Annotated in this window: 39 protein-coding genes and 1 tRNA gene (1 of these 40 cut by a window edge); 18 read left to right on the top strand and 22 right to left on the bottom strand. The window is 48.7% G+C overall.

Going from position 1 to position 42,460, the window contains the following annotated elements:
• Positions 1-328 carry the end of a hypothetical protein gene (locus HMPREF2554_RS06650; RefSeq protein WP_013399074.1) on the top strand. 776 nt of this gene lie to the left of the window's left edge, so only the last 328 of its 1,104 coding nucleotides appear in the window; its start codon lies off the left edge, out of view; its stop codon occupies positions 326-328.
• Positions 329-466: 138 nt separating this feature from the next.
• On the top strand, positions 467-1,201 hold the full coding sequence (locus HMPREF2554_RS06655; RefSeq protein WP_041322097.1) for a polyprenol monophosphomannose synthase: 735 nt from the start codon (positions 467-469) through the stop codon (positions 1,199-1,201).
• A 64-nt stretch (positions 1,202-1,265) separates the two neighbouring features.
• Here HMPREF2554_RS06655 and HMPREF2554_RS06660 read toward each other — a convergent pair whose 3' ends face one another.
• Positions 1,266-1,964, bottom strand: a complete 699-nt coding sequence (locus HMPREF2554_RS06660; RefSeq protein WP_370447723.1) for a TetR/AcrR family transcriptional regulator — start codon at positions 1,962-1,964, stop codon at positions 1,266-1,268.
• A 200-nt stretch (positions 1,965-2,164) separates the two neighbouring features.
• On the opposite strand from HMPREF2554_RS06660, the gene HMPREF2554_RS06665 reads away from it, so the two are divergent.
• From HMPREF2554_RS06665 to HMPREF2554_RS06690, 6 genes are all read left to right on the top strand, one after another.
• Positions 2,165-3,607, top strand: coding sequence for a flavin monoamine oxidase family protein (locus HMPREF2554_RS06665; RefSeq protein WP_004004672.1), 1,443 nt, complete (start codon positions 2,165-2,167; stop codon positions 3,605-3,607).
• A gap of 95 nt (positions 3,608-3,702) precedes the next feature.
• Entirely contained in the window at positions 3,703-4,596 is an 894-nt protein-coding gene (locus tag HMPREF2554_RS06670) for a universal stress protein (protein WP_238382326.1), read from the top strand.
• 56 nt (positions 4,597-4,652) lie between these two features.
• Entirely contained in the window at positions 4,653-6,125 is a 1,473-nt protein-coding gene (locus tag HMPREF2554_RS06675; protein ID WP_013399070.1) for an NAD-dependent succinate-semialdehyde dehydrogenase, read from the top strand.
• 132 nt (positions 6,126-6,257) lie between these two features.
• Positions 6,258-7,685, top strand: coding sequence for a gamma-aminobutyraldehyde dehydrogenase (locus tag HMPREF2554_RS06680; RefSeq protein ID WP_013399069.1), 1,428 nt, complete (start codon positions 6,258-6,260; stop codon positions 7,683-7,685).
• Between the two features lie 149 nt (positions 7,686-7,834).
• Complete coding sequence (gabT, locus tag HMPREF2554_RS06685) at positions 7,835-9,205, top strand: 4-aminobutyrate--2-oxoglutarate transaminase (protein WP_013399068.1); 1,371 nt, start codon at positions 7,835-7,837, stop codon at positions 9,203-9,205.
• Positions 9,206-9,448: 243 nt separating this feature from the next.
• Positions 9,449-11,035: an APC family permease gene (locus HMPREF2554_RS06690; RefSeq protein WP_013399067.1), complete on the top strand. Its 1,587-nt coding sequence runs from the start codon at positions 9,449-9,451 to the stop codon at positions 11,033-11,035.
• 76 nt (positions 11,036-11,111) lie between these two features.
• On the opposite strand, the gene HMPREF2554_RS06695 is transcribed toward HMPREF2554_RS06690, so the two are convergent.
• From HMPREF2554_RS06695 to trpD, 4 genes are all read right to left on the bottom strand, one after another.
• Positions 11,112-11,450: an RNA polymerase-binding protein RbpA gene (locus tag HMPREF2554_RS06695; RefSeq protein ID WP_004004666.1), complete on the bottom strand. Its 339-nt coding sequence runs from the start codon at positions 11,448-11,450 to the stop codon at positions 11,112-11,114.
• Between the two features lie 166 nt (positions 11,451-11,616).
• Positions 11,617-12,609, bottom strand: coding sequence for an SPFH domain-containing protein (locus HMPREF2554_RS06700; protein WP_013399065.1), 993 nt, complete (start codon positions 12,607-12,609; stop codon positions 11,617-11,619).
• A 64-nt stretch (positions 12,610-12,673) separates the two neighbouring features.
• Positions 12,674-13,159: an NfeD family protein gene (locus HMPREF2554_RS06705; protein WP_004004664.1), complete on the bottom strand. Its 486-nt coding sequence runs from the start codon at positions 13,157-13,159 to the stop codon at positions 12,674-12,676.
• A gap of 318 nt (positions 13,160-13,477) precedes the next feature.
• Complete coding sequence (gene trpD / locus HMPREF2554_RS06710) at positions 13,478-14,569, bottom strand: anthranilate phosphoribosyltransferase (RefSeq protein WP_172461379.1); 1,092 nt, start codon at positions 14,567-14,569, stop codon at positions 13,478-13,480.
• Between the two features lie 232 nt (positions 14,570-14,801).
• On the opposite strand from trpD, the gene HMPREF2554_RS06715 reads away from it, so the two are divergent.
• The 4 genes from HMPREF2554_RS06715 (at position 14,802) to HMPREF2554_RS06730 (ending at position 19,115) form a co-directional block, all read left to right on the top strand.
• Complete coding sequence (locus HMPREF2554_RS06715) at positions 14,802-15,440, top strand: aa3-type cytochrome oxidase subunit III (RefSeq protein ID WP_004004662.1); 639 nt, start codon at positions 14,802-14,804, stop codon at positions 15,438-15,440.
• A 62-nt stretch (positions 15,441-15,502) separates the two neighbouring features.
• Complete coding sequence (locus HMPREF2554_RS06720; protein ID WP_070450227.1) at positions 15,503-16,297, top strand: cytochrome bc1 complex diheme cytochrome c subunit; 795 nt, start codon at positions 15,503-15,505, stop codon at positions 16,295-16,297.
• 43 nt (positions 16,298-16,340) lie between these two features.
• The gene (locus tag HMPREF2554_RS06725; protein WP_004004660.1) at positions 16,341-17,447 is read left to right on the top strand and encodes a cytochrome bc1 complex Rieske iron-sulfur subunit; all 1,107 of its coding nucleotides are present in this window, start codon (positions 16,341-16,343) and stop codon (positions 17,445-17,447) included.
• Between the two features lie 3 nt (positions 17,448-17,450).
• Entirely contained in the window at positions 17,451-19,115 is a 1,665-nt protein-coding gene (locus HMPREF2554_RS06730; protein ID WP_013399061.1) for a cytochrome bc1 complex cytochrome b subunit, read from the top strand.
• A gap of 737 nt (positions 19,116-19,852) precedes the next feature.
• Here HMPREF2554_RS06730 and HMPREF2554_RS06735 read toward each other — a convergent pair.
• The 5 genes from HMPREF2554_RS06735 to HMPREF2554_RS06755 all read right to left on the bottom strand — a co-directional run bounded on the left by HMPREF2554_RS06735 (position 19,853) and on the right by HMPREF2554_RS06755 (position 25,029).
• A complete protein-coding gene (locus HMPREF2554_RS06735; protein WP_004004658.1) occupies positions 19,853-20,254 on the bottom strand; it encodes a cytochrome c oxidase subunit 4 in 402 nt (133 codons plus the stop codon).
• A gap of 3 nt (positions 20,255-20,257) precedes the next feature.
• Positions 20,258-21,961 (bottom strand): aa3-type cytochrome oxidase subunit I, encoded by a 1,704-nt coding sequence (ctaD, locus tag HMPREF2554_RS06740; protein WP_070554441.1) that lies wholly within the window; start codon positions 21,959-21,961, stop codon positions 20,258-20,260.
• Positions 21,962-21,976: 15 nt separating this feature from the next.
• Positions 21,977-22,864 (bottom strand): aa3-type cytochrome oxidase subunit II, encoded by an 888-nt coding sequence (coxB, locus tag HMPREF2554_RS06745; RefSeq protein WP_013399060.1) that lies wholly within the window; start codon positions 22,862-22,864, stop codon positions 21,977-21,979.
• Positions 22,865-23,082: 218 nt separating this feature from the next.
• A complete protein-coding gene (locus tag HMPREF2554_RS06750; RefSeq protein ID WP_013399059.1) occupies positions 23,083-23,436 on the bottom strand; it encodes a HesB/IscA family protein in 354 nt (117 codons plus the stop codon).
• Positions 23,437-23,622: 186 nt separating this feature from the next.
• On the bottom strand, positions 23,623-25,029 hold the full coding sequence (locus HMPREF2554_RS06755) for a dipeptidase (RefSeq protein ID WP_013399058.1): 1,407 nt from the start codon (positions 25,027-25,029) through the stop codon (positions 23,623-23,625).
• Positions 25,030-25,125: 96 nt separating this feature from the next.
• Here HMPREF2554_RS06755 and HMPREF2554_RS06760 point away from each other — a divergent pair, with 96 nt between their 5' ends.
• The gene (locus tag HMPREF2554_RS06760; protein ID WP_004004653.1) at positions 25,126-25,749 is read left to right on the top strand and encodes a DUF3043 domain-containing protein; all 624 of its coding nucleotides are present in this window, start codon (positions 25,126-25,128) and stop codon (positions 25,747-25,749) included.
• A 67-nt stretch (positions 25,750-25,816) separates the two neighbouring features.
• On the opposite strand, the gene HMPREF2554_RS06765 is transcribed toward HMPREF2554_RS06760, so the two are convergent.
• From HMPREF2554_RS06765 to HMPREF2554_RS06785, 5 genes are all read right to left on the bottom strand, one after another.
• Positions 25,817-26,908: a quinone-dependent dihydroorotate dehydrogenase gene (locus HMPREF2554_RS06765; protein ID WP_013399057.1), complete on the bottom strand. Its 1,092-nt coding sequence runs from the start codon at positions 26,906-26,908 to the stop codon at positions 25,817-25,819.
• A gap of 23 nt (positions 26,909-26,931) precedes the next feature.
• Positions 26,932-27,714 (bottom strand): isoprenyl transferase, encoded by a 783-nt coding sequence (locus tag HMPREF2554_RS06770; RefSeq protein ID WP_049775447.1) that lies wholly within the window; start codon positions 27,712-27,714, stop codon positions 26,932-26,934.
• A 60-nt stretch (positions 27,715-27,774) separates the two neighbouring features.
• Positions 27,775-28,542, bottom strand: coding sequence for a DNA repair protein RecO (gene recO, locus HMPREF2554_RS06775; RefSeq protein WP_013399055.1), 768 nt, complete (start codon positions 28,540-28,542; stop codon positions 27,775-27,777).
• 84 nt (positions 28,543-28,626) lie between these two features.
• Positions 28,627-28,902, bottom strand: a complete 276-nt coding sequence (locus HMPREF2554_RS06780) for a hypothetical protein (RefSeq protein ID WP_013399054.1) — start codon at positions 28,900-28,902, stop codon at positions 28,627-28,629.
• Positions 28,903-29,023: 121 nt separating this feature from the next.
• A complete protein-coding gene (locus HMPREF2554_RS06785; protein WP_013399053.1) occupies positions 29,024-29,983 on the bottom strand; it encodes an L-lactate dehydrogenase in 960 nt (319 codons plus the stop codon).
• A gap of 585 nt (positions 29,984-30,568) precedes the next feature.
• Between HMPREF2554_RS06785 and HMPREF2554_RS06790 the strand changes: the two genes are divergently transcribed.
• The gene (locus HMPREF2554_RS06790; RefSeq protein ID WP_013399052.1) at positions 30,569-31,651 is read left to right on the top strand and encodes a 2,3-butanediol dehydrogenase; all 1,083 of its coding nucleotides are present in this window, start codon (positions 30,569-30,571) and stop codon (positions 31,649-31,651) included.
• 135 nt (positions 31,652-31,786) lie between these two features.
• On the opposite strand, the gene HMPREF2554_RS06795 is transcribed toward HMPREF2554_RS06790, so the two are convergent.
• Positions 31,787-31,872 (bottom strand) — tRNA-Leu (locus HMPREF2554_RS06795).
• 203 nt (positions 31,873-32,075) lie between these two features.
• On the opposite strand from HMPREF2554_RS06795, the gene pepN reads away from it, so the two are divergent.
• Positions 32,076-34,748: an aminopeptidase N gene (gene pepN, locus HMPREF2554_RS06800; RefSeq protein ID WP_013399051.1), complete on the top strand. Its 2,673-nt coding sequence runs from the start codon at positions 32,076-32,078 to the stop codon at positions 34,746-34,748.
• Between the two features lie 217 nt (positions 34,749-34,965).
• Positions 34,966-36,195, top strand: coding sequence for an HIRAN domain-containing protein (locus HMPREF2554_RS06805; RefSeq protein ID WP_013399050.1), 1,230 nt, complete (start codon positions 34,966-34,968; stop codon positions 36,193-36,195).
• A gap of 102 nt (positions 36,196-36,297) precedes the next feature.
• Here the strand turns inward: HMPREF2554_RS06805 and HMPREF2554_RS06810 are convergent, their stop codons facing one another.
• The 6 genes from HMPREF2554_RS06810 to HMPREF2554_RS06835 form a co-directional block, all read right to left on the bottom strand.
• Positions 36,298-37,431 carry an LCP family protein gene (locus tag HMPREF2554_RS06810; protein WP_004004644.1) on the bottom strand — a complete coding sequence of 378 codons (1,134 nt, stop codon included), beginning with the start codon at positions 37,429-37,431 and terminating at the stop codon, positions 36,298-36,300.
• Positions 37,432-37,592: 161 nt separating this feature from the next.
• The gene (locus HMPREF2554_RS06815) at positions 37,593-37,850 is read right to left on the bottom strand and encodes a type B 50S ribosomal protein L31 (protein WP_004004643.1); all 258 of its coding nucleotides are present in this window, start codon (positions 37,848-37,850) and stop codon (positions 37,593-37,595) included.
• Between the two features lie 166 nt (positions 37,851-38,016).
• Positions 38,017-38,889 (bottom strand): TrmH family RNA methyltransferase, encoded by an 873-nt coding sequence (locus HMPREF2554_RS06820; RefSeq protein WP_013399049.1) that lies wholly within the window; start codon positions 38,887-38,889, stop codon positions 38,017-38,019.
• Between the two features lie 66 nt (positions 38,890-38,955).
• Positions 38,956-39,741 carry an ABC transporter ATP-binding protein gene (locus tag HMPREF2554_RS06825; RefSeq protein WP_004004641.1) on the bottom strand — a complete coding sequence of 262 codons (786 nt, stop codon included), beginning with the start codon at positions 39,739-39,741 and terminating at the stop codon, positions 38,956-38,958.
• An 86-nt stretch (positions 39,742-39,827) separates the two neighbouring features.
• The gene (locus HMPREF2554_RS06830; RefSeq protein WP_070554443.1) at positions 39,828-40,571 is read right to left on the bottom strand and encodes an SDR family oxidoreductase; all 744 of its coding nucleotides are present in this window, start codon (positions 40,569-40,571) and stop codon (positions 39,828-39,830) included.
• Between the two features lie 66 nt (positions 40,572-40,637).
• Positions 40,638-41,354 (bottom strand): beta-ketoacyl-ACP reductase, encoded by a 717-nt coding sequence (locus tag HMPREF2554_RS06835; RefSeq protein WP_041321784.1) that lies wholly within the window; start codon positions 41,352-41,354, stop codon positions 40,638-40,640.
• A gap of 208 nt (positions 41,355-41,562) precedes the next feature.
• On the opposite strand from HMPREF2554_RS06835, the gene HMPREF2554_RS06840 reads away from it, so the two are divergent.
• Positions 41,563-42,054: a DUF3099 domain-containing protein gene (locus HMPREF2554_RS06840; protein ID WP_013399047.1), complete on the top strand. Its 492-nt coding sequence runs from the start codon at positions 41,563-41,565 to the stop codon at positions 42,052-42,054.
• Between the two features lie 50 nt (positions 42,055-42,104).
• On the top strand, positions 42,105-42,338 hold the full coding sequence (locus tag HMPREF2554_RS11780) for an acetone carboxylase (protein ID WP_080513836.1): 234 nt from the start codon (positions 42,105-42,107) through the stop codon (positions 42,336-42,338).
• The last annotated feature ends 122 nt before the right edge of the window (positions 42,339-42,460 follow it).

Consider the following 42,460-nt stretch of genomic DNA (forward strand, 5'->3'; position numbering starts at 1 on the left):
TCTTGTTGAAGCGCCTCTTGGATGGGAGCTCATCTCAGCCCTTATAAAATCGGCAGATGGTATTTCAGCACGCAGTGGTTTCGCCGCACTTACGCGAGGAGTCTACCGGCTAGCCCACGACGAGAACCCCTTTGCGGGTCAAATACTCCCTGATACACCAGCGAATATAGCACTCTGGAACGTCACTGAGCTTATGGTGCAAACCCCGGATTCTCGCGTAGTCTCGTGGAGTACTGATCCCCGTGCTCGTATTCCACTTTTACCGGTTCTTGCTTCAGATGTGCCGTTGCCCGTATTAGATCGCATGTACACTAGGGGAGGGGAATAGTACGTTTCCTAGCTCGTAAAAGTTACCTGAAAATATGCCGTGCATCTGCAGAATACGCCCTTACGCCGTATTTCGCCGGTTATACTAGTAAACTTAGACCCTACCTTCACTCTAACAAAGGAAAACAAGGGAATTATTATGCGTGTACTGACCGTTATTCCGACGTATAACGAGAAGGAAAACTTACCCGTTGTTGTTGAACGTCTTCGTAAGGCAGCACCCGACGTCGATATTCTAGTAGTTGACGACAATAGCCCTGACGGTACAGGTCAGATTGCGGATGCTATGGCTGAGCAAGATTCACAGATTCACGTTCTTCACCGCACTGTGAAAGACGGTCTTGGTGGAGCTTATCTTGCGGGGTTTGATTGGGGTCTCAATGAGGGATATGAAGTCCTTATCGAGATGGACGCTGATTGTTCTCACCAGCCCGAGCAGTTGCCATCGCTAGTACATGCTGTTGAGGCTGGGGCAGATTTAGCTATTGGCTCCCGTTATGTACCCGGCGGAAAAACAGAAAACTGGCCCATTCAACGCCAAATTCTTTCTCGCGGAGCAAATATTTATACGCGGGTTGTTCTAGGGACTGCAATCAAAGACATCACAGCAGGTTTCCGCGCATATAGGCGTGAAGCACTACAACGTTTGAATCTTGAAGGCATTGAATCTAAGGGCTATGTCTTTCAGGTAGACCTCGCTTGGCGTTCTGAGCAAGCAGGGCTCAAAATTGTTGAGGTTCCTATTACCTTTGTTGAGCGTGAGGTCGGAGCATCAAAGATGACCGGAAATATAATTTTTGATTCTATGCGTAAAGTGACGACTTGGGGCGTTTCTAACCGCGTCAATAAGCTCAAAAAGAAGCTAGGCAAATAACTAAACTTCACATAAAATAAGTGCCCGAACTACCCTTTGATAGTTCGGGCACTTTTGTATAGTGTCACTCTGTATTCGTGTTGTATTCCTGTATCGCTGTACGCGCCAGACCATGAAGAATCGCTTCGAGTCCTAAGCTAAATGCGTTCTCTGCTGGAGTCTGCGAGCTACGCTGCAGCGCTGTATATGCGTCTTGTAAATATGGATACTCATCTGCTGAAGCCGCAGGGTTAAAGATAGATTCGGGGGCGTGGGCATCTACTGCGGATCCCAGCAGGAATGCCTCTAAAGATTCAATAACATTTAAAGTTTTATATTCTGGACACCCAAAAGCTCTTAACGTCTGAACGAGGACGTCATACATATGTAACGTTTGAGGGGCCCGATCGATCGGGGTCAATGCGAGCGCTGTTACCAGATCGGTGCTCTCACTGAACGCGTCTCGATAAGACTTCCCCCACAGACTCAAAGATTCAGTCCAGAGTTCTAGCTTTTCGGCGTGGGATAGGTGCTGCTCGTTAAGAATTTTAGTCGCTCGTATCAGGGGCTCCAGCGTAATGTCATTGATGACCGCATCGCTTATAGCTCCCAGTACTTCGGCACGAGACTGAAAGTGATTGTATAAGGAAGAGGGGGCGACGCCTAGTTTCTGAGCAAGTACGCTCATAGTGAAATTTCCTTGATCGGCCAAAAGTCTACGTGCTGACCGCACAATTTTGGACGCGCTTAACACTGTCGAAGAGGGGCGTCCAGCGCGTCGCATGGGGGAAGAGATCACGATAAATCCTTTACTATTTCTTCGCTTTCGGCGTTTACTGCCGTCCCGTCTGTGAGCAGTTATAAAACATACCACCAGAAATTTTACGCTTCATAAATACCCCTAGATTTGTAATTTCTGTGTTCTGGGATACACTAAAACGAACACAATTCGTTTTGTGATTCTTTGAGCGAAAGGGTTTAACCATGACGGCCAAGAACGAAACTACGAATGAATTGACCCGCGATGTCGTAATTATCGGCGCAGGTCCTTCCGGACTCACTGCAGCATACCGACTGCAGCAAGCAGGACATACCGTTGCAGTCCTTGAAGCACGTGAACGTGTTGGCGGGCGCACATGGAACAACCATATTGACGGCGCATTCCTTGAAATCGGCGGACAATGGATTTCCCCCGATCAGACTGTTCTCACCGAACTCGTTGAAGAGCTCGGACTTAAGACCTTCTCTCGTTACCGCGAAGGTGAGAATCTCTATCGCGATCCTGACGGTACCATGCACCGGTACAACGGAGACATGTTTCCTGCCAACGAGCACACTCAACGAGAAATGGAACGACTCATCGGAATTTTAGATGAGCTTGCGGCAGAGATCGGGGCCGAGAAACCTTGGGCGCACCCCAAGGCACGCGAACTCGATACAATTAGCTTTCACCATTGGCTCCGCGAACAATCCAACGATGAAGAAGCATGCAACAATATTGGGCTCTTCATTGCTGGTGGCATGCTCACTAAGCCGGCTCACGCATTCTCAGCTTTACAGGCAGTACTTATGGCTGCATCTGCAGGATCGTTCTCTAACCTTGTCGATGAAGATTTTATTCTCGACAAACGTGTTCTGGGTGGCATGCAGTCCGTCTCCTTAGCCCTCGCAGAAAAAGTGGGACAAGAGAATATAATTCTCGAACACCCGGTCCGCGTTCTACGTTGGCAAGAAGACGGAGAATACCCCGTACTTGCTGAAGCTGAAGCCTTCTCCGAAGATGGAGAGGCCTCACCTGAAAAAAACATCATTGTTCGAGCAAAGTACGCTGTTGTTGCGGTTCCTCCGAACCTATATTCACGTATCCATTTTGTGCCGCCGCTAGACCGCCGACAGCATCAAATGCATCAGCACCAGTCCCTTGGCTTGGTTATCAAAGTACATGCTGTTTACCCCACACCGTTCTGGCGGGACAAAGGTCTCTCAGGAACCTGTTTTGCCGCTAACAACCTGGTACAAGAGATTTACGACAACACTAACTACGACCCAGCAACTGGAGAAGAAGAAGCTCGCGGCACTCTAGTAGGGTTCGTCTCCGACGAAGCAGCGGATGAAATGTTCACCATCAGCGCCGAGGAACGCAAAGAACGCATCCTAGACTCCATGGCGCAAATGCTCGGAGAAGAAACAAAAAATCCCGTGGTGTACTACGAATCAGATTGGGGTGCCGAAGAATGGACTCGTGGCGCATACGCAGCCAGCTATGATCTTGGCGGACTGCATCGCTACGGCGCAGACCAAGAAACCCCAGTAGGACCAATCTACTGGTCATGCTCAGACATTGCTGCCGAAGGCTACCAGCATGTCGATGGTGCTATACGCATGGGAGAAAAAACAGCAAAACTGCTAGCCGCAAAACTCAAATAAGATCATTCGCATCGTAACGCACACACGGGCAGCTTTACTGGGTGAACCAAAGAATGACACACCCAGTAAAGCTCCCCAAAATACGGATGGGAAACATGAAATACGTCGTAGGATATTCGCCTGATGCACGGGGCCGTTCAGCTCTCCAACTAGGAGTCGTACTAGCTCGCTCCCTGGGTGCAGAACTTGATGTAGTATATGTCATTAAACCGCAAAGTCCTCGCCTTGCAGCGCCACGATCCAACTTCGAAGACTTACTCCAAAAGCAAGCCGTTCAATGGCTTGAAGAAGCACAACATTACGTGCCCGCCCAAGTAATCGCCCGCTTCCACCTACGCCGCGCCGATTCCGCAGTCAGCGGCCTACTAGAACTAGCTGACGCCATAGACGCCGGACTCATTATAGTGGGCGGCGGTAACACCGGAAATTGGCTTTGGCACTCACTAGGCGCGGTTGGGAACGCTCTTCTACACCGTTCACGTATTCCCGTCGCTCTAGCACCACGTAAATACAGCGCTTCACACACGATCAAACAGTTCGACTGCGCCGTATCCCCAGACATCGACTCCATAAACCTTGTCGAAGAAGCCATAGCAACCCAAAACCGAACAGGCATACCAGTACGCCTAGTCTCACTCTACGAAGAAGGAAAAGACCTAGACGATACAACCTATCGCAGCATCATCCAAGACCTCGTAGACCAATCCGCAGTCAAACCGATAAACCCACAACAGCTAAGCATCGCAGTAGGCGCAGGAACTACCATCGTAGAAGCGGTCGATTCTGTGCACTGGAACGAAGACTCCGTGCTAATGGCCGGATCCTCCAAACTAGCCCAACGCGGAGAACTCTTCCTAAGCTCAACAACCGCAAAAATCATGACCAAACTTCCTATTCCCCTCGTCGTAGTACCACGCGATTACCACCCTGGACGCAAGGGCTCCCAGCAACAGCCGTGGACAGGCTCAATCCCCATCATCAAGCAATAGCCCGGCTCCTCACGTGATATACACCGCCGTACTATCATCCCAAGGAAAGGAAAACAATGGAACAACATCTTCAAGAACTCATTAACAAAATACCCACTGGGCTACTCATCGGCGACACTTGGCGTGAAGGATCCGCAGGGGAGACGTTCGATGTCCTCAACCCAGCGACCGAAGAAAAGCTCACGGCCTTAGCCTCAGCAACACCTGAAGACGCAATAGCAGCCCTAGACGCAGCATGCCAGGTTCAAGACCAATGGGCACACACGCCGCCGCGTGAACGTGCAGAAATACTACGACGGGCATACGACCTCATCACCGATCGCTCCGAAGAATTCGCCACCCTCATGACCCTCGAAATGGGAAAACCCCTCGCAGAATCACGAGGAGAAGTAGTCTACGGAGCCGAATTCTTACGATGGTTCTCCGAAGAAACCGTACGCGACTACGGACGCTACCAGCCCACGCCCGAAGGTAAAAACCAAATACTGGTAAAGCATAAACCTGTAGGACCATGCCTACTCATCACCCCATGGAACTTCCCACTAGCCATGGCAACACGCAAAGCCGGAGCTGCAATAGCAGCAGGATGTACAATGATCCTCAAACCTGCACGGCTCACACCCCTAACCGCGCAATACTTCGCACAAACCATGCTCGACGCAGGGCTACCAGCAGGAGTACTCAACGTAGTTGCATCAGCAACTGCATCAGCCGTCTCAGATTCTCTCCTTGCAGACTCACGCCTGCGCAAACTCTCATTCACCGGCTCTACCCCCGTTGGCAAAGCCCTTCTAAAATCAGCCGCGCAAAATGTCCTACGCACCTCCATGGAGCTCGGCGGAAACGCCCCCTTCATCGTCTTCGAAGACGCAAATATCGACGAAGCCGTTGAAGGCGCCATGGGAGCAAAAATGCGCAACATGGGCGAAGCCTGCACCGCCGCAAACCGATTCCTAGTCCACGAATCCCGTGCCGAAGAATTTTCCACCAAACTAGCGACAAAAATCGCAAATCTCAAAACCGGCAACGGTCTAAACCCAGACACCACCTGTGGCCCCCTCATAGAACAAAAAGCAGTAGATTCCATCCACGAACTTGTACAAGATGCTCTCGACCGAGGTGCCCAAGCTCTGGTCGGCGGTTATCCCCAAAACGGTCCCGGATACTTCTACCAACCCACAGTCCTCATCAACGTTCCTCACGATGCACGCGTCATCCAAGAAGAAATCTTTGGCCCTGTAGCACCCATCATCACCTTTTCTACCGAAGAAGAAGCAATCCAACTTGCCAACAACACAGAATACGGGCTAGCATCCTACGTCTACACAACAGATACATCCCGCGCCCTGCGAACACTAGACCGCCTAGAAGTCGGCATGACAGGCCTCAACATCGGCATCATGTCAAACGCCGCAGCCCCATTCGGAGGCGTTAAACACTCCGGACTAGGACGGGAAGGAGCCGCCGAAGGCATCGCCGAATACACCTACACACAATACATCGGCATCAAAGACCCCTACGCCAGCTAAACCACCCAAAAACCATCCAAGATACGCACAATACAACAATTTCTCGAAGGGTTCGTTTTACCTTTCCACAAGGAAAAACGAGCACACACAAACTTACAAACCTACGTAAGTCCAACCCCAAAGGAGAACGTTATGAAGCGCTTGAAGAATTTCATCAACGGCAAGTTCGTCGATTCCACCTCTGATGAGGTACTCGACATCGTATACCCCGTAACCGGCGAAGTCATAGCACAAGCACCAATATCCACTGACGACGACGTCAACACCGCCATGCATGCGGCTCAAGACGCATTCAAAACGTGGAAGCATACGACCCCTTCAGATCGCCAGCTACTTCTCCTCAAACTCGCAGACGCGCTCGAAGAAAACGTCGACGTACTCGTTGAAGCCCAACACCGCAACACCGGACAGCCCCGAGAACTCATCCGTGACGAAGAAGTCCTCGTCGGCGCCAACCAGCTACGTTTCTTCGCAGGGGCAGCACGCACCCTAGAAGGAAAAGCAGCAACCGAATACATGGAAGGACATACCTCATACGTACGGCGCGAGCCCATCGGCGTCGTCGCCCAAGTAACCCCCTGGAACTATCCCCTCATGATGGCATTATGGAAGTTGGGTCCCGCGCTCGCTGCCGGGAATACTGTAGTTCTCAAGCCATCTGACACCACACCAGAATCCACCCTCGAGTTGGCAAGGCTTATAGGGGAAATATACCCTGCCGGTGTTGTCAACGTTGTGCTGGGGACCGGTGAAACTGGTGAAGCTATGGTAGGGCACCCGGCCCCTGCCATGGTTTCTATTACCGGATCAGTACGCGCAGGTCAGGCAGTTGCTACCGGCGCTGCAGCTGGTCTGAAACGTTCTCATTTGGAGCTTGGCGGTAAAGCGCCAGCAGTTGTTTTTGCAGACGCGGATTTGCCTCGTACTGCGCGCATGCTCGCAGACTTCGGTTATTTCAATGCTGGCCAGGACTGTACAGCAGTCACTCGCGTACTCGTTCAAGACAGCATTTACGACAAGTTCCGAGATCTGCTGGTAGCTGCCGCAAAAGATACAGCTACTGGGCACGAAGACGATTCAAAGAACTTCTACGGTCCGTTGAACAACATCAATCACTTTAAGACCGTCATGAATAAGCTCAACAGCCTCCCTGAACATGTCACAGTTGAAACCGGTGGCAAACAGTGCGGCACCCGTGGCTTTTTTGTGGAACCTACGGTGCTGAGCGGAGTCAATCAAGACGATGCCGTTGTCCAGGAAGAGACCTTCGGACCAGTTCTTACGCTCCAAAAATTTACTACAGAGGCGGAAGCAGTTGAGCTTGCTAACGATGTAAATTATGCGTTGGCGTCATCAGTTTGGACGTCAAATCATGGTACTGCTATGCGAGTTTCTCGCGATCTTGATTTCGGAGCAGTTTGGATTAATACACACGTACTTCTGACTGCTGAAATGCCTCATGGCGGATTCAAATACTCGGGTTACGGTAAGGATCTTTCCCTGTATTCCGTTGAAGAATACACACGTGTTAAACACGTCATGAGTGATTTGAGCGCATAAAGAACAGCTTCTCCAGGCTCATTCGGCAATTCGGCAAAAAAAAGAGTCCTGCATCATCACACATTAGAGAAGAGCTTGTGGAGCGGTACAGCTCTGTTGTCTAGGTGCTGTACCGTCTCTTCACAATTCACATATTATCCATGTAGCTTATGCTACGTTTTCCTTTGAAAGGTAGTCTCATGGTAGAGATGTATCGTCTTCCTCAAGAGATAAAACTTACTGGAGAGTTTCCCGGCCCCTCATCACGTGCTCTTGCACATCGTCGCTCACAAGCTGTTCCTGCATCTGTCGCTTCGGGGCTCCCAGTTTACGCGGCTGATGCAGACGGTGGCGTCATTATTGATGTTGATGGTAACTCGTTGGCTGATTTGGGAGCGGGTATCGCAGTCACAACTGTTGGTGCATCAGCTCCCAAGGTGGTACAAGCAGTTCAAGAATCGGTCACACACTTCACCCACACCTGTTTTATGGTTACTCCTTATGAGGGGTATATCGCAGTTTCTGAAAAACTAAACGAGCTAATACCCGGACGCTTTGAGAAACGCTCAGTACTTTTCAACTCTGGTGCGGAGGCAGTTGAAAATGCTGTAAAAATTGCTCGTGCAGCTACCGGTCGCAATGCCGTAGTTGTTTTTGATCATGCCTACCATGGGCGAACCAATTTAACAATGGCGTTGACTGCAAAAGTAGCACCATATAAGAAAGGCTTCGGTCCTTTTGCTCCTGAAATCTATCGTGCTCCTATGAGCTACCCTTACCGGGACGATCAGAGCATGGATGGTAAAGAGGCAGCTCAACGCACCATCAACATGATCGAGAAGCAAATTGGTTCAGAATATGTAGCCGCAATTCTCATCGAGCCTATCCAGGGTGAAGGAGGGTTCATTGTTCCCGCCGATGGTTTCTTACCAACGCTGGTTGCATGGGCACGCGAAAAAGGTATCGTCTTTATTGCTGATGAAGTACAAACTGGTTTCTGCCGCACTGGCAAATGGTTTGCGAGTGAGTACGAGGGCATTGAACCCGATTTGGTCACCACTGCTAAGGGCATTGCTGGTGGTATGCCGCTTTCAGCCGTCACTGGTCGGGCAGAGCTTTTTGATAAAGTTCAACCAGGAGGATTAGGCGGAACATACGGTGGTAATCCTGTATCTTGTGCGGCTGCTCTTGCGGCTATTGAAACTATGCAGGATCTTGATTTGAACGCACGAGCCCTGCATATTGAGAAACTGGTGACAGCAGCGTTAGCCCCGCTTGTTGATGAGCTAGACATCGTAGGGGATTTCCGCGGACGCGGTGCTATGCTCGCACTGGAGTTCGTAGCAGACTCTATCTCTAAAGCCCCGCATCCCACGGCGGCCAAGGATATCGCTGCTTACTGTCAGCAACGAGGAGTACTTATTCTTACTTGTGGTACTTACGGCAACATTATTCGTCTGCTTCCTCCGCTTACTATCAGTGACGAGCTCCTAAAACAGTCAATGAATATTCTTATCGAAGGTATTCGAAGCGTTTCATAATTTTTTTTGGAGGCTTACAGGGCCCCGGTCATACCTCATATAACGATCGGGGCTCTTGTCACAGCTAATCCTATTCCACACATGCGCCAGTTATTTACCTATAGCTATTATGCGCACACCTTGTAGACAAAAATTCAGGTGATTTTACTACTGTTCTGGATCAATTAGACTAAATCGCATATTGAGCAGGTCGCTATAAGCACACACCGTCTGGCGACGACACTCCGATAGAGGGAGAGCACCTTGTCTCAGAATAATCAATCCCACAAGTTACATAAAGGTCAGAGTCTAGCCAAAGATTCTGCATCAAATAACCCCCACGGTGCTATTGATACAAGCGCCGCTAACAAAAAGGGATTATCTTCCGGATCTGTATCTCTTTTTGGCTCCATTATTATTGGTATCTCTGTGGTAGCACCAGCATACTCATTATCGGGAGCCCTGGGTCCTGTAGGAGCTGTAGCAGGGGAGCACATGCCCGCGATCTTTCTCGTTGGGTTTATCCCTATGCTATTGGTGGCTATTGGCTACCGAGAGCTTAACGCTGCTATGCCGGATGCGGGAACAACATTCACTTGGACAACCAAAGCATTTGGTCCGTGGGTTGGTTGGCTCGGAGGCTGGGCATTATTAGCAGCTACCATCTTGGTTCTCTCAAACCTTGCAGGTATAGCTGTAGATTTCTTTTACCTGGCTTTGTCTCAGGTTTTTTCTAACCCGGATCTAGCGACTCTTTCAAGTAATACCTTTATCAATATCGGCACATTCTTAGCCTTGATGGGTTTCGGGTGTTACATCACATACCGCGGGCTGGATGCGACTCAGAAAATCCAAACTGTTTTCATTATTTTCCAGCTTGTCGTACTCGCTATTTTTGCGGGTGTCGCCCTCTATAAAGCGGTCACAAATACTGGGTTTGCTAACCTTGCTCCGACTCTTGAATGGTTTAACCCCTTCGGAATCGAGTCATTCTCAGCTTTCTCTTCCGGCATATCTCTTGTCTTCTTCATATATTGGGGTTGGGACGCTGTCCTCACCATGAATGAAGAAACAGAAGGCGAGCATACAACTAGCGGTCATGCAGCTGTTGGCACTATCCTCACAGTAGTTCTACTGTACCTGTTAATCTCTGTGGGCACTTTGGCATTTGCGGGTACGTCCTCAGAAGGTCTGGGTCTAGGAAACTCTGATAACCAGGAGAATATTTTTGCTGTTCTTTCGGGGCCTGTACTAGGTTCTCTCGGAATTATTATGTCTTTCGCAGTTCTTATTTCGGCCTTAGCCTCTTTACAATCCACGGCAGTTTCACCAGCTCGAACATTGCTAGCCATGGGATATTACAAGGCACTCGGGCCTAAGTTTGCGAGTATTAGCCCAAAGTACCAATCACCTAGTTATGCGACCATCGCTTCCTGTCTGATTGCTACCTTGTTCTACGTTCTTATGCGTTTTATTTCAACCTCTGTGCTTTGGGATACTATCTCCGCTTTGAGCTTGATGGTCTGTTTATACTACGGCGTGACGGCATTTGCCTGTGTATGGTATTTTCGGAAGGTGGCCTTCTCATCAGGCTTTAAATCATTTGTGAACAAGTTTTTGTTTCCCCTTTTGGGAGGCATTATGCTTCTTGTTTTCTTCATCCAGACGACCTATGATTCCATGGATCCCCATCATGGCTCGGGGTCTGAAATTGGGGGAGTCGGGCTAGTTTTCTGCTTAAGTGTCGCGATTCTTCTCTTAGGAATTTGCGTTATGGTGTATCAACGTTGCCTCCGTCCTGCCTTCTTCAAAGGCGAGGTCCCGATGGAGGTAGAGCATATGATTGACTAGTTATTTCTCATGTGCACAAGAAGGGGAGAGGAGCCTCTAAAAGGGGTTCCTCTCCCTTATGCATTATGAATGTATCCTACAGTGCATAATGAGAACGGTAGTATTCCAACCGATCTTCTAGAGTCTTCTCTAACTCTTCAACGCTACGTCGTTCCATTAGCATGTCCCAGTGTGTACGAGCTGGCTTATCATCGTCATTCTGGGCGTCACTCTCGCCGTTGACAAGATATGCTTCTTTGCCAGTTTTAGCAACCCAGACCTGTGGAATTTCAGCTTCAGCAGCAAAGGTCACAAATACGCGGTCACCATCAGTGGTTCGGTACTCTACACGTTGACGGGGTGCAGGCTGTACATTGGACTCGGTTTCCATAGATTGAGTTCCAAGACGCATACCACGCAGGCTACGATCGCTCACAATTCCTCCAGACTCCAGAAAGGGTTTCCGCAGATACTCAGCGGCTGCATAACGTTGGGCGGGGGAGAGCTATTCCCTCGAACGTCTAAAACATCCATTATATCGAGAATATTCTCCGCCGCCCAACTATTAGAGACAGCTATTCGCGAAGTCAAGCTAAACTATCTTAACTATTGAAGCCATATCCTTGAGATGGGTTCTCAAAAGTATCAGGCTTTGTATACGCTGCTTTTGTCGATCCATCGTTTATGTCCGATACCGGCAAATTGCCGAATGCGTTACCAAGACCTCGTAGAGCATCGCCAAGTTCTGTGGGGATAAACCAGAGTTTATTAGCTTGGCCGTCAGCAAGTTTGGGCAAGGTTTGCAGATACTGATAGGTGAGTAGCTGTTGGCTCGGGTTAGATTGATGGATGGCTTCGAATACCTTATGAACAGCTTCAGCTTCACCGTCAGCTCGAAGGATTGCAGATTGAGCGTCACCTTCAGCTCGAAGAATCTGAGCCTGTTTTTCAGCTTCCGCGCGAAGGATAGCAGCCCTAGATTCACCTTCAGCCGTCAGAATATCTGACTGCTTCTGACCTTCGGCCGTCAGAATGGCAGCACGACGATCACGCTCTGCACGCATCTGCTTCTCCATTGAGTCCTGGATAGAGTGTGGAGGCTGAATTTCTTTAATATCAACACGAGATACTCGTAGTCCCCAACGACCGGTTGTAGCATCAAGAACTCCACGCAATTCCGCGTTGATCTGATCGCGGGAGGTCAAGGTCTGTTCAAGATTTAGACCACCAACTACGTTACGGAGGGTCGCGCTAGTAAGCTCGTCAACAGCACGAATATAGTTCGTAATTTCATAGGTTGCGTCCTTGGGGCTTGTTACCTGAAAGTAAACAACGGTATCGATCCCAACCACAAGGTTATCTTCGGTAATCACAGACTGCGAGGGGAACGAGACAACCTGCTCACGGACATCAATTAGAGGCAACACGCGGTCAATAATCGGTACCACCATATGCAAACCGGGTTCTAGCACGGTTCGGAACTTACCAAGACGCTCAACGATTCCTGCTCGACCTTGAGGAATCACCCGGATGGTTTTAGCCAACAAGATAAGAACAAAAATGAAGAGAATCACAAGAAGAATAACTGGGACCATATCTTCATTACCTACTTTCTTTTCGGTGATTAATAACAAAATTTAGGGGCGTAGATGGAACATTTTATTCAGCTTCAGGGGTAACAGCTGATCCTTCTGGCAAAGTTGATACATGCGGGTACACAAACGCTGTAGCACCGTTAATAGTTTCAACCTGGGCGTAGGAGCCGGAAGGGATAGGAGCTCCTGAAGTACGTGCTGTCCAAATTTCGCCTTCAAGACGCACTAAACCAGACTCAGCAGTGACATCCTCTGTCACAAGAACAGTTTTACCCCGAAGAGCTTTGGCATTTGTAACAGTATTTCCGGCAGAGCGGTTGAGGCGTTTCAGAAGAGGCGGACGTAGAATAAGCACAAACAGGATGCACAAAACCGCGAAAACTATTCCTCGAGCGAAGAAATGTTCGATAAATGGTGAAATAGCCGATGTGATGAGGGCAGATAGGGAAAGCATCAAGAAAAAGAGATCGAGAGACAGCATCTCAATTATCGCAAAGAGCAAAGCTAGTATCAGCCAAAATGTCCATGGGCTGTCAAAGAGCCAATCCATATTTTTTCCTCCTCATCGTAGGCACAATAATCCACCGTATAGAGCGCCCAAGCCATACAAACATTATTCCATGAGGTGCATCACCAATCAAAGAGTTTACTCACACAAACTCACAACACCACAAATGGCCGATAATATACATTATGTAAAGTAGAGTCAGAAAACCACACCCCAGCCACTCAACCTTCCGTGTAATTGAACCGGATTAGCTGCCAGTGCGCCCTCGTAAAGACGGTTTCACCCCAGCAGCTTCTTTCTCCTCAATGTCCAGTAAAGCTACAGATACACCAAACTCTTCTATTTACATGAATAGGCGCTTTACGGACTCGGCGTTTCTACCACCAGGTGGCTAAACTCCACCCAGGCGTTCAAAACTTGAGCTGCTGCCCCAGTATCAATAGATTGGCGTGCATCCGCCAAGGCTTCTGTGTACCGTTCCTCAAAACTCCTGCCGTCGTTTTTTCGGTAAGCTATCAGACCGGCCGCCGCATTAATAAGAACTGCATTGCGAATTGCATGCAACGAGTCTTTTGCCGACTCGCCCTCCCCAGCTAATACTGCGCGAAACACACTGGCGTTATACTCAGCGTCTCCTCCTCGCAGGTTATCTAATGAAGAACGCTCAATCCCATAGCCTTCGGGATTAAAGACATATTTCTGAAGAATACCCCCACTTGCTTCCCAGATCTGGGAAGTTGTAGCAATTGTCAATTCATCAAGCCCATCATCCCCCCGGAATATAAGGGCATGGTCACCTCGATTCGCGAAAACCCAAGCCATCTTTTCTACCATCTGCGGATTAGCTACCCCAATTGCAGATGATGACACTCGCGCAGGGTTTGTCATGGGTCCTAGGTAGTTAAAAGCCGTTGGTATACCTAACATTTTTCGAGTCGGCCCTACGAACCGCATGGAGGGATGAAAAGTCATTGCAAATAGAAAGGTGATCCCTACCTGCCGAGCGCACGCGGCAACAGACTTAATCGGCATATCTAGCTGAATACCTAGCGCCTCCAAGACATCTGCCGACCCTGATTTAGAGGTTGACGCTCGGTTACCATGTTTAACAACTGTCGCACCTGTACCAGCAATAACCAAGGCTGCCATGGTGGATATATTGACGGTATTCTGCTGATCTCCGCCAGTGCCTACAATATCAACCGCGTGTACGTCAAGATCAATAGTTTCAGCTTTTGCAAGCATTCCTCGCGCAAGGGCGCCTAACTCTTCAGAGGTCTCCCCCTTCATGTGGAGCGATGTCAGGAAGGAAGCAAGTATAGGTTCAGGCGTTGAACCAGTCATAATTTCATCCATAGCCCAGTCCACATGACGAGAACCGAGATCCTGCCCAGAGATGAGCTGATTCAAAATGTATTTCCAGGTTAATGACTCATGTGCAGTTATATCCATACTCCCGATTTTAACCTTCCTGCAGGATTCATCTGCTGCCAGCGCATAGGGTGCCACAGCTTTGAGGCTTCTCTCCCCCACGAACTTACCAAAACATTACACATAGAGCGTGTCGCACAAATCTCGTGAAAACCGCTAGTTTACAGGGAACTCTAAGGATTTTCCCAACACACCGCAAGATTTAAGAGGTTATGTATTCGCTCTTCGCAAGTTTTAGCGACATAATGTCTATGTGACAACTGTAACCAATAACCCCAGCAGGCCGGCACATCCGGCTCTTAACCGACCCAACACGGTCGCCATTGGTACCGTCGTGTGGTTGGCATCAGAGCTGATGTTCTTTGCCGGGCTTTTTGCTATGTACTTCACCCTTAAGGCATCACGTCCTGACATTTGGGCTGATAATGTACATATCCTTAACGTTCCCTTCGCTTTTATCAACACAATCGTTCTTGTGCTGAGTTCTGTGACATGCCAGATGGGCGTATTTGCCGCAGAACAGCTCAAACCACGCCGCTCCGGTTCTTTGCTGAATATTAAGGCATGGGGCATGGCTGAATGGTTTGTGTTGACTTTCATCATGGGCGCAATCTTCGTCTGCGGTCAGGCTTATGAGTACGCAACCTTGGTTTCAGAAGGCGTAACCATTGCATCTAGCGCTTACGGATCCGCTTTCTACATCACAACAGGGTTCCATGCGTTACACGTGACAGCTGGTCTAGTAGCTTTCCTCCTGATCATTGGTCGCGCATTTGTCGCTAAGCGATTTGGTCATTACGAAGCAACTAGTGCAATCGTTGTCTCGTACTACTGGCACTTTGTAGATGTCGTGTGGCTCGCTCTATTTGCCGTAGTGTACTTCGTCAAATAACAGTCCAACACTCTCGCCCCGTCCGTATCCATTTTTACTAGCACACACAAGGAACAAAAGACGTGAAGGCACTTTCACAGAAGCGGCGTCACCCGCTTGCAGCTATTGTGTTGCTTGCGTTGGCTCTCATCCTTACTGGTGGTCTCTACACAGTTGCCACTGCCACCAATCAGGCCAAGGCCGAGTCAAGCCATGCATACACTCAAGATGATGTAAACGCTGGTCAAAAACTCTTCCAAGCCAACTGTGCAACCTGCCATGGAATGAACGCTGAAGGCACCGCTGATGGTCCTTCGCTCATCGGTGTTGGTGCAGCCGCAGTTGATTTTCAGGTTGGTACCGGCCGCATGCCTATGCAGATGCAAGGTACACAGGCTCAAGTCAAACCTGGTCAGTTCAACGAGGAACAGACGAAGCAGCTCTCTGCATATGTTGCTTCGTTGGGCGCCGGTCCTGCAATACCTGAAGCAGAGAATCTAGATACCACCAAAGGCGATGCCGCAAATGGTGCCCGTGTCTTCCTAGCCAACTGCGCAATGTGTCATAACGCGGCTGGTGCAGGTGGTGCTCTTACCCGAGGGAAGTTTGCTCCTTCTCTCATGGGTGTTAGCGAACAACATATCTATGAAGCCATGGAAACTGGACCTCAAAATATGCCTGTTTTCAACGACGCAAACCTTACCCCGCAAGAGAAGCGTGATGTTATCACCTATTTGAAAGCACAGGAAAAAAATGTTTCCCCTGGTGGTCTTAAGCTAGGCTCTCTAGGTCCTGTCGCTGAAGGTCTGTTGATTTGGAGCGTCGGTCTAGGGATCGTGCTTATCTTTGTTATTTGGCTGACCTCTCGCTCAGCATAAATACGCACATACTATTCGTATCGGAAAAGATTTGAGGCAACACATGGGAAACCATCGTGACGGTCAAGACGCTCAGAGCGTTACCGTAGTTACCTCTTCAGAGGATTCAAAGGAGCAGTTTCAGAATCCTGGGCTGCCCCCACATCGTCCACGTCTGACAGATGTGGATTCGAAGCGTGCTAAAGGTGCTGAGCGCCAAGTTATTCTACTCTTTGTACTATCAATGCTCGGCTCTTTGTTATTCTGGGTCGCGTATTTCGGTATATCAGTTGAAGGTAACTTCTTTGATGTAAACAATACGGAGCCTACCAGTAAACTGCAGCTGCAGAACCTCTTGCTTGGTTTAGGTATAGCATTCGCTATGTTCGGCATTGGTATTGGAGTTGTTCATTGGGCACGTACGCTTATGCCTGACCATGAACTCGTTGAGGAGCGGCACGATTTGCGTCCTGAAGAGGATCGCGCCGAGGCAGAAGAAATCATCGAAACTATTATTGATGAGTCAGGTATTAAACGCCGTCCTCTCCTGCGCAATACTCTCATTGGCTCAGTTATTCTGGCTCCGTTAACTTTTATTACGTTCCTGCGCGATCTGGGGCCGAATGATCCTGCCGTTCTTAAACACACGATGTGGGATCAGGGTGTCCGTCTTGTACGCGACCCTTCTGGGACTCCGATTAAAGCTTCTGACGTTACGATCGGATCCGCTTATCACGTTCTGCCGGAGACCATCACGTCCCTCAGCCATGAAAATGGCTATCTAGAGGAAAAAGCTAAAGCAGTTGTCTTGTTGATGCGTCTTGACCCCAATGAGATGAAGATTTCGGAAGAACGTAAAAACTGGCACGTTGACGGTATAGTCGCTTATTCGAAGGTCTGTACACACGTTGGATGTCCCATCGCGCTGTACGAGCAGCGAACGCACCATCTGCTGTGCCCGTGCCATCAGTCTACTTTTGATGCGGCAGATGAATGCAAGGTTGTATTCGGTCCTGCAGGTCACGCACTCCCACAGTTGCCGATTACAGTCGATGATAATGGTTATCTTGTGGCTCAGAGTGACTTCCATGAGCCAGTTGGTCCCGCGTATTGGGAACGCGGTCAGCACGTCGAAGAAATGCGTGCAGAGCGTGAGAAGGAGGCGAAATAAGTAATGTCTACAACAACTGGCTACGAGTACAAACCTAAAAGCAACGCTGGGCGTATCGCGAATTTTGTTGATACGCGTGTTGGCATGTCTGGGGTTGTTAAAGAATTTGGCCGAAAAATCTTTCCAGATCACTGGTCCTTTATGTTCGGTGAGGTGGCTCTATACAGCTTTGTAGTGCTCCTTATTTCAGGAACTTTTTTAACATTCTGGTTTAACCCATCAACCGCTGCAGTTACCTATGACGGTTCATATGTACCCATGAAGGGTACAGAAATGTCTGTTGCGTTTGCGTCTACTTTAGATATCTCTTTTGATATTCGCGGAGGCCTGTTGATCCGTCAGATTCACCACTGGGCGGCTCTCATGTTTATGTTGGCCATCTGTATCCACATGCTTCGTGTCTTCTTTACAGGGGCTTTCCGTCGTCCACGTGAGCTGAATTGGGTTGTAGGTTGCGTCCTCTTTGTCACGGGTATTATGGCGGGCTTTACTGGGTATTCCCTCCCCGATGATGTGCTCTCTGGTAACGGTTTGCGAATTGTCGATGGCATTATGGTCGCAGTTCCGCTCGTAGGTACATACCTCTCGCTTTTCTTCTTCGGAGGCGAGTTCCCAGGTGAACACATTATTAGCCGCCTATACAGCCTGCATATTATGATCATTCCGGCAGTTCTGTTGTTGTGCGTTGGACTGCATATGTTCATGGTTGTCCTGCATAAACACACCCAATATCCAGGGCCAGGTCGTACCAACAATAACGTTGTTGGTTTTCCTGTAGGTCCGGTTTATGCTGCAAAAGCAGGCGGTTTCTTCTTCATAGTTTTCGGTATCATCGCTTTCTTAGCTTCCACCTTCACTATTAACGCAATATGGAACTATGGTCCCTACGATCCATCTCCAGTTCAAGCAGGTACTCAGCCTGACTGGTACGTAGGCTTTGGTGACGGTGCATTACGTCTATGGCCTGGTGTTTGGCCATGGTCATGGGAATGGCAATTCGGTGGAACATGGGTTCTAAATGTCCTACTGCCTTTTGCACTCGCAGGCGTCTTGATGGGATTCTTATTCACGTGGCCTTGGATCGAACGTTGGGTCACCAAAGATAATCGGGTTCATAATATTCTTGATCGCCCGCGTAACGCTCCATTCCGTACAGGCGCCGGTGTTGCCGGTATCATCTACTACTCAGTTTTGATGATCGCGGCATCTTCTGATTTGATCGCAACACATTTCCACGTCTCGCTAAATGATGTAGCTTATGTATTGCGTGCGCTCTTCTTCCTTGGACCCATCCTTGGTTTCGAGATTACCCGAAGGATTTGCCTCTCCTTGCAGCGTAAAGATCGTGAGCTAGTGCTTCATGGCATCGAAACTGGTCAAGTGGTGCAACTCCCCCATGGTGAGTTTATTGAGGTGCACAAGCCTCTTGACGAGTATCGTCGGTACAAGCTAGTTAGTTTCGATTCACCAGATGTAATACCTGCACGCCCCAATGCTAAGGGGAAGGTTACAATGCTTGAGAAAGCACGAGGCACCTTATCGAAGTTGTTCTTTACTGATCGTGTTCTTCCTGTAACTCCTACTGAGCTAGAAGAAGCTCATCATGAACATAATGAAGCTCAAAGGATTGAGGGCGCTTCCTCTAATAGCCCCGAGATTAAGGGCTAAAGTTACAACTTCATAAGTTTACTTGAGGGTTGGTTCCACAAAACTGTGGGACCAACCCTCAACGTTTGTATCGTATGTATCTCTTCCAGCAATGTTGCTGCTGACCCAATATCATATCCATCTTCTAAGGCCAGGAGTCCAGACTTTCTCATGAAAAATTCTCATAAGCAGCATGGCCCTATTCCTGAAACTAAGAATTATAAATCTTTGCTTACTTATCAGCGATCGCTATATACCTGATGCCATAATGGAATAACTTCATGCGTACTAAGCACACACCCCGTCACAAACTATCATGCCGCTGGCTCTTAGAGGCAGGAAGGAGCCTCGCGGATTAACAGATAAAAGTAGCAACAACCTAGGTTTGAGGTTGAGACTCCAGAATTCTTGCAGAGAGAGCACTTCTGCGAGCATATTAATGCCGTCTTTTCTTTCGAGCCGAGCGTACTGATAAGCGAAGCTGCCTCTGCAAAAACTATTATCGTGCGATGGGCACGATTATATGGGCGGTTACTCTCCCAAGATTCATCCGATCAATATTGGTGCGTCTCTGCTGCTTTGATGATCCCCAGATAAGCTGCCAATACAGACAATTAATCCAACTAGCTTTTTCTTACCTCCCCTTTTTAGTACATATCTGGGGCAGATAGAACTTTATTCGAGAATCTCTGGAATATAGAAAAGGTGGGGTTACATCATCCATATGGATGATGTAACCCCACCTTTACTGTATATGATTAGTGCGCGTGATCACCGCGGTTGTATTCATATACCCACCCGATAACGGCGACTGCTACGATAGGCAACGCAAGAATTAGTACCCACCAGGCAATCGCTGCCCCAAGAACAACAATCATGCACGTTAAACCGATCATAAACGGCCACCAAGACCATGGTGAGTAGAACCCATACTCACCAGCACTCTCAGCGATTTCACCCGTGTAGTTATCCATGGGCTGGCTTCCTAGCTTCTTATCAGTAAACATGAGGAAGAAAGCCAAGAAGAAGCACATAAGCGCCGTCACGAGGAGCGCGGGAAACCCGGCCCACTCATCAAAATTGGTCATAAACCCATAAATAATTCCAACAGGAATAAAGAATATACCAAGGTACAGGAAGACCTTCCCGAGAACTTTCACGGTTTACTCTCCCTTCTGTGCTGCAAGAGCTGCAGCGGCAACATCATGATTCGTTGAAAGCTCGGGATGATGTAGGTCTAGAGCCGGGCGTTCGGAACGGATACGAGGCAATGCAGTAAAGTTGTGGCGGGGCGGAGGACAAGAAGTTGCCCACTCGAGAGATCCACCGAATCCCCAGGGATCGTCTACCTCGACTTTCGGAGCATACCGAGCAGTAATGTAAACATTCCAGAACCAGGGAATCATTGAAACGGCAAGAATCATGGATCCAACAGTTGAGAACTGGTTCATCCAGGTGAAACCGTCCTCGGGCAGATAGTCAGCGTATCGACGAGGCATCCCATCAACGCCAACCCAGTGCTGAATCAAGAAGGTCGCGTGGAACCCGAAGAATACCAGCCAGAAGTGAATCTTACCGATCCGTTCGTTGAGCATCTTGCCAGTGAATTTTGGCCACCAGAAGTAGAATGCACCAAACATACCAAACACAATGGTTCCAAAAATCACGTAGTGGAAGTGTGCAACCACGAAGTAAGTATCCGAGATATGGAAGTCTAGAGGCGGAGTAGCCAAGATAATACCCGTCAGACCTCCAAAGAGGAAGGTCACTAAGAATCCATAGATCCACAGTAACGGAGTTTCAAACGTAATGGACCCCTGCCACATAGTCCCAATCCAGTTGAAAAACTTCACGCCGGTTGGAACACCAATCATCATGGTCATGAACGAAAAGAACGGAAGCATAATCACTCCAGTTACGTACATATGGTGCGCCCACACAGTTACAGACAGGCCCGCAATAGCAATAGTCGCTGTAACAAGACCTTTGTAACCAAAAATGGGTTTACGTGAGAATACAGGGATAATCTCCGAAGTCACGCCGAAGAAAGGTAGCGCAAGCACATACACCTCAGGGTGCCCGAAGAACCAGAACAAGTGCTGCCAGAGTACCGCTCCCCCATTTTCCGGATCAAAAATATGTCCTCCGAATCGGCGATCCATACCTAGAGCAAACAAAGCGGATGCCAGAGGCGGGAAGATCATAATAATCAAGATTGAAGTAATCAGAGTTGCCCACGTAAACACAGACATACGCCACATAGTCATGCCAGGGGCGCGCATTGCCACAATTGTAGTAATGAAGTTAACCGCACCCATAATTGTGCCGAATCCCTGCAAAGCAAGACCAAAGACCCATAAATCACCACCGACAGACGGACTATAAGTAGTGCTATTTAGTGGGACGTATGCAAACCAGCCGAAAGAGGCTGCACCTTGCGGGGTAATAAAACCTGCAATCGCTACTAGCGACCCAAAAAGGAAGAACCAAAAAGCCAATGCGTTTAAGCGCGGGAATGCCACATCGGGAGCACCAATTTGGAGCGGGATAAGCACGTTCGCCAAACCGGTGAACAAAGGGGTGCCGAACATGAGGAGCATAAGGGTACCGTGCATCGTAAAAAGCTGGTTAAATTGCTCCTTCGTCTGCAGGATCTGCATACCGGGCTCAAAAAGCTCGATACGCATCAGCAGAGCCATAGTTCCGCCCATACAGAAGAAGATGAAGGCAGAGATCAGGTACATGTACCCAATGGTTTTGTGGTCCGTGGAAGTAATCCAATTGACAAAGATGCGTCCCTTGGACTTAGGAACCACGCGCGGCGCAACAGCCGTTGCACTCTCAGTTGAATATTCGAGGGTAGTCACGTCTATTTCACCCCTTTATTGGTTAGCGGGACGCGGAGTCGCGTTCTGGTTGGGATTACGGTTGTATTCGTCCCCAGCGATACCCTGATTCTCGGGATTTTGCTTAAGGGAATTGATGTAGTTGTCGTAGTCTTCCTGTGAGACCACCTTGACATTAAACAACATCTCAGAGTGGTACTCACCGCAAAGTTCAGCGCATTTACCCTTATAATCACCAATTTCTTTGGTAGTGATATGAATATGGTTCGTCATACCAGGGATCGTATCCCGTTTCTCCAGGAAAGCCGGAACCCAGAACGAATGGATCACATCACGCGATTTGAGGACTACATCAACATTTGAGTTAACGGGCAAATAAAGCGTTGGAAGTTCTGCTTCTTTACCTGGTGAGCCATCAAGGTGAGCTTGTACACCAGTTACATGCACATTTTCATCTGTGTAGTTGAAATCCCAGGCCCATTGTTTGCCATATACTTCAACAGTGACCTGTCGATCGGCACCAGTTTTAGGACCAGTTACTTGACGCTCGACTCGGTCTGAAAACGTAAACATACTGACGATCAAGACAACTGGAACGAAAGTATAAAAAATTTCCAGAGGCAGGTGATAGCTGAGCTGACGAGGATAGCCACTTTCGTTCTTACGCCTACGGTAAGCAATGATGCACCATAGCATCAAACCCCAAGTAATAAGACCGACAACAAGAGCTGCACTCCAAGTACCTACCCAGAGATGCATGAGGTTCTCGGCATTATCAGTAGCCGGATGCCCAGCTTTTGTGGGTAACCAGCCTACAGCTGCCCTATCCATTGAACAACCAGTCATCAGCAGCGTCGCTGTAGTCCCGAGGCCAACAAGACTTGCACGCTTACGACGACTGCCGGTTCGATATTGCGAACTCACAGACGGCCCTTCCTGTTCTTGCAGTGTGTGCTAGTGCTCAGGTCTACAGGTAAACCTGAGGCAATTATAAAAAACTTATCCCTTAGAGCTTACCGCGAATTCTGCTCTTACGGTGACACTCTGTCACTGAAATTGTGAGTTTCCTGGAAAATTACTGAATTTTAACGTAACAGAACCCCTAAAGTTGGTTTTTTAGGGGTTCTGTTATATCGATGCTCCTAGTGGAAGGAGTCGCCACAGGCACATGACCCTGCCGCGTTCGGATTATCAATTGAGAATCCTTGTTTCTCAATCGTGTCTTCAAAATCAATAGTTGAGCCGTCTAGATAAGGGACACTCATTTTATCTACGATAACCTGCACACCGTCATAATCACGTACTGCGTCACCATCAAGTACTCGCTCATCGAAGTAGAGCTGATAGATTAGCCCGGAACAGCCACCGGGCTGTACAGCAATCCGGAGGCGCAAATCGGTACGTCCTTCTTGTTCGAGCAAAGTACGTACCTTATTCTGAGCAACTTCAGTAAGGTTAACCCCGTGTGTTGGTAGCTCAGTTACAGTCTCAGTCATGTTTGTCCTTTCCTGACAATATTCCCCTTCGTGAAGTCAGATTACGCTGTCCTACTTCTTCACGACAACAGCGGACTCACAAGTTCACTAGGGGCATCAAGGTCTCTTACGTCCAGAATACCAACTTTGTAGAATTCTGTACTTAGTGTGTGAGGTATATTCCTTGAGTTGCTTTCCTTTCCTAATCTACTTACTCCTGCTGAGAGCACTCAATATCAGTGCCTCCGCTAAAATTCCTCGTTTAAAATCAGGTACATACAGCGATTCGTTGGCGCTATGTGCCCGGGTATCTGGGTCTTCAACACCAGTTACTAGAATCTGGGCATCGGGGAAGTTCTCCTTCAAATCCGCTATAAAAGGTATTGAGCCTCCCATGCCTGTCTGCACAGGAGATATGCCCCAAGCTTGAGCCATTGCTGACAAGGTGATTTGAGCTCCATCCTGCTCAACATCTGTGGCAAAGGGTAACCCTGAGTCGACAGGAGTATAGCTAACTTGCGCGTTATAAGGTGCATGCTTCTTTATATGGTCTGCCAGAACTTTGTGCGCATTCTCGGGAGAATCACCAGGAGCCAAACGGACACTAATACGTGCCCGCGAAGTAACAGCAAGGGTATTTGAAGAATGGGCAATTGACGGAATATCCATACCTATAACGGAAAGTGCAGGTTGCTGCCAGAGCCGAGATGTAATTGATCCATATCCTGCTAGAGACATCTGGTCTAAGATTCCAGAATCTGCGCGGAATTCATGTTCAGGGTATTCGACTTTAGGGTCTTCACCACGGTACAGACCTTCTACAACAACTGCACCTTCGTCATCATGAAGAGTACCCAGCAAACGGGCTAATACCGTATGTGCGTCCAGAAAAGGACCTCCAAAGATACCAGAGTGCACTGCGTGATTACCAGTTCGAACTTCAATATCCCCGCTAGCTACGCCACGTAATGAGGTAGTTAATGCCGGAACTCCAGCTCGCCAGTTGGCAGAATCTGCTACCACAATATAATCAGCGGCTAGGTCCTTCTGGTAGGCAGCTAGGAATTCGCGGAAAGAGGGTGACCCTGCTTCTTCTTCCCCTTCGATAAAGATCTTTACGCCAACATTGAAATCATTGCCTAATACTTCCGATACTAAACGGAAAGCCGCCATATGGATGATAACCCCTGCTTTATCGTCTGCAGCACCGCGGCCATAGAGGCGAGCGCCTTTCTGAACTGCGGTAAACGGGTCAGTTTCCCACTGCGTGTTATCGCCAGGAGGCTGTACATCATGGTGAGCGTATAACAGGATTGTGGGATACCCTGAAGCAGCTGGTTTAGTGGCAATTACCGCTGGCATACCTTGATGTGTCTCCCCCGTTTCATCGTGGTACGACGCAGAAAGGATTTTTATCTCTTGAAAGCCTGACCGTTTCGCAAGCTCGTACACAGCTTCAGCGCTTCGTTGGACCTGAGCTAGATCAAAAGCTTCCCACGCGATAGATGGGATAGAGACTAGATCCTTCAGCTCAGTAAGATATTCATCAAAATGGGCTTCAAGCGCCTCTGTGAGCGCATCATGTTCTGGGAATTTATGAGGAAAATTGGCCATGCGTCTAACAATACGCTTTATACAGGGGTGGCGCATACTTTTTATTTTTGGTCTTGGTATTCGGCGTAGGCAATTATTTTTGGTTATTCTAGTAGGGTGTTTGGTCGTAAAAAAGGTAAGGCTCCGCAGGAGGCTGCTGTCGAGCCTGAAGAAGAGAAACAGCATGAGGTTCCTGAGAACTCTAAGTTCACGCCGAAGAAAGGGCGTCCTACACCGTCTCGTAAAGAGCAGGTTGCGGCGCGAAGGAGGCCTATAGTCGGTGCTGATCGTGGCGCGGCGAAGACTGCTGATCGTGAGGCTGCTGCTGAGCTTAGGGCACGGCAGCGGGAGGCTATGCGTACTGGCGATGAGAAGTATCTGCCGATAGTGGATAAGGGGCCTCAGCGGCGGTACATTCGCGACTATATTGATGCTCGCCGGAATCTGGGCGATATAATGCTTATTTTGCTCATTGTTTTTCTTGTTGCGTCGTGGGTCGTGAGCGGTTTTGGCGTAGCTGCTGCTCCTGTCTACTACGGGACTATGTATGGCATGTATGCTCTGATGCTGTTGTGGGTTATTGATTACTGGTTGATGTGGCGCAAGCTTAAACAGATGGTTATTGCTAAGTTTGGCGAGGTACAGCGTGGTAGTGGTATGTATGCATTCAACCGTGTGATGATGATTCGCCGGATGCGGCGACCTTATCCTCTTGTTAAGTATGGGGAGTATCCAAAATAGATACTGTGTCTTTAATGATTTCTGGGGGTGGGAAACCGTGTTTGGTTTCTCACCCTTTTTGTGAGGTTTATTTTTGGCGCGAGCGACGGATTTTGTAGAGTCCTCGGTTGATGTGGGCGGCCCATAAGGGGCCTTCGTAGAGGAAGGCGGTATATCCTTGGACGAGGTCTGCGCCTGCGTCTAGTCGTTCTTGTACGTCTTGGGCGTTGGTTACTCCTCCGACGGAGATGAGGGCTAGTTTGTTGCCTATTTCTTTCTTGAGGAGGTGTAGGACTTCGAGTGATCGGGTTTTAAGTGGTTCTCCTGAGAGTCCTCCTGCGCCTATAGCGTTAATTTTTTCTTTGGTGGTGTGGAGTCCTAAGCCTTCGCGTGCGATTGTGGTGTTAGTTGCGATGATCCCGTCAAGCTTTAGTTCTTGGGCTAGGCGAGCGACAGCTGTTATGTCTTCGTCTACAAGGTCTGGAGCAATTTTAACGGTGAGAGGCACATGGCGGTGGGGTGAGACTCGGTTTGCTTCTTCTCGTACGGCTTGTAGGAGTGGGCGGAGTGTTGCGATGGATTGCAGTGTACGTAGTCCTGGGGTGTTGGGTGAGCTTACGTTGACGACGAGGTAGTCTGCTTGTGGGGCTAGGGTACGTGTTGAGATTAGGTAGTCTTCTATGGCGTTTTCTAGTTCTACAATCTTTGTTTTTCCGATGTTGACGCCGATAATGGGGCGCTTCTCGGGACGGTATTCGGTTTCTAGATCGGCACGAGCTGATGCGACTCGGGGTCCTGCGGCTGCGGCACCGTCGTTGTTGAATCCCATACGATTAATGACTGCTTTATCTTCGATGAGGCGGAATAAACGTGGTTGTGGGTTACCAGGTTGTGCTTGTCCGGTGATGGTGCCGATTTCGACGTGTCCGAATCCTAGTCCTGCAAGGGCTGCGATACCTTTCCCGCCTTTGTCGAAGCCTGCGGCTAGTCCGAAGGGTGAAGGGAAGGTGAGTCCCATGGCTGTGGTGCGGAGGCTGGGATTGGGTTGAAGGTAGCTTTTGAGGATGCGAGTAATGCCTAGGTTTTTAAGGGTTTGTACTCCCCAGAAGCCGATGTGGTGTGCTTTTTCGGGATCCATGCCTGCGAAGAAGATTTTGAAGAAGGTTGGGTATAGTCGCATCGTTTGCTCCTTGTGGTGTGGTGTTAGTTTTTGGGGCTGGGGATTTTGTCGGTGGCGCCTCCGTAGCGGCGGTCGCGGCTGGCGTATTCTTCGACGGCTTTATAGAGGGTTAGGCGGTCTACATCTGGCCAGAGTACGTTCATGAAGACGAATTCGGCGTAGGCGCTTTGCCAGAGGAGGAAGTTGGATATTCGTTGTTCGCCTGATGATCGGAGGAAGAGGTCGACGTCTGGTAGGTCTGGTTCGTCGAGGTATTTTTGGAAAGTTTTTTCTGTGATAGAGGAGGGGTTGAGGATGCCTGCTTGTACGTCTTGTGCAATAGTTGCGGCTGCGTCTGCGATTTCTGCGCGTCCTCCATAGTTGACGCACATAGTGAGGGTGCAGGTGGTGTTATTGATAGTTTCGCGTTCGCATTGTTCGAGTTGTGAGATGACGTTTTTCCAGAGTTTGGGGCGGCGTCCTGCCCAGCGGATACGTACTCCCCAGGATTTGAGGGTTTCGAGTTGCCGGTTGAGGACTTCGGTGGAGAAACGCATGATGAAGGATACTTCGCTGGGTGAGCGTTTCCAGTTTTCTGTGGAGAAGGCATAGGCGCTGATATAGGGTATGCCCATTTCTATGGCTCCTGCAACGATGTCGAGGAGGGCTGCTTCGCCTGCTCGATGTCCTTCGTTGCGTGGGAGTCCGCGTTCGTTGGCCCAGCGTCCATTGCCATCCATGACAACGGCAACGTGTTGAGGGATGAATTTTTTGGGTATGGGGGGTGGGGTTGTTCCGGAGGGGTGTGCCGGTGGTTTTTGTGGCATGGGATTCTTTCCGGGTTGATGGTGTGTTACTACAGTATTTTACCGTGTTTGATGGTGTTTTTAGGTTTCTAGTTCGAGGTAGGTGAGGGTCTTGAGGGGGGTTTCGAGGTAGTTTTGGGTGGTGTGTAGGGTGAGGTTGAGTATTTTGCGTGCCGCGAGAGGTGAGGCGTTGTCTATGGTGTCCCAGTTCCCTTTATAGAGGGCTTGTATATAGTTATATTCGGTGGGTGTTATGGGTGTTGTAGGGGTGTCATTTTGGTGGGCGCAAGTTTTGCAGAGGGTTCCTGTTATGCCATGTGTACCTGCTGGGTGGTACCCAGTGGTGATGGGTTGATTGCAGTATGTGCAGGTGTCAGTGAAGATGAGCCAGCCTGCGAGTTTCATGGCACGTAAGATATAGCTTGTGAGGATGCGCTGTGGTGTGTGTTTGTTATGAGCTAGTGTGGCGATTGCCCCGTGAGTGAGGTGGTAGTGTGGGTTGGTGTCGTGGGGGGTACTGTTGGTGTTGAGTGTCTCTGCGATTTCAGCGATGGTGTTTGCGGCGGTGTAGGCGTTGTAGTTACCCATGAGAGTCACTGTATAGGCATGTATGGTTGCGGTTTGGGATATGGTGTGGAGGTTTGTTTTGCCTCGGGTGAGGGATATGTCGGTGTGCATATAGGGTTCTAGCCGAGCACCGAATTTTGAGTTTGGTTTGCGGATTGATTTGGCAACGGCGTGGATGACTCCGTTGTTTTGGGTGAGCATGATGATGATGCGGTCTGCTTCGCCTAGGTTTTGGGTGCGGAGGATGAGGGCGTGGTCTCGGAGGTGTTTTGGGGTGCTCATGGTTTTATGTTTGTGGTGTGTGAAGAGAAACCCCGCATTCTGGCGGGTGGCTAGGATGCGGGGCCTGAGGGTTTGGTTGTGTGGTTAGTTTTTTTCGTATTCGATATCGTCGTCTTCGTCGTCGGTGTCGGTGAGGAATTCGTCGAAGTTTTCGTCGTCATCTCCGTAGACGCTAAGGGGTGTTACTTCGTTATGTACTTCGAAGAGGGCGTTTTCGTAGGCTTCGAAAGCGTTTGCAATTTCGACATAGGCTTCGTCGATTACGGGGTCGTGTTCGCGGGTGCGGCGGGCGACGGCGTCAAGGTGTGTTTCGAGGGCGTCCAGTAGACGAGTGAGTTCGGTGCGGGGGTCAGTGCTCATGTGTCTAGTCTACTATCTTTTATGGCTATTGTGGTTGGAGAGTGTCATATTGTGAAGGTATGACAAACGCGTACCCAGTGTGTTTGGGCACGCGTTTAGAAGGGTGTTTTAGGAATGTTCTTTAGAATCCTAGGGTTTCCAGGGATGCGCGGATTGCTTCTGCGGAGGTGCGTAGCTTATTGTGTTCTTCGTCGTTCATGGGAACGCTGAGGACTCGCTGTACGCCTTCGTAGTTTACGACGGAGGGTAGGGACAGTGCTACGTCTTTGAAGCCGTAGAGTTCGCCTGCTGCAATGGTGGAGATTGGCAGTACGGCATTCTGATCTCGGAGGAAGCCTTCTGCAATTCGTGCCGCGGAAACACCGATGGCGTAGTTGGTGGATCCTTTACCTTCAATGACTTTATAGGCTGCGCGCATCGCTTCGTGCGCTAGTTCTGCACGTACTTCTTCAGTAAATACTTTGGTGCCGTTGTATTCCCAGTCAATGAGGGGTACCATGCCGATGTTAGCTGCCGACCAGACAGGGAACTCCGAGTCCCCGTGTTCGCCAATAATATTTGCGTGAACGCTCTTGATGGAGACTCCAGCTTTGCTGGCGACGAGCCAGCGCAGTCGAGAAGAATCGAGTACGGTACCGGAGGATAGTACTCGGTGTGAGGGTAGCCCGGTGATCTTCTGGGCGACAACAGTGAGTACGTCGCAGGGATTGGTAACCAGCATGTAAATTGCGTTGGGTGACATTTCCATGAGGTTTGGCAGTAATTTTTCGAGGATGCGTACGTTTGCTCCTGCGAGTTCGAGGCGGGGCTGCCCGGGCTCTTGGCGGGCACCTGCGGTAATGATGATCATGTCGCAGTCACGCAGGATTTCGAGGTCGTCTCCGCCGGTGAGCTGCGCTTCATGGGCGAACATAGAACCGTGGGCGATATCGAGGGCTTCAGCGTGTGCTCGTTTGCCGTCAATGTCGTAAAGGACGATTTCATTTGCAGAGCCACGTAGGGTTGCTGCGTATGCGGTTGCAGATCCGACACCGCCTGCGCCGATGATGCCGAGTTTAGTGGTAGATTTTACGTTGTTCATTGGGTCGCCGCCCTGTCTTGGGGTTGTTGATTTGTCTGATATGTGGGCAGAAGCACGGAGTGTCTTCTGAAGTTCCCATTATCTATTATGCCTTGTTCTTTGGGGTTTATGTTGGTTTAGTTGCTCTTTTCACGATTTTTTATGTGAGTTTTTACTAGAAGACCATATTTTTCTCCCAAGAAGCCATATAAGGGCTTTATGACTTTTTGATTAATATCACATAATTTAACCCTTATTTCTGGGGGGGCAGGGAGCCTCCCAAGCCCAAACACATCTAGAGGAACTCACAGCTAGAATACTATTGCGATGAATAGTTTTCGTACATTGTCTGGTAGTGGGCTACAGTTTGGTAATTTTGGTGGGTTTATACGATATTTGGGCTGAAACTACACGTTTATGTCATATAAAGTATTTTTTCTATGTTTCCTAGTAAACATTGGCATGGAAGAGTAGCGTTATAGATGTAGGCTATTGAGCCTGCGCTTAACTAATCTAGTGCTGTAACAGGTCGGTTTGCGTGATAACAACAGAGCATTCAGCACTAGGCGCATCATATAGAGCCTCAAAGGTAAAGGAGTCTATCCCATGAAGGCAGCTCGTTTTTACGACCGTAATGACATTCGCATTGAGGACATACCCGCCCCCGAAGTACAACCCGGTGAAGTGTTGGTCAAAGTAGCATGGTGTGGTATCTGTGGCACTGATTTGCACGAGTATCTTGATGGGCCTATTTTCTGCCCTAAACATGGGCATCCGCATCCAATCTCAGGAGAAGATTCTCCTGTAACCCTTGGTCACGAATTCTCAGGCATCGTAGAAGCTTTAGGCGAAGGCATTTCCGATCTTGAAGTCGGAGATCATGTTGTGGTTGAGCCATACATTATTGCAGACTCTGTAGATGTCGGCCCAGATTCAAAGACCTATCATCTTTCTAAGAACATGAACTTTATTGGTCTTGCTGGCCGTGGAGGCGGACTATCAGAGAAGGTATCTGTAAAACGCCGTTGGGTTCACAAGATCTCTAAAGACCTTCCGTTAGATGAAGCTGCACTGATTGAGCCTTTGAGTGTCGGTTATCATGCAGTTGAGCGCGCCGGAGAAATCAAAGACGGTGACTTTGCGCTAGTTACTGGTGCTGGCCCCATTGGCCTGCTTACCTCCGCCGTACTTAAAGCTAAGGGGGCGAAGGTCATTATCTCTGAGCTGTCCTCGCTACGCCGTCAGAAAGCATTGGATTCTGGAGTTGCAGACTATGCCTTCTCCCCTGCTGAGGTTGATGTCCTAGCAGAAATTCATAAGCTGACCGATGATAAGGGTGTAGACGTAGCCTTTGAATGCACCTCTGTACAGCCTGCACTAGACCTCATTCTGGATGCACTCAAGCCTACCGGTAAAGCCGTGATCGTATCAATCTGGGGTAAACCAGCATCGTTGGATGTTCAGAAGGTCGTGCTTAAGGAGCTTGATATTCGAGGAACCATTGCATATGTGAACAGCCACCCGGAAACTATCAAGCTTGTAGAGTCAGGCAAGATTAACCTCAAGCCGTTCATTACTGGCAGGATTCCTCTTGAAGACCTCATTGACAAGGGATTTGATACATTGATTAACCACAACGAGACTGCCGTAAAGATCCTCGTCACTACCGATCCGCAGCTTTTGCCCTAGGTAACTTTCTTGTAGCCTTACAGGCAAGTCGCGAGCGCCTTATATTCTGTCTGTCAGAGTATAGGGCGCTCAATTATTTGCGGAAAAGTGAAATAGAAAAGGGCCTCTGATGTTTATCAGAGACCCTTTATAATGTGCGCGAGGGGGGACTTGAACCCCCACCCTCTAATACGAGGACTAGCACCTCAAGCTAGCGCGTCTGCCTATTCCGCCACCCGCGCAGGTTACCTTTGAGAGGGCTTTGCCTGCTCAAAGCAACAAGTAATACTATACGGTTGGCAAGTACAAGCAGGCAAATCTATATAACGTGTTATCCGTCACTTTTAAACATTTAGTACTCCCCATGTTCCTTTCTAGTAACATACAGTACAGTGTTCGGGTCACGTCCATGAAGTACTGCATGTGAGAGTTTAGAATAGAAACTATGAATAACGAGAACCTCTCACGCGAAGAAGCTGCAGAACGGTCAGCGCTCATTACCGTAGACTCATATCATGTTCACCTTGATTTGACCCATGCCAAGGATGAAAATTTCGAGACATACCCTACAGTTACAACCGTTAAGTTTAAATCCCATAAGCCTGGTACCCAGACTTTCATTGATTATATTCACCACTCTATCGATTCTGTTAGGCTTAATGGCGCGCAGCTTGACCTCAACAAGGTTGTTGATGGCTCACGCATCATGCTGCCCGAGCTTGCCGAGGAAAACGAACTTACTGTTCACGGGCGTTCATACTATTCACGGTCGGGAGAAGGTCTGCACCGCTATATTGATCCTTCGGATGGACGTATATATCTTTACACCCAATATGAGCCCGCCGATTGCCGTCGTGTATTCCCCAACTTTGAGCAACCCGATCTGAAAGCTGTTTTTAATTTCCGAATCACAGCCCCACGAGACTGGGTTGTCAGCTCGAACGGGGTTCTAGAATCTGAGGTGTCCGACCCGACTGATTCAAATATCGTTAAGCGCGTTTTTGCTCCTACCGAGCGAATTTCTACCTACATTACCGCAGTGTTAGCAGGTGAATACTTCACAGTCACCGATACCTATAAACCCCAGAGTATTACTAACAGCGGCGATATTCCTTTAGTGGCGTACTGCCGCCATTCTCTAAAGCCCCATTTTGACTACGATAATATCTTCCGAGTCACTAAGAACGGCTTAGATTTCTTCCAGGATCTCTTTGACTATCCCTACCCTTACCCGAAGTACGAACAGGCGTTCGTCCCCGAATATAATATCGGCGCGATGGAGAACCCCGGTCTCGTAACATTCACTGAGGATTTCATTTTTGTCTCTGGTGCTACCGAAGATGATCTTGAAGGTCGCGCAAACACTATCTGTCATGAGATGGCACATATGTGGTTTGGAGATCTTGTCACTATGAAATGGTGGGATGATCTCTGGCTTAAAGAGTCATTTGCTGATTTCATGGGTGCTCTAGGTGCTATCGAAGCTAATGGTTTTAACGATGCTTGGGTAACATTCGCGAATCACCGTAAATCTTGGGCATATCTGCAAGATCAGCTTCCTACGACGCATCCCATTGTCGCGGATATACCTCATTTGGAAGCCGCAGCCCAAAATTTCGATGGCATAACTTACGCCAAGGGTGCCTCTACCTTGAAGCAGCTTGTTTCCTATGTAGGCTTTGATACCTTCATCGAAGCGGCACGCGTCTATTTCAAACGTTTTGCTTGGGGGAACACCTCGCTTCAGGACTTCCTTGATGTACTTAATGAGGTTTCAGGACGCGATATGCAGACCTGGTCTCAAGCGTGGTTACAGACTTCTGGTCTATCTACCCTCGGTACTCGACGTGTTTACCGCGAAGATGGTAAGCTCCAGGATTTGTACCTCACTCAGCAGCTACCCGACACTCAGCCAGCCGGTATCGGTCGCCCGCATGTGGTAAAGCTTGAAACTTTTATCCTTCAAGAAGGAAAACTTGTCTCAACAGGCACTCTCTCCCTTGAATACCCTGCCGATCCTATCGCAGAGTATCGTGTCTCTTTGCCCCAAGAGCATAAGAAGACTGTAGGTGAAGCTGACTTACTTATGCTCAATGCAGAAGACCACACCTACGCAAAAATCATGCTCACCGATGAGGATGGTCTTCAAGCGGCAATTGCAGGAGTATCCACTCTTGAATCATCTCTTTCTCGCGGTCTTATCTGGGGGTCTCTCTGGGAAAGCGTGCGCGATGCCAGACTTCCCGTTGCCACTTTCGTAGACGCGGTAGTACGGAACGTATCCCGTGAGAGCAGTGCATCTCTTTTGGGAAGTATGGTGTCAAACAGCCAAAACGCTATTACTAATTTTGGTGCCCCCAAGTCTCGACAGCCTTTGTATGATGCTCTCTATGAGTCTTTCTCGAAAGCGCTCGCTGCCGCCAAACCTGGCTCCGATACGCAGCTCATATTGCTTCGGGGGCTTATCTCTATTTCTTCCTACTCAACTCAAGGTGAAGATCTCTGCCGCGATATCGCCCGAGGGGCTTTTGAAGATACTGTGGGAGATATTGCCGATGCGACTGGTATCCCCTACGATCAGAATCTTGGGTGGAGTGCTTTGGGTACCCTGGCGGGGCGTAACCTTGTTACTGTTGCTGATTTAGACCGAGCTGCACAGTATAATCCGTCATCAATCTCAAAGAATGGCTACGCATATGCGATAGCGGCTATTCCTGATGCCGACCACAAAGCAGCCGCTTATAAACGCATCATGGAAGATTCTTCATTATCCAACGACGCCTTGACCTCAACAGCAAATGGTTTCTTGCGAGGGGATGTTGGGCTGCGAACTCCTTACTATAAGCCTTTCTTCGATTCGCTCCTATCAATGTGGGACACCCGTTCCATTGGTATGGCCACTCGTATAGTTCGCGGTTTATACCCCCGTTCGCTCTACAATTACGGATCCGCTGAAGGAACCGGGGTTAGCGATAATCCTTCAGTTGCTCTAGCCCAAGAATGGTTACGCAAGAATCCATCAGCCCCCTCCGCACTACGTCGGCTCATTTTGGAGGCACAAGATAATGCGCATCGGAATATGATCGGTCAGCAATTCAATAGTTCTTTATCCGACTAGCACTTTCTAGGCATTACAGCCTGGTACAGTATCTCTTCTTCACGCCGCTGTACTGGGCTGTAGCCTATCTATAGGTTTCATTAACGTGAAGCAGATTTTGACCACATTCATCAATTCCTTAAACGTCACCCAAAAGTTACTTTACGTGTAGGGTACTAGTTATTCCCAAAAACGTGAGAGAATTAGAACATATTCATCACCACCTAAGGAGTTTGCTTTGGTCGATTATGCTCTCGGCGACCGTGGAACCCTCACAATTGTCACCGACAACTACTATGAGGCTGAGACTCTACAAGTCTTTCAAGAGCTCCATGTCAACCGTGAACAGTCCTGGCAAGGCAAGGCTCGCCTTGTTCCAGAACCTGATAACCCCTACGAGGCAAACAGCATTGCTGTATACGTTGGGGATCATAAAGTGGGACGTTTAAATCGTGACGATTCTGCAAACTATTGGAACGCGATTACCCGCGTTGTTGCTTCCGGTTTCTCTCCTACAGCACAGCTGCAACTCAATGCTATTGCTCTACGGGCTGATAGCGGACCGCACATTAAAAGTGTAGGAAAACTCTTTCTGTCGTCACCAACCTTGCTGTTTCCTCTCAACCATGCCTCAGCGCGAGCAGCTATTCTTCCTCAAGGTCCTTCAATCAAGGTGCTTGACGAGAATGGACATGCTGAATATCTTCACAGTATTTTGCCGCCAACAGGTGAAGGACGGGTAATTTTAAGACTTGAAGTACAACAGGTTAAAAACCCAGATGGGCACATGGCCAATTCGGTAGAAGTTTTCCATGAGGATACTCATGTAGGGCGTTTAAGCTCCCAAATATCAGAACAGTTTATTCCTGTCATTGAACATGCTGCGAAACATGACAAACTCACCAATGTCTGGGGCACGATACGTGGTAACAGGCTCGAGCTTTCATTAACTATTCAGGCGGTGCGGTCAGAGAATATCCCAGAACAGTGGTACAAAGATTTACCCAACGATGTACCTGAGCTCCTACCTGAGGCCAAGAAGTATGAGGTTCCTGATGCTTTTGTCCCAGCTGAAGCGGAAAACACTCAAGGGAAGCATATTCTTCCTCAGAAGATTCGCGGATTTATCACCTCTGTTGCAGGAAAAAACGGAGTCAGCGAGGCGATCACGGCACACGAAGTTATCCCAGAGAAAGCAGCTAAACCCGTATCTTTCGATGATCTTCCTGAAGAACACACGCGTCTGCTTACCCTCGTCAAAATTATAGGTATAACCCTTCTTATAGTTGGCTTAGCAATTGCAATTTGGCGTGTTCTTCTTGGAGTCCTCATAGCAATTATGGGCGGAGCTCTCTACTCGGTCGCTCTGTATTTTGGTCGTCGGTTACTCAGACTGGCTGCTGAAGAACATGCATCCCAGACTGTTACCGTAACTCCTATACCAGCTAGAACACACGTGCAACATTAATAGCGTTATACGGATAAAATTTGGGGTAGTCAGCACGTCAGATACTGTGCTGACTACCCCAAATTTTATCTGCAGGATCTATAGACCCGTATATAGACATACCTAGTCAGACCCATAAGTATTCATAAAATCCTGCATACGATCAGCTTTCAAAGCCTCCGTCAACGAATCAACAGCAGGCTGATTAATAATAATGATTGATTGACCGTCATAAGACCAGCCAGGGCCTGCGTTAGGAAGCGTCGTCATATGTAAAGCAGCCGAACCACCATTAATGACAGGTGCCGCAATCCGAAGAATCTCACCAGAGCCTAAACCACTATCAACCTTGACGTAGCCGCTAAAGGCATCCACCATATTCTTAAAATTAGTGATGTTACCCAAAAACCCCTGTTTTTGGATGGTCGTATAGAGTCCACGTAAATATGCACGTTGATTACGTACACGCTGATAATCACCCGATGCAAAAGAATACCGCTCACGCACAAACGCTAAAGCAGTGCTGCCATCCATATGCATGGTACCCGGTGTAAAGTTCCAAACGCCTGTTTGGAAAGCAAAAGGAACTTGAACATCAACGCCACCTAGAGCGTTAGTAAGCCCTTTAAACCCATCAAAGTCTATTTCTGCTACATGGTCAATCTTGACACCAATTAGTTGTTCAATGGTCTCAATTTGTAAGCTAATGCCTCCATAGTTGAGAGCTGCATTCACCTTCGCATTTCCATATCCGGGGATGCTTACCCACGAATCACGCATGATAGAAACTAAATAAACACCTTCCCCGTTTTTAGGAATGTGCATCAGCATAATAGTATCTGCCCGAGCCCCACTAACTGTTGCAGCTTCTTGCCCTGAACGTTGATCGCTACCAAGAAGAAGAATATTAGTTCCTTCGCCTTTTACGACCTGACGCGTCTTACCACCCTCTAAGGAGTCAAGAATTCCGTTACCATTCTTGTCAAGGTCATTAGCAAGAGAATCTGCCGTTTTACCATCGGGACCCACAATATTTGGATCATTATTCGGGTCTCCCAGGTTTTTTCTTAAAGAGTCTAAATCTCCTTGTGAATTCGTAATGGAATCAAATTTTTGAGTCTTGGAGTCCCAGGTATGCCCAATGCTCCACAGGTAAATCCCCACTCCGATGATAAGAGTAAGAATAAGGATAGCAAGAATAATTAGCACCCGTTTAAGAGTCTTTCGACGGGGTTTTTCAGCGAGCGCTTCGCTCATGGGTTTGTTTCCTTCGAGTGATGTGATAACGGCATAACCCGCATAAGAATACCGCTACAAAGTGAGTTACCTTCACATTGTAACGGTAGAAAATAAAAACACACCCCGTATCAGATTTTTAATCTATATTACGGGGTGTGTTCTTTATTGCATTCTACGTTTTACGCTTTCTTACCAAAGTTTGCAAAACGTGCGTTGAAGCGTTCGACGCGACCTGCGGAGTCCATGATACGCTGCTTACCGGTGTAGAACGGATGCGACTCAGAGGAGATCTCGACCTCAACGATGGGGTATTCGTTACCGTCTTCCCACTTCTCGGTTTTATCCGAAGTCATCGTGGAACGAGTCAAGAAAACTTTACCGGATGCAAGGTCACGGAATAGTACCGGACGGTACTCCGGGTGGATATCTGCCTTCATGCTTAATTACCTTCTTCTGTCACTGGATTTTGCCAGTAACCCTAAATAGATGGAGTAGGTTTTACGATGCACGCAGAGCGCACCATAGACCGGCTTAAAATGCACAGCCAACCACCAAGGATACCACCTTTAAAGAGGTAACGCTAGGTTCTTAGAGGGCTTGTTGTTACGAACGCAGCCTCGTTTCCCAAAACGCAACAGCTGACGCAGCTGCCACGTTCAAAGAATCGACGCCGTGGGTCATGGGAATCATAACCGTGTGTTTTGTCTGCGCCAATGTATGCGGTGAGAGTCCGTGTCCTTCTGTTCCTAGGATTAAAGCTAACTTCTTATCCTGACGTGCTGAAAGTTGCCCCAAGGTAAGAGAGTCCTCATCTAGTGCAAGTGCGGCACTTTCAAATCCGTGCTCGTGTAGAATTTCCAGGTCTTTTGGCCAGCGGGTAATCCTGGCCCAAGGTACTTGAAATACAGTTCCCATAGAAACGCGGATAGAGCGCCTATACAGCGGGTCAGCGCATCGTGGAGTAATTAAAACTGCGTCTACGCCTAGCGCCGCTGCGGAACGAAATATAGCCCCAACATTCGTGTGGTCAACAATATCTTCTAAGATTGCGACGCGGTGAGCTCCGTAAATAATATCTTCTACAGTTTGAGGAGCAGGGCGCGCCATTGCTGCTAAAGCTCCGCGATGTAGATGAAAGCCAGTTATTCGTTCAAGTTCTTCTTCCGATCCTACAAAGGCAGGAATATTATTATACTTCGTCAGTACATCGGAAAGATCATCTGCCCATTTCTCGCTCATAAGGAATGAGAGGGGACGGTGTCCTGCATGTAAAGCACGCCGTACCACTTTTGATGACTCCGCAATATAAATACCCCAGTCAGGTTCGAGGGCAGAACGTAATCTCACATCAGTTAGGTGGGTATAATAACGAAGTGTTTGTTCAGGCGCTTGAGCTAATGGCACCACAGACGATATTGCGTACACTCGTTCTGCCCGTGCTTGCAGTTCTTGGGGTGATAATTGTTTCTTCTTCATAAAGACACTACTGGGTCAAAACTTACTCCCACCACGTACGTATGTATGGTGGGAGCAAGATAAAGCTTAGCGTTTAAAAGCGCTGTAGCGCCCTGTAGAAGTGGCCGTTAAAGCTAGATCCATCGCGTATGTTAATGCAAGATTATTTTCTGTGATGGTCTGAGCGATAGGTCCAGATGCTACCACACGACCGTCGCGGAGCATGAGAGCGTGTGTGAAGCCTGCAGGAATTTCTTCAAGATGGTGTGTGATGAGTACAGTAGCCGGTGCGTAAGGATCAACGGCGAGTGTTGTAAGCCTCTCTACCAAATCTTCGCGTCCAGCGATATCCATACCGGCCCCAGGTTCATCAAGTAATAGGAGTTCGGGGTCGGTCATGAGAGCGCGTGCGATAAGAGTACGTTTGCGCTCGCCATCGGAAAGTGAACCGAATTGACGCTCTGCCAAAGCGTCTACGCCCCAGTCTTGAAGAAGCTCATGGGCGCGATCGCTGTCGAGGGCGTCGTATTCCTCTTTCCAACGTCCTGAAACAGCATACGCGGCCGTCATGACAGCATCAGAAACTTTCTCTCGGTCAGGGATCTGTGTGGCGGTTGCTCCCGATGACAGCCCGATACGCGGGCGAAGCTCAAAAACATCCACGGAGCCGAGAGTCTCGTCTAAGATCTCTACTTGTCCGACTGTGGGGTGCAAACGCGCCGCTGCGACCGATAAAAGTGTTGATTTTCCGGCACCATTTGGACCCAAGACAACCCAACGTTCGCCTTCATTGACAGTCCAGGAAACGTTATCGAGAATATTGCGACCGCCGCGCATGACGCTCACGTTTTGAAGATTAAGTACAGTGCTCATGGTTATTCTCTTCTACGATATGATCTCTACCTATGTGGGAAGGCGCAAGCCCTTTGGGGTCCTGCTTCTTCGCTCTATACGTACTTCTAATCGATGAACCCGCGGGCTCCACCGACCAGCTCAACGTGTCCAGTCTGAATATCTGCGGTAACCATGGCAGCTACCTCATGGGCAAACTCGTTGACAGTGTAGAGCCTACCTGTTGTCTCTCGACGATATTCGAGAGCCCCAGGATGCAGGCGGTTAAGCAAAGTTGCAGTCACAGTTCCTTCAATCATGTCAGCTGATACGACGACAAGTGATATTCCTTTCTCAGTGAGCGCAGGTATTTCGGCGATGAGCGCATCTTCCCCTGCTCGTTTGGACTCTGCAACCGACTGGTATTCTGCCAGGGTTTCAACTTCGCGGATAAAGTGTGCCTGGTGACTGGTGACGAAGACGATGCGTCCTCCGTTGGGCATTTTTTCAGCTGCAAGTCGTGCAAGGTTAAGCTGTGCATCTCGGTTGAGACGCATTGCGTAGTCTTCACCCATACCAGCTTCCATACCGCCCGATGCATTCAAGATGAGATAATCCAAGGAGCCGTAGGTTTCGATAGCAACATTCACAAGGTTTGTGAGGTCTTCAGGCTTAGTTACGTCTGCTTGTACGGCGGTCGCGTGTCCGCCAGCTTCTTCGATAGCTTTGACGACCTTATTGGCTCGAGGGGCTTTGGAGCGATAGTTAACTATGATGTTTGCCCCTTGAGCCGCTAGGATTTGGGCAGTATCTGCACCTACACCTCGTGAAGACCCTGTGATAATAACGGTTTTACCGGCGAGCTGTGACATACATTTTCCTTTGTTGGTTCTGTGCTTTCTGAAAGTAAGACGTTTATGGCATGTGATAGGAAGAACCTAGTGTCCCATACCTAGACCGCCGTCTACAGGGATAACGGCGCCTGAGATGTAATCTGCCTCTGGCGAAGCTAACCAGCGAATAACCCGTGCTACCTCAGCAGGGTCGGCGAAACGTCCTGCCGGGATAGTTTTCAGGTAACTCTCTTTAGTTTCCTCAGGCAAGCTATCGGTCATATCGGTGTTAATAAATCCAGGTGCTACAACATTTGCCGTAATATTTCGACTTCCGAGCTCACGGGTGATGGAACGAGCCATACCAACAAGAGCAGCTTTAGACGATGAGTAGTTAACCTGTCCTGGAGAACCATATAGCCCTACAACAGAGGAGACGAGGATAATACGGCCTCGTTTGAGTTTGATCATACCTTTGATCGCACGCTGTGCTACACGAAAAGAACCAGTGAGGTTGGTATCGATAACATCCATGAAATCCGTGTCCTTCATGCGCATAAGCAGCATGTCACGAGTAATACCCGCATTCGCCACAAGGATTTCTACAGGACCGTATTCCGCTTCAATAGTTTTAAAAGCTTCATTAATGCTGTCTGCGTCTCGGACGTCAGCTTTAACAGCAAAGAACTCTGTGGGCGCTTCCCCGCTACGGTAGGTCACACAAACATTGTGCCCTGATGCCTTAAACTCCTGCGCGATCTTGTAGCCGATACCACGATTACCACCGGTAACAAGAACGGTCTTGGGGGTGTTATCACTCATTATTTTCCCTATAAATTTGGGGTTACTGGTCATACCTATTCTAGCCCGTTATCTATATGATGTGGTGAGCATCTGTTCTTGCAACACTTAACACCATAAGGAATAGAAGGTTTAGACTAATCAGTACAGGTAATTACCACCATGTGAATCGAAGCTAAAACGTCTATCATAGAGAGTTCGTTACTGTAATTCTGAGGGAGGTGTGTCAATGACTGCTGAAAAGCACTGGACAGCCGAAGACCTCGCGGCCCATGGTTACTACTTATCTACAGTTGATGTCGCAGAACGATTTGAAGACTCTTTAGTGACATACGAAATCAGTAATGCTTCTGCTCCGTTATCGGAGCGTGTAGATAAACGTGCTCGGGACTACATCCTCAAAATGGCGATTCGTGTAGTTTGTATTGTAGGCGCTGTATTTACAGATGGTACCCTGCGCTGGATATGCGTCGCAGGTGCAGTACTGTTGCCTTGGGTGGCCGTAGTACTTGCGAATGGTGAGTCAAAACAGGAATCGAGTGGATTTACTGCCTATTTGCCTGAGCATCATCGGCGAGCTTTAGAAACAGGAGCAGCGTCGAATACATCTACTGCAGATAATGAGTCCGACGCCTCTGAGAACTCTCATTGCTACGCACAATATGCGGATTCTTCATCGCCTTATAATCGAACCGATGTCATAGATATTTCTGAAATATAGTTTCAACAGGCATAAATACCGTTACGCGCAATATAAAGATGGAGGTGTCAGTGGATCTTTTGGGCTCTTTAGCGGGGAGCTCCTCCCCTAGCTTAGATATTTGTTCACGTAAAGGCTGCCACAACGAGGCAACGTACCAGATTCTCTGGAATAACCCGAAGGTTCACACTCCTGAGCGCCGCAAGATCTGGTTGGCTTGTCATGAGCACGTTCAATGGCTTGAGAATTATTTACGGGAGAGGGAGCTTTGGAAACAGACCCTACCGTTTCCCCAAAAGTCCTAGCTTCATAAACTCTATTTCAGCCATAGTTAGATAGGGACGTAAGCGCCATATCACTGTATTGTCCGAGCGTTCTCCCCTACCATAAGTAATACAGGTACACCACCGTCTCTATATATACATCT

It is taken from the genome of Rothia sp. HMSC071F11, assembly GCF_001809115.1.
In the GTDB taxonomy this organism is placed as follows: Bacteria; Actinomycetota; Actinomycetes; order Actinomycetales; family Micrococcaceae; genus Rothia; species Rothia dentocariosa.

What these genes read in the sequence shown, in the direction of transcription:
- HMPREF2554_RS06675 (WP_013399070.1), top strand. Translation starts at nt 4,653, where the DNA reads ATGGAACAACATCTTCAAGAACTCATTAACAAAATACCCACTGGGCTA.
- HMPREF2554_RS06785 (WP_013399053.1), bottom strand. Translation starts at nt 29,983, where the DNA reads ATGAACAACGTAAAATCTACCACTAAACTCGGCATCATCGGCGCAGGC.
- HMPREF2554_RS06670 (WP_238382326.1), top strand. Translation starts at nt 3,703, where the DNA reads ATGAAATACGTCGTAGGATATTCGCCTGATGCACGGGGCCGTTCAGCT.
- HMPREF2554_RS06750 (WP_013399059.1), bottom strand. Translation starts at nt 23,436, where the DNA reads ATGACTGAGACTGTAACTGAGCTACCAACACACGGGGTTAACCTTACT.
- trpD (WP_172461379.1), bottom strand. Translation starts at nt 14,569, where the DNA reads ATGGATATAACTGCACATGAGTCATTAACCTGGAAATACATTTTGAAT.
- HMPREF2554_RS06705 (WP_004004664.1), bottom strand. Translation starts at nt 13,159, where the DNA reads ATGGATTGGCTCTTTGACAGCCCATGGACATTTTGGCTGATACTAGCT.
- HMPREF2554_RS06660 (WP_370447723.1), bottom strand. Translation starts at nt 1,964, where the DNA reads ATGCGACGCGCTGGACGCCCCTCTTCGACAGTGTTAAGCGCGTCCAAA.
- gabT (WP_013399068.1), top strand. Translation starts at nt 7,835, where the DNA reads ATGCTACGTTTTCCTTTGAAAGGTAGTCTCATGGTAGAGATGTATCGT.
- HMPREF2554_RS06765 (WP_013399057.1), bottom strand. Translation starts at nt 26,908, where the DNA reads ATGCGACTATACCCAACCTTCTTCAAAATCTTCTTCGCAGGCATGGAT.
- HMPREF2554_RS06840 (WP_013399047.1), top strand. Translation starts at nt 41,563, where the DNA reads ATGACTGCTGAAAAGCACTGGACAGCCGAAGACCTCGCGGCCCATGGT.
- HMPREF2554_RS06730 (WP_013399061.1), top strand. Translation starts at nt 17,451, where the DNA reads ATGTCTACAACAACTGGCTACGAGTACAAACCTAAAAGCAACGCTGGG.
- pepN (WP_013399051.1), top strand. Translation starts at nt 32,076, where the DNA reads ATGAATAACGAGAACCTCTCACGCGAAGAAGCTGCAGAACGGTCAGCG.
- HMPREF2554_RS06655 (WP_041322097.1), top strand. Translation starts at nt 467, where the DNA reads ATGCGTGTACTGACCGTTATTCCGACGTATAACGAGAAGGAAAACTTA.
- recO (WP_013399055.1), bottom strand. Translation starts at nt 28,542, where the DNA reads ATGAGCACCCCAAAACACCTCCGAGACCACGCCCTCATCCTCCGCACC.
- HMPREF2554_RS06825 (WP_004004641.1), bottom strand. Translation starts at nt 39,741, where the DNA reads ATGAGCACTGTACTTAATCTTCAAAACGTGAGCGTCATGCGCGGCGGT.
- HMPREF2554_RS06835 (WP_041321784.1), bottom strand. Translation starts at nt 41,354, where the DNA reads ATGAGTGATAACACCCCCAAGACCGTTCTTGTTACCGGTGGTAATCGT.
- HMPREF2554_RS06810 (WP_004004644.1), bottom strand. Translation starts at nt 37,431, where the DNA reads ATGAGCGAAGCGCTCGCTGAAAAACCCCGTCGAAAGACTCTTAAACGG.
- HMPREF2554_RS06790 (WP_013399052.1), top strand. Translation starts at nt 30,569, where the DNA reads ATGAAGGCAGCTCGTTTTTACGACCGTAATGACATTCGCATTGAGGAC.
- HMPREF2554_RS06780 (WP_013399054.1), bottom strand. Translation starts at nt 28,902, where the DNA reads ATGAGCACTGACCCCCGCACCGAACTCACTCGTCTACTGGACGCCCTC.
- HMPREF2554_RS06680 (WP_013399069.1), top strand. Translation starts at nt 6,258, where the DNA reads ATGAAGCGCTTGAAGAATTTCATCAACGGCAAGTTCGTCGATTCCACC.
- HMPREF2554_RS06815 (WP_004004643.1), bottom strand. Translation starts at nt 37,850, where the DNA reads ATGAAGGCAGATATCCACCCGGAGTACCGTCCGGTACTATTCCGTGAC.
- HMPREF2554_RS06665 (WP_004004672.1), top strand. Translation starts at nt 2,165, where the DNA reads ATGACGGCCAAGAACGAAACTACGAATGAATTGACCCGCGATGTCGTA.
- HMPREF2554_RS06830 (WP_070554443.1), bottom strand. Translation starts at nt 40,571, where the DNA reads ATGTCACAGCTCGCCGGTAAAACCGTTATTATCACAGGGTCTTCACGA.
- HMPREF2554_RS06725 (WP_004004660.1), top strand. Translation starts at nt 16,341, where the DNA reads ATGGGAAACCATCGTGACGGTCAAGACGCTCAGAGCGTTACCGTAGTT.
- HMPREF2554_RS06755 (WP_013399058.1), bottom strand. Translation starts at nt 25,029, where the DNA reads ATGGCCAATTTTCCTCATAAATTCCCAGAACATGATGCGCTCACAGAG.
- HMPREF2554_RS06700 (WP_013399065.1), bottom strand. Translation starts at nt 12,609, where the DNA reads ATGGTCCCAGTTATTCTTCTTGTGATTCTCTTCATTTTTGTTCTTATC.
- HMPREF2554_RS06820 (WP_013399049.1), bottom strand. Translation starts at nt 38,889, where the DNA reads ATGAAGAAGAAACAATTATCACCCCAAGAACTGCAAGCACGGGCAGAA.
- HMPREF2554_RS06770 (WP_049775447.1), bottom strand. Translation starts at nt 27,714, where the DNA reads ATGCCACAAAAACCACCGGCACACCCCTCCGGAACAACCCCACCCCCC.